Source organism: Nostoc sp. DedQUE04, assembly GCF_034530995.1.
Classification (GTDB): Bacteria; Cyanobacteriota; Cyanobacteriia; order Cyanobacteriales; family Nostocaceae; genus Nostoc.
In genome coordinates, this window is the sequence record NZ_JAVRCA010000035.1 from 20,764 (window position 1) to 78,434 (window position 57,671).

The 57,671-nt window shown below is 42.0% G+C and carries 48 protein-coding genes and 2 pseudogenes (1 of these 50 running past the window's edge); 34 read left to right on the plus strand and 16 right to left on the minus strand.

What is annotated here, in order from left to right:
- From RM049_RS22270 to RM049_RS22290, 5 genes are all read left to right on the plus strand, one after another.
- Positions 1 to 5,153, plus strand: a 5,153-nt coding sequence (locus tag RM049_RS22270; protein WP_322705712.1) for a putative Ig domain-containing protein, incomplete at its 5' end; no start/stop codon positions are given.
- Positions 5,154 to 5,445: 292 nt separating this feature from the next.
- Positions 5,446 to 5,835 (plus strand): DUF1499 domain-containing protein, encoded by a 390-nt coding sequence (locus RM049_RS22275; RefSeq protein WP_322705713.1) that lies wholly within the window; start codon positions 5,446 to 5,448, stop codon positions 5,833 to 5,835.
- A gap of 270 nt (positions 5,836 to 6,105) precedes the next feature.
- Positions 6,106 to 6,771, plus strand: a complete 666-nt coding sequence (locus RM049_RS22280) for a DUF1345 domain-containing protein (RefSeq protein WP_322705714.1) — start codon at positions 6,106 to 6,108, stop codon at positions 6,769 to 6,771.
- A gap of 115 nt (positions 6,772 to 6,886) precedes the next feature.
- Entirely contained in the window at positions 6,887 to 7,132 is a 246-nt protein-coding gene (locus RM049_RS22285; RefSeq protein ID WP_322700695.1) for a ChaB family protein, read from the plus strand.
- A gap of 292 nt (positions 7,133 to 7,424) precedes the next feature.
- The gene (locus RM049_RS22290; protein WP_322705715.1) at positions 7,425 to 7,991 is read left to right on the plus strand and encodes a GNAT family N-acetyltransferase; all 567 of its coding nucleotides are present in this window, start codon (positions 7,425 to 7,427) and stop codon (positions 7,989 to 7,991) included.
- An 18-nt stretch (positions 7,992 to 8,009) separates the two neighbouring features.
- Here the strand turns inward: RM049_RS22290 and RM049_RS22295 are convergent, their stop codons facing one another.
- The 3 genes from RM049_RS22295 to RM049_RS22305 form a co-directional block, all read right to left on the minus strand.
- A complete protein-coding gene (locus RM049_RS22295) occupies positions 8,010 to 8,492 on the minus strand; it encodes a cupin domain-containing protein (protein WP_322705716.1) in 483 nt (160 codons plus the stop codon).
- Positions 8,493 to 8,754: 262 nt separating this feature from the next.
- Complete coding sequence (locus tag RM049_RS22300; RefSeq protein ID WP_322705717.1) at positions 8,755 to 8,922, minus strand: hypothetical protein; 168 nt, start codon at positions 8,920 to 8,922, stop codon at positions 8,755 to 8,757.
- Positions 8,923 to 9,053: 131 nt separating this feature from the next.
- Positions 9,054 to 14,096: a PAS domain S-box protein gene (locus RM049_RS22305; protein WP_322705718.1), complete on the minus strand. Its 5,043-nt coding sequence runs from the start codon at positions 14,094 to 14,096 to the stop codon at positions 9,054 to 9,056.
- 785 nt (positions 14,097 to 14,881) lie between these two features.
- Here RM049_RS22305 and RM049_RS22310 point away from each other — a divergent pair.
- The 6 genes from RM049_RS22310 to RM049_RS22335 all read left to right on the plus strand — a co-directional run bounded on the left by RM049_RS22310 (position 14,882) and on the right by RM049_RS22335 (position 20,833).
- Positions 14,882 to 15,886 carry an ABC transporter ATP-binding protein gene (locus RM049_RS22310; RefSeq protein WP_322705719.1) on the plus strand — a complete coding sequence of 335 codons (1,005 nt, stop codon included), beginning with the start codon at positions 14,882 to 14,884 and terminating at the stop codon, positions 15,884 to 15,886.
- The gene (locus RM049_RS22315; RefSeq protein WP_322705720.1) at positions 15,887 to 16,699 is read left to right on the plus strand and encodes an ABC transporter permease; all 813 of its coding nucleotides are present in this window, start codon (positions 15,887 to 15,889) and stop codon (positions 16,697 to 16,699) included. It abuts the gene before it with no gap.
- 215 nt (positions 16,700 to 16,914) lie between these two features.
- A complete protein-coding gene (locus RM049_RS22320; RefSeq protein ID WP_322705721.1) occupies positions 16,915 to 18,702 on the plus strand; it encodes a GldG family protein in 1,788 nt (595 codons plus the stop codon).
- A gap of 121 nt (positions 18,703 to 18,823) precedes the next feature.
- Complete coding sequence (locus RM049_RS22325; protein WP_322705722.1) at positions 18,824 to 19,468, plus strand: DUF4340 domain-containing protein; 645 nt, start codon at positions 18,824 to 18,826, stop codon at positions 19,466 to 19,468.
- Positions 19,469 to 19,564: 96 nt separating this feature from the next.
- Complete coding sequence (gene purU / locus RM049_RS22330) at positions 19,565 to 20,419, plus strand: formyltetrahydrofolate deformylase (protein ID WP_322705723.1); 855 nt, start codon at positions 19,565 to 19,567, stop codon at positions 20,417 to 20,419.
- A gap of 12 nt (positions 20,420 to 20,431) precedes the next feature.
- A complete protein-coding gene (locus RM049_RS22335) occupies positions 20,432 to 20,833 on the plus strand; it encodes a nuclease A inhibitor family protein (RefSeq protein WP_322705724.1) in 402 nt (133 codons plus the stop codon).
- A gap of 66 nt (positions 20,834 to 20,899) precedes the next feature.
- Here the strand turns inward: RM049_RS22335 and RM049_RS22340 are convergent, their stop codons facing one another.
- The 5 genes from RM049_RS22340 to RM049_RS22360 form a co-directional block, all read right to left on the minus strand.
- Positions 20,900 to 21,745 carry a DNA/RNA non-specific endonuclease gene (locus tag RM049_RS22340; protein WP_322682629.1) on the minus strand — a complete coding sequence of 282 codons (846 nt, stop codon included), beginning with the start codon at positions 21,743 to 21,745 and terminating at the stop codon, positions 20,900 to 20,902.
- Positions 21,746 to 22,077: 332 nt separating this feature from the next.
- Positions 22,078 to 22,260 (minus strand): hypothetical protein, encoded by a 183-nt coding sequence (locus tag RM049_RS22345; RefSeq protein ID WP_322705725.1) that lies wholly within the window; start codon positions 22,258 to 22,260, stop codon positions 22,078 to 22,080.
- Between the two features lie 43 nt (positions 22,261 to 22,303).
- Entirely contained in the window at positions 22,304 to 22,435 is a 132-nt protein-coding gene (locus RM049_RS22350) for a hypothetical protein (RefSeq protein ID WP_322705726.1), read from the minus strand.
- Between the two features lie 18 nt (positions 22,436 to 22,453).
- Entirely contained in the window at positions 22,454 to 23,287 is an 834-nt protein-coding gene (locus tag RM049_RS22355; protein ID WP_322705727.1) for a hypothetical protein, read from the minus strand.
- On the minus strand, positions 23,284 to 23,529 hold the full coding sequence (locus tag RM049_RS22360; protein ID WP_322674131.1) for a hypothetical protein: 246 nt from the start codon (positions 23,527 to 23,529) through the stop codon (positions 23,284 to 23,286). Before RM049_RS22360 ends, RM049_RS22355 begins: the two co-directional genes overlap by 4 nt.
- 365 nt (positions 23,530 to 23,894) lie before the next feature.
- Between RM049_RS22360 and RM049_RS22365 the strand changes: the two genes are divergently transcribed.
- The 10 genes from RM049_RS22365 (at position 23,895) to RM049_RS22410 (ending at position 36,129) form a co-directional block, all read left to right on the plus strand.
- Positions 23,895 to 24,392, plus strand: coding sequence for a hypothetical protein (locus RM049_RS22365; protein ID WP_416212654.1), 498 nt, complete (start codon positions 23,895 to 23,897; stop codon positions 24,390 to 24,392).
- 842 nt (positions 24,393 to 25,234) lie between these two features.
- Entirely contained in the window at positions 25,235 to 26,239 is a 1,005-nt protein-coding gene (hemF, locus tag RM049_RS22370; RefSeq protein WP_322705728.1) for an oxygen-dependent coproporphyrinogen oxidase, read from the plus strand.
- Positions 26,240 to 27,084: 845 nt separating this feature from the next.
- Positions 27,085 to 27,711: an L-2-amino-thiazoline-4-carboxylic acid hydrolase gene (locus tag RM049_RS22375; RefSeq protein WP_322705729.1), complete on the plus strand. Its 627-nt coding sequence runs from the start codon at positions 27,085 to 27,087 to the stop codon at positions 27,709 to 27,711.
- Between the two features lie 5 nt (positions 27,712 to 27,716).
- Positions 27,717 to 29,150 (plus strand): FAD-binding protein, encoded by a 1,434-nt coding sequence (locus RM049_RS22380; RefSeq protein WP_322705730.1) that lies wholly within the window; start codon positions 27,717 to 27,719, stop codon positions 29,148 to 29,150.
- A 97-nt stretch (positions 29,151 to 29,247) separates the two neighbouring features.
- Positions 29,248 to 30,672 (plus strand): glutamyl-tRNA reductase, encoded by a 1,425-nt coding sequence (locus tag RM049_RS22385; protein WP_322705731.1) that lies wholly within the window; start codon positions 29,248 to 29,250, stop codon positions 30,670 to 30,672.
- 40 nt (positions 30,673 to 30,712) lie between these two features.
- The gene (locus RM049_RS22390; RefSeq protein WP_322705732.1) at positions 30,713 to 31,861 is read left to right on the plus strand and encodes an aromatic ring-hydroxylating dioxygenase subunit alpha; all 1,149 of its coding nucleotides are present in this window, start codon (positions 30,713 to 30,715) and stop codon (positions 31,859 to 31,861) included.
- Positions 31,862 to 31,988: 127 nt separating this feature from the next.
- The gene (gene hemE / locus RM049_RS22395; protein WP_322705733.1) at positions 31,989 to 33,041 is read left to right on the plus strand and encodes a uroporphyrinogen decarboxylase; all 1,053 of its coding nucleotides are present in this window, start codon (positions 31,989 to 31,991) and stop codon (positions 33,039 to 33,041) included.
- A 5-nt stretch (positions 33,042 to 33,046) separates the two neighbouring features.
- Complete coding sequence (hemC, locus tag RM049_RS22400; protein ID WP_322705734.1) at positions 33,047 to 34,033, plus strand: hydroxymethylbilane synthase; 987 nt, start codon at positions 33,047 to 33,049, stop codon at positions 34,031 to 34,033.
- A 149-nt stretch (positions 34,034 to 34,182) separates the two neighbouring features.
- Positions 34,183 to 35,175: a porphobilinogen synthase gene (gene hemB / locus RM049_RS22405; RefSeq protein ID WP_322705735.1), complete on the plus strand. Its 993-nt coding sequence runs from the start codon at positions 34,183 to 34,185 to the stop codon at positions 35,173 to 35,175.
- A 48-nt stretch (positions 35,176 to 35,223) separates the two neighbouring features.
- A complete protein-coding gene (locus RM049_RS22410; RefSeq protein WP_322705736.1) occupies positions 35,224 to 36,129 on the plus strand; it encodes an alpha/beta hydrolase in 906 nt (301 codons plus the stop codon).
- Here the strand turns inward: RM049_RS22410 and RM049_RS22415 are convergent.
- Positions 36,118 to 36,270: a hypothetical protein gene (locus RM049_RS22415; RefSeq protein ID WP_322705737.1), complete on the minus strand. Its 153-nt coding sequence runs from the start codon at positions 36,268 to 36,270 to the stop codon at positions 36,118 to 36,120. The two genes, RM049_RS22410 and RM049_RS22415, sit on opposite strands and share 12 nt — an antisense overlap.
- Positions 36,271 to 36,568: 298 nt before the next feature.
- Here RM049_RS22415 and hemF (RM049_RS22420) point away from each other — a divergent pair, with 298 nt between their 5' ends.
- The 6 genes from hemF (RM049_RS22420) to hemL all read left to right on the plus strand — a co-directional run bounded on the left by hemF (RM049_RS22420) (position 36,569) and on the right by hemL (position 43,138).
- Positions 36,569 to 37,606 carry an oxygen-dependent coproporphyrinogen oxidase gene (gene hemF / locus RM049_RS22420; RefSeq protein WP_322705738.1) on the plus strand — a complete coding sequence of 346 codons (1,038 nt, stop codon included), beginning with the start codon at positions 36,569 to 36,571 and terminating at the stop codon, positions 37,604 to 37,606.
- Positions 37,607 to 37,734: 128 nt separating this feature from the next.
- On the plus strand, positions 37,735 to 38,919 hold the full coding sequence (locus RM049_RS22425) for an ABC exporter membrane fusion protein (protein WP_322705739.1): 1,185 nt from the start codon (positions 37,735 to 37,737) through the stop codon (positions 38,917 to 38,919).
- Positions 38,920 to 39,067: 148 nt separating this feature from the next.
- Positions 39,068 to 40,243 (plus strand): ABC transporter permease DevC, encoded by a 1,176-nt coding sequence (devC, locus tag RM049_RS22430; RefSeq protein WP_322705740.1) that lies wholly within the window; start codon positions 39,068 to 39,070, stop codon positions 40,241 to 40,243.
- Between the two features lie 84 nt (positions 40,244 to 40,327).
- Positions 40,328 to 41,071, plus strand: a complete 744-nt coding sequence (locus RM049_RS22435; protein ID WP_322705741.1) for a DevA family ABC transporter ATP-binding protein — start codon at positions 40,328 to 40,330, stop codon at positions 41,069 to 41,071.
- A gap of 37 nt (positions 41,072 to 41,108) precedes the next feature.
- On the plus strand, positions 41,109 to 41,693 hold the full coding sequence (locus RM049_RS22440; protein ID WP_322705742.1) for a heme-binding protein: 585 nt from the start codon (positions 41,109 to 41,111) through the stop codon (positions 41,691 to 41,693).
- Positions 41,694 to 41,833: 140 nt separating this feature from the next.
- Positions 41,834 to 43,138: a glutamate-1-semialdehyde 2,1-aminomutase gene (gene hemL, locus RM049_RS22445; RefSeq protein ID WP_416212655.1), complete on the plus strand. Its 1,305-nt coding sequence runs from the start codon at positions 41,834 to 41,836 to the stop codon at positions 43,136 to 43,138.
- A 189-nt stretch (positions 43,139 to 43,327) separates the two neighbouring features.
- Here the strand turns inward: hemL and RM049_RS22450 are convergent, their stop codons facing one another.
- From RM049_RS22450 to bchI, 4 genes and pseudogenes are all read right to left on the minus strand, one after another.
- Positions 43,328 to 46,858: an NB-ARC domain-containing protein gene (locus RM049_RS22450; protein ID WP_322705743.1), complete on the minus strand. Its 3,531-nt coding sequence runs from the start codon at positions 46,856 to 46,858 to the stop codon at positions 43,328 to 43,330.
- Between the two features lie 964 nt (positions 46,859 to 47,822).
- Positions 47,823 to 48,927, minus strand: a pseudogene (locus tag RM049_RS22455) (IS630 family transposase).
- Positions 48,928 to 49,005: 78 nt separating this feature from the next.
- Positions 49,006 to 49,302 carry a hypothetical protein gene (locus RM049_RS22460; RefSeq protein ID WP_094348316.1) on the minus strand — a complete coding sequence of 99 codons (297 nt, stop codon included), beginning with the start codon at positions 49,300 to 49,302 and terminating at the stop codon, positions 49,006 to 49,008.
- A 172-nt stretch (positions 49,303 to 49,474) separates the two neighbouring features.
- Complete coding sequence (gene bchI, locus RM049_RS22465) at positions 49,475 to 50,599, minus strand: magnesium chelatase ATPase subunit I (RefSeq protein ID WP_289798563.1); 1,125 nt, start codon at positions 50,597 to 50,599, stop codon at positions 49,475 to 49,477.
- Positions 50,600 to 51,010: 411 nt separating this feature from the next.
- On the opposite strand from bchI, the gene RM049_RS22470 reads away from it, so the two are divergent.
- On the plus strand, positions 51,011 to 52,276 hold the full coding sequence (locus tag RM049_RS22470; protein ID WP_322674104.1) for a glycoside hydrolase family 10 protein: 1,266 nt from the start codon (positions 51,011 to 51,013) through the stop codon (positions 52,274 to 52,276).
- A gap of 93 nt (positions 52,277 to 52,369) precedes the next feature.
- Here the strand turns inward: RM049_RS22470 and RM049_RS22475 are convergent, their stop codons facing one another.
- Both RM049_RS22475 and RM049_RS22480 read right to left on the minus strand, forming a co-directional pair.
- Positions 52,370 to 53,071, minus strand: coding sequence for an ATP-dependent Zn protease (locus RM049_RS22475; protein ID WP_322689781.1), 702 nt, complete (start codon positions 53,069 to 53,071; stop codon positions 52,370 to 52,372).
- Between the two features lie 116 nt (positions 53,072 to 53,187).
- On the minus strand, positions 53,188 to 53,583 hold the full coding sequence (locus RM049_RS22480) for a hypothetical protein (protein WP_322705744.1): 396 nt from the start codon (positions 53,581 to 53,583) through the stop codon (positions 53,188 to 53,190).
- A 66-nt stretch (positions 53,584 to 53,649) separates the two neighbouring features.
- Here RM049_RS22480 and RM049_RS22485 point away from each other — a divergent pair, with 66 nt between their 5' ends.
- From RM049_RS22485 to RM049_RS22510, 6 genes and pseudogenes are all read left to right on the plus strand, one after another.
- Positions 53,650 to 54,336: a response regulator transcription factor gene (locus RM049_RS22485; RefSeq protein WP_322674107.1), complete on the plus strand. Its 687-nt coding sequence runs from the start codon at positions 53,650 to 53,652 to the stop codon at positions 54,334 to 54,336.
- Positions 54,324 to 55,640: a HAMP domain-containing sensor histidine kinase gene (locus RM049_RS22490; RefSeq protein ID WP_322705745.1), complete on the plus strand. Its 1,317-nt coding sequence runs from the start codon at positions 54,324 to 54,326 to the stop codon at positions 55,638 to 55,640. Before RM049_RS22485 ends, RM049_RS22490 begins: the two co-directional genes overlap by 13 nt.
- 146 nt (positions 55,641 to 55,786) lie before the next feature.
- Positions 55,787 to 56,128 (plus strand): hypothetical protein, encoded by a 342-nt coding sequence (locus RM049_RS22495; RefSeq protein WP_322674109.1) that lies wholly within the window; start codon positions 55,787 to 55,789, stop codon positions 56,126 to 56,128.
- Positions 56,129 to 56,424: 296 nt separating this feature from the next.
- Positions 56,425 to 56,640: a DUF2945 domain-containing protein gene (locus tag RM049_RS22500; RefSeq protein WP_322674149.1), complete on the plus strand. Its 216-nt coding sequence runs from the start codon at positions 56,425 to 56,427 to the stop codon at positions 56,638 to 56,640.
- 9 nt (positions 56,641 to 56,649) lie between these two features.
- Positions 56,650 to 56,976, plus strand: coding sequence for a DUF3140 domain-containing protein (locus tag RM049_RS22505; RefSeq protein WP_322674110.1), 327 nt, complete (start codon positions 56,650 to 56,652; stop codon positions 56,974 to 56,976).
- Positions 56,977 to 56,999: 23 nt separating this feature from the next.
- Positions 57,000 to 57,149: pseudogene (locus RM049_RS22510) on the plus strand (response regulator); the annotation flags it as partial.
- Between the two features lie 224 nt (positions 57,150 to 57,373).
- Here RM049_RS22510 and RM049_RS22515 read toward each other — a convergent pair.
- A protein-coding gene (locus tag RM049_RS22515) for a GNAT family N-acetyltransferase (RefSeq protein WP_322689784.1) crosses the window boundary here: on the minus strand, positions 57,374 to 57,671 show its 3' portion. It continues 548 nt past the right edge of the window; only the last 298 of its 846 coding nucleotides appear in the window; the start codon falls outside the window, past its right edge — the gene reads right to left on this strand; its stop codon occupies positions 57,374 to 57,376.

A 57,671-nucleotide genomic window follows, 5' to 3' on the forward strand; every position in this document is an offset into this window, starting at 1 on the left:
TACGTTACAACAGCAATGGTAGTCTCGACACCAGCTTTGGTACTGCTGGCAAGGTTACTACTAACTTGGGCAGTACTGACATAGGCTACAGCATTACCTTGCAAGACGATGGCAAGATTTTGGTGGCAGGAAAGCGCGGTAATGATTTTGCTGTGGTACGTTACAACAGCAATGGTAGTCTCGACACCAGCTTTGGTACTGCTGGCAAGGTAATTACTGATATTGGTACTAATACCACAGACACCGCCTACAGCATTGCCCTGCAAGACGATGGCAAGATTCTGTTAGCGGGAGTGAGTAGTAGTAACTTTGCTGTAGTACGTTATGACAGCAATGGAAGTCTTGACACCAGCTTTGGTACTGCTGGCAAGGTAATTACTGATATTGGTACTAATACCACAGACACCGCCTACAGCATTGCCCTGCAAGACGATGGCAAGATTCTGTTAGCGGGAGTGAGTAGTAGTAACTTTGCTGTAGTACGTTACGACAGCAATGGAAGTCTCGACACCAGCTTTGGTACTGCTGGCAAGGTCATTACTAACTTGGGCGGTACTGACATAGCTTACAGCGTTAGCGTGCAAGCTAATGGCAAAATTATTGTGGCGGGTTCGAGTAACAATAACTTTGCTTTAGTACGTTACAACAGCAATGGTACTCTTGACACTGATTTCAACACTACTGGCATTATCACTACTGATATCGGCACAAAGACTACTGATAATGCCTATGCTCTCACCCAACACGATGGTACGATAATAGTCGCGGGAATAAGCGCCAATAACTTTGCTGTGGCACGTTACAGGGTTAACCAAAATCCAGTACTAGTGAAGGAAATCGCAGACAAAGAGACTCCAGAAGACATAAATTTCAACTTCACAATCTCAGATAGCTTCCAAGATCAAGATCCTGAAGACACTCTCGCTTACACTGCCACTCTCGAAAACGGCGGCTCTCTACCGAGTTGGTTGAGTTTTAATGCTGCAACCAAAACCTTCAGTGGCACTCCCTTAAATGCAAACGTGGGTAGCTTAAACATTAAAGTTACTGCCACGGATACTTATCTTGCTCAAGTCAGTGATGTGTTTACGCTCACCGTTAATAACGTCAACGATGCGCCAGAGGTGGCGAATGAAATTGCTAACCAACAAGCAACAGAAGACACACTTTTCACCTTCATTATCCCAGACAACACCTTTAAGGATGTTGATGCTGGCGACACTCTCACCTACACTGCCACTCTCGAAAACGGCGACTCTCTACCGAGTTGGTTAACCTTCAATGCTGCAACCAAAACCTTCAGTGGCACTCCCTTAAATGCAAACGTGGGTAGCTTAAACATTAAAGTTACTGCCACGGATACTTATCTTGCTCAAGTCAGTGATGTGTTTACGCTCACCGTTAATAACGTCAACGATGCGCCAGAGGTGGCGAATGAAATTGCTAACCAACAAGCAACAGAAGACACACTTTTCACCTTCATTATCCCAGACAACACCTTTAAGGATGTTGATGCTGGCGACACTCTCACCTACACTGCCACTCTCGAAAACGGCGACTCTCTACCGAGTTGGTTAACCTTCAATGCTGCAACCAAAACCTTCAGTGGCACTCCCTTAAATGCAAACGTGGGTAGCTTAAACATTAAAGTTACTGCCACGGATTTAGCTCTTGCTCAAATCAGTGATGTGTTTACGCTCACTGTTAACAACACCAACGATCCGCCAGAGGTATTTCAGGCGATCGCTCCTCAACAAGCAACAGAAGACACACTTTTCACCTTCATTATCCCAGACAACACCTTCATTGATGTCGATGCTGGCGATAGCCTCACTTACACCGCCACTCTGGAAAACGGCGGCTCTCTACCGAGTTGGTTGAGTTTTAATGCTGCAACCAAAACCTTCAGTGGCACTCCCTTAAATGCAAACGTGGGTAGCTTAAACATTAAAGTTACTGCCACGGATACTTATCTTGCTCAAGTCAGTGATGTGTTTACGCTCACCGTTAATAACGTCAACGATGCGCCAGAGGTGGCGAATGAAATTGCTAACCAACAAGCAACAGAAGACACACTTTTCACCTTCATTATCCCAGACAACACCTTTAAGGATGTTGATGCTGGCGACACTCTCACCTACACTGCCACTCTCGAAAACGGCGACTCTCTACCGAGTTGGTTAACCTTCAATGCTGCAACCAAAACCTTCAGTGGCACTCCCTTAAATGCAAACGTGGGTAGCTTAAACATTAAAGTTACTGCCACGGATACTTATCTTGCTCAAGTCAGTGATGTGTTTACGCTCACCGTTAATAACGTCAACGATGCGCCAGAGGTGGCGAATGAAATTGCTAACCAACAAGCAACAGAAGACACACTTTTCACCTTCATTATCCCAGACAACACCTTTAAGGATGTTGATGCTGGCGACACTCTCACCTACACTGCCACTCTCGAAAACGGCGACTCTCTACCGAGTTGGTTAACCTTCAATGCTGCAACCAAAACCTTCAGTGGCACTCCCTTAAATGCAAACGTGGGTAGCTTAAACATTAAAGTTACTGCCACGGATTTAGCTCTTGCTCAAATCAGTGATGTGTTTACGCTCACTGTTAACAACACCAACGATCCGCCAGAGGTATTTCAGGCGATCGCAGACAAAGAAGCAACAGAAGACACGGTTTTCAATTTTACTATCCCAGACAACACCTTTAAGGATGTCGATGCTGGCGACACTCTCGCCTACACTGCCACTCTCGACAACGACGATCCACTCCCCAGTTGGTTAACCTTCAATGCTGCAACCAAAACCTTCAGTGGCACTCCCTTAAATGCAAACGTGGGTAGCTTAAACATTAAAGTTACTGCTACGGATACTTATCTTGCTCAAATCAGTGATGTGTTTACACTCACCGTTAACAATGTCAACGATCCGCCAGAGGTGATGAACGAAATTGCAAACCAAGAAGCAATAGAAGACACGGTTTTCAATTTCACTTTCTCAGAAGACACCTTCATTGATGTCGATGCTGGCGATAGCCTCACTTACACCGCCACTCTCGAAAACGGCGACTCTCTACCGAGTTGGTTAACCTTCAATGCTGCTACCAAAACCTTTAATGGCACTCCCTTAAATGCAGATGTGAGTAACTTCAACATTAAAGTTACTGCTAGGGATATTTTTGGGGTTGAAGTCAGTGATGATTTTGCACTTACTGTTAAGAACGTTAACGATGCACCAGAGTTAGTTGAGGCGATCGCTAATCGAAAGGTACTCATAAATACGCAGTTCAATTTTACGATCCCAGAAAATACCTTCATTGATATTGATGCTGGCGATAGCCTCACCTACACTGCTACTCTCGAAAACGGCGATCCACTGCCCAGTTGGCTAACTTTTAATTCTGCTACCCGGAACTTTAGTGGTACTCCAACGATGGAGAATTTGGGTAATCAGAATATCAAAGTCACTGTCAAGGATATTTCTGGGGATGAAGTTAGTGATGTGTTTGTATTGACAGTTGCTAAGTTCAATAGTGCACCAATTGTAGATCGGGCGATCGCTGACCAAAAGGCTACAGCAAAAACTACTTTTAACTTCACCATTCCTGAAAACACTTTTAGCGATGTGGATCTTGAAGATACCCTGACCTACACTGCTACCTTAGACAATGGCGATCCACTACCTAGTTGGTTAAGCTTCAATGCTAACGAGCTTACCTTCAGCGGCACTCCTACGAATGATAATGTGGGTAGCTTAAACATTAAAGTCACCGCCACAGATCCAGCTCTTGCTGAAATTAGTGATGTATTTGCACTCACAATTGCTAAAGCTAACAATCCACCAATTGTAGAGCAGGCGATCGCTGACCAAAAAGTTACGGCAGAAACTACCTTTAACTTCACTATCCCTGAAAACACCTTTAGCGATGTAGATATTGAAGATACCCTAACCTACACTGCTACCTTAGACAATGGCGATCCACTACCTAGTTGGTTAAGCTTCAATCCTAACAAGCGTACTTTCAGCGGCACTCCTACGAATAATAATTTGGGTAGCTTGAACATCAAAGTTACTGCCAAAGATTCGGTTGGGGCTGAAGTCAGTGATGTGTTTGCACTCACCATTGCTCAAGGAATTACTGCTGAGACTAAATCAATCAGCCTACTCACAAGAATTACAGGTGATATCTTTACGATCAAAAATCAAGTTAACGGGGAAAAAGCCAAACTCTCAGTCAAGATTAAAAGCAACACTTCTGAAGAAGTCAATGAACTGGGTGTATTTGTCGTTGACGATGCAGAAGGTCGGATTAATGGCGTAGCCCCTGGTGCTGCAAATTACACCGAACTAGCTCTCCAACGGGCAACAGTGCTTCTTTCATCTCTTGCCAAATTACCCAATGGTTTTAATCCCACTGACCTCAGCAGGCTACTGGAATTCAATTCTGAGAGCAACCTAAGATTTTATTTAATCCGTAGCAGCACTACTCAGGCAGTGCTATCTGGACAAACCCCGTTTTCTCAGGTGCTTTTTTCCTTAGATACGAATGTGGATGATACAGGGTTCTCTCTCAACTTCCAGAATTTGGTTGTCAAGATTGCAGCAACAGAGCAAAATCCACCTCTAGGTACTGGTCTTCAAGGAAAATATGAACCCGAACTAATTGATTTACGGGATGTGAAACAATTGGTGAAAGCCGAATTTGTAGTTCATAGAGAAGCAGCTTTTAACAACTTTGTCGGCTTTTATCAGATAACTGATGAGAATGGTGGCATCGATACCAATGGCGATGGTACAGCAGATGTGCTGGTTGGACAGGCGGGTTATACTCAGGCAGCTATTAGTCACCGTGTCGCTGGTATTGATTTGAGTGTAGCTAACGAAGGTACAGCAACTTTCACAGGTAATTTCCAACCTGGTGCTATTTTCGTCCCATTTATCATCGTTAATGCCGGGACTGATGCAATTCTTGATAGCAATACCAATAACGATCCGGCAGTTTACTTCTCCTTCTTGGGTGCTAACACTGACAAAGCAGATCATATTCGCCTATTAGGGAATAACGCTTTTGGCTTTGAGGATTTGGCTAATGGCGGCGATCGAGATTACAACGATTTGATTGTCCGAGTTAATTTGAGTATCGCCTAGTCTGAAGTAACTTGGTATAGGTGTAATATAGCCTGTAAGCTTTATTGAGCAAAGAATACAGGTTTTTTTATGAAAAATTGTAGGTTGGGTAAAGCAAGGCGCAACCTAACAAAGTTATGAAAATGTTGGGTTTTTGGCGCTAACCCAAGCGTATTGAATCATAAAGAGCGATCGCATCACCGATGTTTTAGTGAATCTGTCATTTGCTAGAAGATGCGATTACGCCAAAATATTACAGTGATTCAAACAAATGTGTGAGAGTATATTTATTCACTCACCCGGAGACATAATTATGGTTTTTGCTGGCAAACGACCAAATAATTTAGGTATTAGCAACGGGAAATTAACACCCTGTCCTAATTCCCCCAATTGCGTTTCTAGTCAGAGTACAGATGCATCTCATCAAATTGCACCACTGACTTTTACATCTATTCCAGAACAAGCGATTACTAATCTTAAACAGATTATTGAGTCTTTACCAAGAACCAAAATCATTACTGAAAGTAAAGATTATTTATATGCAGAATTTAAAAGTGCTTTACTGGGATTTGTCGATGATGTAGAATTCTATCTAGACCGGACTGCAAATCTTATCCATGTGCGTTCAGCTTCACGTTTAGGTCAAAGCGATTTGGGTGTTAATCGTAAACGCATAGAGACGATTAGAGCCAAGTTCCAATAATTTTTAATTGAACTAAGGGCTGGAGATTAAAGACTGGGAAGATAAAGAAGTAGTTGGACAAAATTAATTACACAATGTCATTGCAAGTGAGACATTTTCAGAGTATTGGATTGATTCACTGAGTTTGCAATGGTTGTAAATATTTTTGTCCATCTACTTATGTGGATTCAGACTATTGTAAAATCTGGAATGACGATTGTGTAATGTGGTGTAGTGTTTCACCAAAAATTATGAATTACGAATTAGTTAAACTCTGCGATCGCAATATTTGTGAAATTTAATTTATTTAAAAACTTTGACTCTCGACCCCGATTAATTATTGCTGTCGGACTCGCTGTATTAGTTTCAGTAATCCTGCCGCATTCTCTGCACTTACCTACTCGCATTCTCTGTGCTTGGAACTCCGGTATTGACTTTTTCTTAGCGATAACGTGGTGGAAAATGATTAAGGCTAACCCAGAAAAAATTCGCCGTTATGCTGAGAGTGAATATGAAGGACATTTGGCTATATTTATGCTGGTAATTGCTGCGGCTTGTGCGAGTGTTTTAGCTATTGGGTTTTTACTTGATAAAAAAGGATTGTCAATAATTCAGCTTACCCTACACGTTGTACTTTCAATTATGACCATTATCGGTTCCTGGTTATTAGTGCATACGATGTTTGCAGTGCAATATGCGCACAGTTATTATAAATATATTAATCGTAATCATAGTGAAGAAATCACTAGAGGTTTAGATTTTCCTCATAACGACTATCCAGACTACTGGGAATTTTTATATTATTCATTTGTAGTCGGCATGACCAGTCAAGTTTCAGATGTGCAGACAACATCACCCGATATGAGGCGCTTGACTTTGTTACATGGCATATTATCTTTCTTTTTCAATACCACAATTTTAGCTATGAGTATTAACATTATTGCATCGCTGATTTAAAAATTGTTTGACTCAGCCAAAAGTATGATTATTTGCTTCTCTACTTAGAGAAGGAGGAAATTAGATTACCTGTTCTTTAGCATGGACTCAAGTTGAGATAATTCGGAGTAAGTTCATGCCTTATAACAAAATAGATGAATTAACGGAAGAAATCAAAGGACAACTGCCTGAACACGCACAACAGATTTTTATTGCGGCATTTAATGCTGCTGAAAGTGATGGTTCGAGTGAAGAGGGTGCGCGTGATATTGCCTGGAATAGTGTAAAAAATGAATACGAACCAGGCAATGATGGTAAATGGCAGAGAAAGCCTGAAGACACTGCGATACATAATAAAGCTGTTGTATCTGGTGGGAACTAAATAAATCTCACCTGTGGATAACTATCTAATCTCAAGGGTCTTATAAGGGTTTAAGGGGAATTTTATTCTTAGAAAACAGAGATAAAATTCCTCTTTTTTTCAAAACTTATGTCAGAATATAGATGTTTTGACAACTTATATTAATAGCTGCTATAAAAAATATTCTGTCTATACAACTCGTATTTGATTGCGTGAAAAAACTCAGTACACATTTATTCCTTCTTCCCTATTCCCTATTCCCTCCCTACGCAAATAATTTCTCCGAATCAAAGCGGATTCCTATATACAAGATATGCTGATTAGAAAAGGCGAAATATCTATTCGTCTCATGCAAGATGAAATGTATGATTATGAGTTGATGGCAAAATGGTTAACTAATGCAAAAGTTTTAGAATTTTATGAAGGAAGAGATAATTTTTTCCCTTTAGAAAGAATTATAGAAACGTACAAACCGATGGTTAGGGGAGATGAGGCGGTTATTCCTTGCCTCCTCTACTATCAAAATATTCCCATTGGTTATTTGCAGTATTGTACACTTAATGACTTATCGGAAACTGATAGACAATTGTATCATCTCGACCAAACCGATCGTGTGTATGCGATTGACTTGTTCATCGGCGAAACCGACTATTGGAACAAGGGAATTGGTACAAAAATGCTATCAGTATTTATCAACTATCTTTTTGAACAGTGTCAAGCTCAGAAAATTGTTATAGATCCGCACGTTGACAATTATCGTGCTATTCGCTGTTATGAAAAATGTGGTTTTGTGAAAGTAAAGCTATTGCCAACACATGAACTGCATGAAGGAGAATACTCAGATTGTTGGCTCATGGCAATAGAGCCAAAGAAATCATGAGGAAATGCATTCTACCTGTTATGCCTTCTTACCTGCTACTGGTTCAGCTATATTTTCCATATCGACCAGATTCCACTTTAAACCTTTGCTCCTATATATACGCTTCTGCAAATTTGGATAATCACCGATATCATGCTCTAGCCTTTGACCAACTACTATGCATTTGAATATAGAATTGCCCGTGTTTTTCAGCTTGTGCGGCTTACCACCAGCACGATATCCAATAAAATCTCCTGCTTTAACTGGATAAACACTTTCTCCAATTGTTGCCTCAGCTTCTCCCTCAAGAATGTATACGCACTCTTCTTCGTGATAGTGCATATGAAGTTCCGTTGATTCACGTCCAGGCTCTACTTCAATGATGTGGAAACCGATATTTTTTAAACCTGTCAAATCCCCTAAAGACTTATTTAGTCTGCGAGCATTGGAGTTGAGAAAATGTGTTTTTTCTAGTCCTTCATAAGACTCAATCTCTTCTTTGGTGACTAAATACTTTTCCATTTCTTGATACCAAGGTGTTAAGAAAATTTGATGGTGAATAAACGAGGGGCCTAAAGATGAATTAAGACGGAAGTTAAAACAGGTTCAAGGGTTCCATCTCAGCAAAAGCGATGCCTACGGTGGTAAACTACGCTTCTATTTGTGGATGGGATTATATCATCACCTCGTTATTAAGTGCAACTTCACAGAAATTGGTATCATTTAATGTCTGACTGGATACCGAGAGTAGTACATGAATTTAGATCGTAAGTACGTTACTCAATTAACTCGCGTATTCCCAGTCACTAAGTAACTCATGTTGTTGGACTATTTTATAGGATTTACGAAATGGTACTTTGGGAGTACCAATACTCCTACCAGGAAAAGACTGCTTTTTCGTCTTGGTAGGTCTATTTTCTAGGGTTGTTGAACTGAACTGTTGGGTTTTCATTGGTAAATAAATCTCTGATTAAAACCTGAGCATTAATTTATAACATCAATTTGCAAATGGCAAATTTCTAAAGAAAAATAAAAAATATATATTTAATTTCTAAAGGAAAGAAGAGAAATTGAAGAGTTTATTTACTCTGAAGGTGAAGTGCGCCCAATGAGACTAACGATCGCTGCGGCTAAATCTGCTGGATCGACGGGTTTAGGTAGATGTTTTTGAAATCCTGCTGCCATTGCTTGGTTGTAGTTAATTTCTCCTGCATAAGCAGTCAAAGCGATCGCCGGAATTTGTCCGCCTTGCTCTGGTGGTAATTTTCTCACTTCGCCCAGCAACATATAGCCATCCATGAAGGGCATTCCAATATCGCTTAAGAGGATATCTGGCTGGGATTGCACTAATGTTTGCAGCGCTTCATCTGCTGATTCAACTGCTGTCACTGTCGCGCCATATTGTTCCAGCACAAAGCTAAAAAACTCTCGCACATCGGCTTGATCGTCCACAAGCAGGATTTGTACTCCAGCCAGTAATGTCTCGTCAGTACTGAGTTCTGTTTGAGAAGCCTCACTACTTCTAACTCGCAACTGAGAATTTTTGAGCAAAGGTAGTTTAACTGTGAAGGTAGCTCCTTGTCCTTCTCCTGGACTCTCTGCCTGAACTGTGCCACCGTGAAGTTCTACCAGATGACGCACAATTGCCAGTCCCAATCCCAATCCGCCAAATACTCTGGTTGTCTTAGCATCTGCTTGCCGGAAGTAATCAAAGACGTAGGGCAAAAATTCTGGGTTAATTCCTTTACCTGTATCAATTACCTGGATTTGGGCATCTAAACCAACTTGCTCTAGACGCACTTCTACAAGTCCATTCGTAGGTGTGAATTTAACGGCATTGGAGAGGAGATTCCAGATCACTTGTTGCAAGCGATCGCCATCGCCGAGAACTTTGCCGATATCATTACTTAAGATGATTTGAATTTGAATCGATTTGGCTTCTGCTGCTAAACGCACCGTTTCTAATGCAGATGCGATCGCTATTTTCAAATCCACTGCATGGAGATTTAACCTAACCTTACCTTGCAAAATCCGGGAAACATCAAGTAAATCTCCAATCAATTGGGTTTGTAACTTGGCATTCCGCTCGATTGTTTCCAATGCCCGGATTTTAGTAGCTTCGTCGAACTTGCGGGTTCTGAGTAACTTTGCCCACCCTAAAATTGGATTCAAGGGAGTTCGGAGTTCGTGGGAAAGCACAGCGAGAAATTCATCCTTAATCCGGTTGGCTGTCTCGGCTTCTGCCCTGGCAGTCTTTTCAGCTTCGTAAAGTTGAGCGCGGGCGATCGCTTGCGCACACTGTTGTCCCAGTGTCAACATAAATCCCCGGTCTTCTTCATTAAATATTTGTCCAGTAGTAAAGCTTAATCCCAGTGCGCCAATTACTTTACCTTCTACTACCAAGGGAATGGAAGCCCAGGCATTATTCGCCATAACAGTCACAACATCTGCTAAGTTGGGATATCTAGCAATCATGGCTGCTAAATTTTCTAAAAAAATCGGCTGCCCAGTTCTGACTGTTTCTGCTATTTGGTTAGGTGCTGTAATCGGAAAAGTTGTCAAAGTATTTATCAGCGTTTGCGGATAGCCAATTGCTTGCACAACATTTAGGGTAGTATTTGCCTCAGTAAGTAAGACAACGGAACCACCAGTAGCTTTCAAGGCGGCAATGCCTTGGTTTACCACTACATCAGCTACCTGTTGGGGAGTTAAGGCTTCTGAGAAGGCAGCAGTTATTCTTTGTAAAAGTATGGTGCGATTGACAGACCGTTGAGTTTCCTGGTAGAGTCTGGCGTTGTCGATGGCTGTCGCCGCCCGCCGAGCGATATCTTCTGCTAAAGCCAAGTCTGTTTGTTGGTAGTATCTACCTGACTCGGCGGTAAAAAAAGAGATTGCTCCAAATAATTGCCCGCGAGAACGAACTGGAATCACCATCAGAGAACGAATACCCAAACTTTGCAGTAATTGCAGATGTTCGTTGTCTTCAGACATCACAAGAAGATGTGAGTCAGATAATTCGGGATAAAAGACAGATATACCTAAGTGTAGCTGCCGTACAAGCTGTTTGGCTTTGGTTCTGGGTCGATAACGCCGACGGATTTGGTCTAAAATGTTTAGTTTTGTGGAATCGGCAATTGCGATCGCAATTTGTTTACTTGACCAATCTTCCTGGAAGACATCTACAATACACAAGTCGGCTAAAGTTGGAACTGCTAGATTTGCCACATTTTCTAAAGTTACTTCATAATCCAATGAGGCAGCTAGTAAGGTGCTGGCTTCGACTAAAAAGTTTTGTGTGGCTTCAATTCGTTTGCGGTGGCTAATATCCTCAATAATCCCTAATGCATACATTGGTTGTCCCTTCGCATTCCAAACTGCTGATGAAGTTAAGTTTGCCCAAACGATAGAACCATCTTTGCGGATGTAGCGCTTCTCTAAGGAATATCCACTAATTTCTTTTGCTAAAACTCGCCGAGCATTTTCCAAATCAACTTCTAAGTCGTCAGGGTGGGTAATTTCCTGAAAGTTCATTTGCATTAACTCTTCATGGCTATACCCAGTAATTTCGCATAGGGCAGGATTAACTTGCAGAAATCGTCCATCCAACCCTACTAGAGTAATACCGACAGCTGCTTGATTGAACATTGCCCGAAACCTTTCTTCGCTTTCTCGCAAAGCAACTTCTGTTTGCTTGGCTGCTGTCACCTCTGCCAAAATAATGCCAATTCCTACCGTTTCACCCATTGCGTTATCAACTGGGTAATAGTTGCCGAGCCAGTAACCGTAACGTCCTAGTTGTCCTCTTGTCTCACCACTGATTTCCATATTCAGTAGGGGTTCTCCAGTATCTAACACGCGCTGTAACTGTGGCTCTAACTCAGCCGCCATCGCTGGCAAAACTTCCCTAAATTTGCATCCTAGATGTTCTTCTATAGTTAAACCGTTAATGTCAGCGAAAACTTGATTAATGCGGATATATCGCAGTTCTCGATCCAAAAAGCATACAGCAATAGGAGCTGCTTCTAGCAGCGCATCTAGAAGAGATAGAGATTCGGCATAATGAACTAAAGCTTGGTGGATGTCTCGATAAAGTTGGGCATTTTCCACTGCTAAGGCAGCACGATGAGTAATCTCTGTTGCTAAAGTTAGGTCAGTGCGATCGTAGCGACGATCCGATCGGGTGTTGATAAAGGTAATACAGCCGAGTATCCGCCCTTTTGCGATTAACGGCACAATCATTACAGACTTCATCCCCAATTGCCGAACAAGTTCTAAGTGTTCCTGATTCTGAGTAGTTGCTACTAATAGCGAGTCAGATACCTCTGAGATCAATTCGCTTTGTCCAGTTTGCAGTACTCTAGTAATTGCACTTGCACCCTTGTAATCTGTCACATACTCCTGAAGTTTACGCGCCAACTCCGCTTTCGATGGGTCTGCATGGGCAATGGGTAGGCGGCGAATGGAACCATCTTCATTTAAAATATCAACGCTACACCAATCAGCTAGCTGAGGAACTGAGATTTTAGCGATTTGTTGTAAGGTTTGTTCATAATCTAACGAAGTAGAGAGTACACTACTAATTTGGGCGATATAGCGCAGCCTTTCCTCAGCTTGCTTGCGCTCTGTAATATCGAGAACAAAAAAAGCTCCTCGATCTACAGTCCCTTCAAAATGGCTACCACCTGCCAAAATCGGCAAGCGTGAGCCGTCTTTACGGATATATTCTTTTTGATATGGTGTGCAAAAGGGGCTGTCTTGAAATTGAGCTAGTGCTTGCTTATCGAGTGGCAGGTATTCTGTAGGAGTCAAGTTTTGCCAGTTAAGTTTTCCAGAAAGTAATTCTTCACGGGTATAACCCACCATATTCAGCAAGGCATCGTTAGCATCTGTAATCCTACCGTCTCTATGCCAGAAGCCAATACCAATCATGTTTGACTCAACTACACTGCGAAACTTCGCTTCGCTTTCTTGCAATGCTTGTTCAGTTTGTTTGAGTTGAGTAATATCAATTGAACTAATGCCTACTCCTAATAATTGCCCATTCGGCAAACACACCGGATAATAGCTGACAAGACCATAACGATATACCCCCGGAGGATAGGTTTCACCGCTTACTTCTTGGTTGAGTAAGGGCTGCCTAGTTTTCATCACTTGCTGAAAAATAGGCTCAATTTGCGCTGCCCATTCTGGTAGTACTTCCCTAAAGGTGCGACCAATATGTTGAGTTTGCGGTACACCGTTAATAGCAGCTAGCGCTTCATTCGCATGAATGTAGCGCAGTTCAGGATCGAGAAAAGCTAGCGCCACTGGTGAAGTAGTAACCCAAGCATTGAGTAAAGCCAGAGATTCATCTTTTTGCCCAATAGCTCGTTGAAGTTCCTGGTGCAACGTGGCTTTTTCTAGTTCTGCCTGCTTGCGCTCAGTAATATTTACACCTGCACAGGTAAGACCCTGAATGCTATTGTCTACATCCCTTAATGGTTCAACCAGCAAATCGTAGTAAAGGTTTTTTTCACCAATTGTCAGATAAATCTCTTCACGGGTTGAAACACCAGTTTTTAGTACCTTCTGCTTAATTGCCGTTAATTGCGCTGCTACTGAGGCGGTAAATAATTCATCATCAGACTTACCCAGCATTTCTTCAGCAGTTTCTAGACCTTGAGGATTATGAATCCACTGATATCGCAAATTGCGATCCTGCTGAAAGACGACGATATCTGAACTACTTAACGCTAATCGAAATCTTTCTTCACTAACTCTTAGCTTTTGGAGATTTTCATCCGCCCCTGTTTTAGCATTTTTTAATGCCTCACATAAGATACTAAAGAGCAATCCTTGCAATGCAAATAACCCAATTTGCACAGAATTAGATAAATCAAAACTCAGCTCATAAGCTGGAGGTAGAAAGAAGTAATTGCTCAGTAATGCAGACAATAAAGTTGCTAACAACCCTGATTTCAAACCCCCATACCAAGCACTCAACATTACAGCGCTAAAAAATAGTAGAAAAGGAGTATTATTCATGCTTAACCAAGGGTCTAGCATCAACATTAGCACTAATGCTAGTGCGACAATTAATACAACAAGGCCATAACGTAGTAACTGAGAATAATGAATATGGGGCATGAAAAGTTTTTGGAAAAACCAATACTCATTGCAGAGGCTGTACATACCCTAAGCTAGTTTTTGATTTTTAGTAACTTATCTACAGATAGATTTTTGTTGAGTTCTAAAAGTCTCTTTTGCTAGAGGTCAATGTTTTAGTTATCTGATATGTGGGGTGAAAATTTAGCTCGAACCATCAAGATAAATAACACTATTTGGCTAATTTAAAATACGAAATCCAAATACTAGCTAATTTATAACAAAAATTATCGAATAATATAGGACTCCTATTTGATTTTTTAAAAAAACTCAGTACAGCTTTATTCCTTCTTCCCAGTCCCCAGTCCCCAGTCCCTAGTCCCTACGATTAATTCAGAAATCAAATCAGATTGCTATACCTCATACCTTATAATTTCCTTGGCAAAATTTGAGTTAATCCGCCACATTTTCATCCCAAACAATACCGATTAGCTGCTAAGAAATATGACTAACAGATGCACCAACGATTTGCAAGCTGGTGAATAAATCGGCGTTCAAGTGGCTGGCTAATCTCGCCCTTGTCTGCGCTCAAAAGAGAAATGAGAAATAGTTTCTTTCAGGATACCTGCTTAGTTAACTCGACTATGGAACCAGTGAGGACACCCATCCCACAATAAAATTTGGGATGTTTTTTTATTTGGAAGTCCCTAAAGAGGTTTTTCAGGAACTTTACCCATTGTCAGCCAATCTTTGTGCCAGTCCCCCATACTCAATATTGCGATTTAAGATGATTGGGTATTCTATAATTTGCGATCGCCACTATACGGATGATTGAAGTTGAACATCTGAGTAAAATATACGGCTCTACCCCAGCGATTACTGATGTCACCTTTAGCGTCGAGCCTGGGGAAATTTTAGGGCTGTTGGGCCCCAATGGCGCTGGAAAAACCACAACCATGCGGATTCTGGCTGGTTATTTACCGGCAACCAATGGAAATGCCCGGATTGCTGGTTATGATGTCCATGAAAATTCCTTGGCTGTGCGCCAACGCATTGGTTATTTACCGGAAACACCGCCGTTATATCCAGACATGACAGTAGAGGGATTTTTGCATTTTGTCGCCCAAATTAAGGGAGTTTCAGCAGGCGATCGCCCCAATAAGGTGACAGCCGCCATCGAACGCTGCAACTTAGAAGATAAGAGGCGAGTAATTATTCGCAAACTCTCTAAAGGATACCGCCAACGTGTCGGAATTGCTCAAGCGATCGTCCACGATCCCCCAGCGATCATTTTGGATGAACCCACCGTCGGACTCGATCCCCGGCAAATAATTGAGGTGCGGAATTTAATCAAAAGCCTCGCTGGTACTCACACAATTATTCTTTCCACGCACATTCTGCCAGAAGTGAGTATGACTTGTAGCCGCGTCGCCATCATCAATCGCGGTAAGGTGGTGGCAACTAATACACCAGAAAATCTGATGACTCAGTTGACAGGCGGCTCAGGGTATGAGTTGGAAATAGAAGGAGAAGCCGCCCTAGCGAAACAGGTATTGCAAAAAGTCGCGGGTGTGAGCCTGATAGAATCAATTCCGATAGCCGGAAGTCATCAACCCCAGTCAAATCGCGCTTACCTGCGGGTGATATCGCAACCGGGAAAAGAACCAGGACGCGATATTGCCACAACATTAGTGCGTGCAGGATTTGGTTTACATGAACTGCGGCGGGTTAACGCCACCCTAGAAGACGTATTCTTGCAACTAACCACAGAAGAAAAAAATTTCGATCCTGATGTAGACTTAGCAGCAGACAAAGAAGGAGAGGCAGCGTAAATGGGTATAGTGCTGAGTAATATTATTGCCATTTATCGCCGAGAGTTACAGAGTTATTTTGTATCGCCCTTAGCTTATGCGATCGCAGGCATATTTTGGTTCATCGCCGGGTTATTCTTCGTGATGATTTTGCTAGGCCCAGACGGCATTTTGGTAGGAGTTGCGGCAATAGATGCACAAGGGCAACAACTGGGAGTACCAGTACCACCGATAGATGTCCCCTACGAATTTGTTCGGGCATTTTTGGATCGTATGGGATGGCTATTGTTGTTTATTCTGCCCATACTTTCGATGGGACTCTATGCCGAAGAACGGAAGCGCGGTACTTTAGAACTTTTAGCCACCTCACCAATCACCAATTGGGCGGTAGCTGTAGGTAAATTATTAGGCGTGATAACATTTTTTATCACAATGGTTGCACCCATGCTAGTGTTGGAAGCGATCGCCATCAGCGGCTCAAATCCACCAATGACAATCTCAATTCCCTTACTGGGTCATATTGGATTAATCTTACTAGCAGCAGCAATTTTATCTGTAGGAATGTTTATTTCTTCATTAACAGACAGCACAATTTTGTCTGCCGTTCTTACCTTTGCAGTAATCTTATTATTGTTATTGATTGATTTAATCGCCAAAATTGTCCCTGGCCCCGTAGGTGAAGCTTTAGGTTATCTATCGTTGCTGAAACATTACAACACATTAATCCAAGGCATTTTTGATACTAGCGCTTTAATTTTATTTGCCAGTTACATTTTTTTGGGCATCTTTCTTACAGCTCAATCAATTGATGCACTGCGTTTTCAAAGGCAATAGTTATATAAGTTATGAGTTAAAAGTTAAGAGTGAGGAGTTAAAGTCATCAGGACTTAAGCAAAGTAATGAAAAAACCAACTGAAAAGGAGGTATCTGCGCAGCATCTCCTAGAGAAGGGAACAAAGGAATAATAGTTTCAGAGACTCAATAACTCCTAATTCCTAACTCCTAACTCCTAACTCCTAACTCCTAATTCCTCACTTCAGTCTAATAATATGAAGATAGTTGCAAAAAAGAAACTGTGGAAATATCTGTTTTGGTTAGGCCCATTCCTAATTACTGTCGGCTTAACAGCTGGGTTAATCTCTGAACAGTGGGGATTAATTCCATTAGTATTTCTGATTGCAGGAATTGTCATCAGTGGGTTGGGGATAATATGGCAAAGTTACCAGAGTAACTGGTGGAATCGTCGTTCTACCCAAGCTGGGACAAATGCCCTAGTGGCAACTCTGGCAATATTAGCAATTTTGGGATTGATTAACTTTTTGGGAACTCGCTATCACTTGCGGGCAGACTTAACAGAGGCTCAATTATTTACCCTTGCACCTCAGTCACGTGAATTAGTAAGGGTTTTACCACAGCCAGTGAAAGTATGGGTATTTGATATTAACCAAAATTCCCAAGACAGAGAACTACTAGAAAATTATCAACGCCAAAGCTCAAAATTTAAATACGAGTATATCGACCCCCAAGCTAGACCAGGACTTGCAGAAAAGTTTGGCGTCAAAGATTATGGAGAAGTTTATTTAGAATCTGGGGATAAACGGCAATTAGTACAAACAATAAATGAAAATGAGCGCTTGTCAGAAATTAGATTAACTAGTCGCCTGCAACAACTAACAAATTCAACCACAGCTAAAGTTTACTTACTCCAAGGTCATGGCGAACGCCAACTTTCACCTGGTAAAGATGCAATATCACAAGCAGTTCAGGGATTAGGCGATAAAAATTTCACAACATCACCTCTGAATTTAGGAGAAACTTCCAAAGTTCCTCAAGATGCGGCTGTCGTAATAGTAGCTGGGCCCAAACGAGGACTGTTTGAGGGTGAAGTCAAAGCTTTGCAAGACTACCTTAATCGTGGCGGTAACTTACTGCTGATGATCGATCCTAATACCGATCCCAAACTTAACAGCTTGTTACAAGAGTGGGGTGTTCGTCTGGATAATCGTTTAGCAGTTGATGTCTCTGGCGAAAGCGTTGTCGGACTTGGCCCTGCTGCGCCCTTAGTCACAGAATACGGACAACATCCAATTACCAAAGATTTCGGTAACGGCAATTCTTTTTATCCGATTGCCCGACCACTGGAAATTAGCTCTGTGCCTGGTGTTCAGGCTACTCCACTGCTACGAACCAAACCCTACCCCAGCAGTTGGGCAGAAAGCGACCTCCAAAGCGAAAAATTAGAGTTTAATGCAGATAAAGACCTGAAAGGCCCTTTAACCTTGGGCGTTGCCTTAACAAGAAAACAAACACCCAAATCTACTTCCACTCCCCAAGTTTCACCCACACCTTCACCTCTACCATCACCAACCACTCAAAACAAGACTAGCCCGACTCCTTCCCCTTCCCCCAAGACTCCGCAAGCCTTACCATCACCAACCACTCAAAGCAAGGCTTCCCCCACTCCCCCTACCTCCCCTGCCTCCCCTGCCTCCCCTGCTCCCCCTACTCCCCCTGCCTCCCCTGCCCCTCCTTCCCCTCCTTCCCCTGCTGCCTCATCTCAAACAGCTACCGAGTCACGGTTAGTAGTTTTAGGAAATTCCGATTTTGCCACCGATGGTTTGTTTCAACAGCAATTAAATGGAGATGTATTCCTCAACTCAGTTACTTGGCTGAGTCAACAAGATCAGCAACCCCTTTCCATTCGTCCCAAAGAACCGAAAAATCGGCGGATAACCCTGACAACCACACAAGCTAATCTTTTAATATTGTCATCTCTGTTAGTTTTACCCTTAATTGGATTTGCGATCGCAGTTATTATTTGGTGGAAACGACGGTAAGAAGTAGAGACGCGATTAATCGCGTCTGTACAAGAGTTAGGAGTTAGGAGTGACAAGTAGAAACTGGAGAAGAGTTTTTTCCATGCCCAATGACAAATGACAAATGACAAATGACTAAAAAATGAAATTGCCACGAACAACTTTAATTTTGATACTGCTAGCGCTAGGTTTAGGTGGTTTTGTTTACTTCCATGAAATTCGACGTGCAACTGTACAAGAAGAAATCAAGGAGCAAAAGCAGAAAATTTTCTCTTTTAGAGAAGATGATGTGCAGTCTTTAACAGTCAAGACAAAAAAACTCACCCTGAATCTGGAACGTAACCCTGAATCTTCTAGTAAGCCCAAGTGGTTAATCAAATCTCCCGTATCGGGCCCAGCAAATGATGCTATTGTTTCTTATTTAATGGATTTATTGGTCAAAGGTAATAGCGATGCCTACGGCGGTAAACTACGCACTTTATCAACTCCAGCAAAACAGCTTGGAGAATTTGCCTTAGATCCACCCCAAGCAACTATTAATATCACCCTGAAAAATCGACAAAGCCATCAGTTGAGTTTGGGTAAATCTAACTTTAACGGTCGTTTATTGTATGCTCAAGCTGACCCTACTGCTAAACCCGATGGAAACATAAATGTGCTGTTAGTATCTACAGATTTTGCAAATGCCGTAAATCGAGAACTATCAGAGTGGAAACAACCTGTAGATAACAGTCAGAAGCTACCTGGACTCAGCACCCCTTTACCAACTCCGACAAATAGTAAATAAGCAATTACGGTTTCTGTGGTATGTTTCGGTAACGCACAATGGGTTAGCACATCTGTGCTACTCTACTTCAAATCTCACTAGTTTTTCTAAGTTCCCATGACAAATCCCACAGCAACATTGCTGATTTCCTGCCCCGATAGAAGAGGACTGGTGGCTAAATTTGCCAATTTCATCTATTCTAACGGTGGTAATATTATTCATGCAGATCAGCATACAGATTTTGCTGCTGGGTTATTCCTTACCCGGATTGAATGGCAGCTAGATGGGTTCAATTTACCGCGAGAATTTATTGCCCCGGCATTTAATGCGATCGCACAACCTTTAGGTGCTAAATGGGAATTACGTTTTTCTGATACAGTACCACGCATTGCTATTTGGGTAAGTCGGCAAGACCATTGTCTATTTGATTTAATTTGGCGACAACGCGCCAAAGAATTTGTTGCTGAAATTCCTTTAATTATTAGTAACCATTCTAATTTAAAGGTAGTGGCAGAGCAATTTAATATCGACTTTCAGCATATTCCCATAAATAAAGATAATAAATCAGAACCAGAAGCCCAACAACTAGAATTACTCCGCCAGTACAAAATAGATTTAGTTGTATTGGCGAAATATATGCAGATTGTTAGTGCAAATTTTATTAATCAATTCCCACAAATTATTAATATACATCACTCATTTTTACCAGCTTTTATCGGAGCTAATCCTTATCATCGAGCTTTTGAACGTGGTGTGAAAATTATTGGTGCAACTGCTCATTATGCTACTGCTGATTTAGATGCAGGCCCAATTATTGAACAAGATGTAGTGCGAGTAAGTCACCGTGATGAAGTTGATGATTTGGTAAGAAAAGGCAAAGATTTGGAGAGAATTGTATTAGCAAGAGCGGTGCGATCGCATTTACAAAATCGTGTATTAGTATATGGTAATAGAACAGTAGTATTTGAGTGATTTTATATCTTTATGACTAACGACATTACGGAAAAACTTAAACAAGCCTCCGATGGTTTGTTAATGATAAGTGAATCAGAGTATCCTTTTGAAGCTTTTTTGTGGTCTAATCAAGCGCAAGAACCTTTGACAAATCAAAAACTTCTCCAGTTAACAGGACATCCTCAAGAAACATCAGTTGAAGAAGTAGAACTAGATTATTTTTTTCGGAACTGTGCCCAAGAAAAAGAATGGCACGATGAAATACAACAACAAAATGTGCAAAAGTTTAAATCACTTGTCAAAAAATTAAGGGATCGCCTCACTAATATCAAGGTTTATCGCATAGGTACGATAAGTATTGATGTCTATATTGTTGGTAAAACTTCAGATAATGATTTAGGCGGAATTTCGACAAAAGTTGTAGAAACGTAACTAATCAAACATCAGCCTATCTATAATTTACAGACAGGCTTTAAGTTTTAAATGAAGTAAGTATTCTTACAAATTGTCAACTCTAGACTCAATTACACTTTGAACAGACGAAGAAACATTAGAGAGCAAATTGTAACCAGTGTTTGTTTCAATGGAATCAACACTAACTCTGTAGTTTGTCCAATTATTATTTCTAATTCCCTGTGAATTAGGCATATTCACTGCAATTACTCTTGTGTTATTAGTGACACTGCTAGCGTCAGAATTTGATGAATTTAATACTACAATAACCTTCCATGTTCTAGTCGGAACTGTAACGTTACCATTAGCAATTGTGTTTTTTGTTCCATTCGACCCAGTTCCACCAGTGCCATAGGAGCCTGAAATAATATAGAGTTCTTTCCCCTGGTTTACTAAGTCTCTAGAATAGTTTTCTAGTGCAGCCCAAGGCCCCTGATTATTATCAGGTGACTGAGGAATTATATTCGTCATTAAAAAAGTAGCAGAGTTATCGGTAATTGTATTTGTCCTATCTGCTGAAGCAGTCATGTGTCCCCTATCAAAACCGCTACCAGTGTAATCGGAAGAAGTGACTCGGTAGCAGCTTGAAGGTAATGTAGTATCTGCACGAAAATCATCTTGGCGAGGTGCGCTTCCTAGCCATGATGTGTTTAGCTGCCAACTTACCCAATTTGGTGTCCCTCTATAGCAATTGTAAGAAACTGCGTATTGAGATTTGCTCAACAAAAGATTACTGTAACTACTGCCAGCATTACTAGGATTGCCCATTCTTAGATGAACGCTTGAGGGTTGGGCTGTTAGTGGCTTTTGTAGATAATTAAGCAGAGTGAAAGATATTGCTGTTGGTACAGCAATAGGTAGAATAGCCCTGAGAAAATCAGACTTCTTCATTTGTTACTATTTATTTGTTTAAACAAACTACAATTGTCTCTGTTAAAGTTACAGAAATTCAGTAAAACTTACCAATCGCAATATAGCTATGGTTGTATAAAGAGAGGTTAAAAAACTGTAAATAGTGCGTTAACATCTAGTAATTATTTAGGTGACGATCTGAAATTAGATAATCATCTAAATAAGATGAAAAACTTATATATTATTTGCTTTAATAATTGAGTGATGGCGCGGAATGCCCGCGCCCAAGCGATCGCTATTTTCACCGACTAAAGGCTAGAGAGTATTTTGACTGATTGACAAAATGCGCTTTATCTCACTCTCACGAGTCCTTAGAAAGAGGAAGGAATATTAAAAAATAGTCCTTGGTCGAATTGATCTCTCAAAAAGTCTTCCAGTTCAATTTCGTCGTCATTCGGAACTTGAAACCAAGTCTCGAAGTTGTGCTTCAAGAAGTATCCGAAAGATTTCCAGGCGAAAAGTTGCTGCCCAATGCTTGTGATTGCGACGTTCATTGTATTTTCCTCAGGTTGTTTGAAGTATGTGATTAAGAATTGGTTAAACAAATTGGCGTTCCACAACAAGTGGATAAATTCTGGCAAGCAATTCTTGTACAGGGGAAGCAGGCAAAGAGATTTTATAATTTGCTAAATCATCCAGCTTTCTCTGCAACGCCAACAAATTAATCATTGTTCAGCGATATTTGCACTAGCAAATGTTTTCAGGAATAGAATTATTCTTACTACAGGCATCTAACTTGAACTGATTCAATATCTGCTGTAATTCCACTTCTGATATATACTTCTCCTTAAGCGAGTTGAAGTACAACAGTGCAGTTTTATAGCAGGCTACAGTTATGTTAGTGCGCTCCTCTGAAGTTAGTGCTGCCACTATTTGAACTGTCTCCTCCACATGCTTTACGTCACTACCTAAACAACTGTGCATTCGCAGGCAGCGAGTAGCATAGGTATTAGGTGGTAGTATCGCTTCCACCAGTTGGATATGCTCTGCTTTGATATTCATTGCTAGACGTTCCATCGTATAGCAATACCCAACACAACTAATTGGATCTGCTGCTTGTACGCTCTGAGTGAAGAAACTCAGCAAAGCCATAGCACTCGGAGGGAGGAGTGTTTTTACTACAGCTTCTGCATCATATCCCATCGACTGGATATCAAGCAAGGCGAGGCGATCGTGACCTTGTTCTTCACGAGCTTTTTCTGCTGCCCATTGTGCTAAACTCCAGCGTCCCAATCTAGCAAAGCGCCGAGCTGCTTCTTCCATTAATAGCCCAGTAGAGTGAGTTAAATGGTAGGAAGCGGCAAGTTGCCAGATCCAATGAGTGGGAGTTAAGGCAGGTGGCTTGCAGTTTGGTAATGTATCTTTGGCAGCAGATACTATAGCTCTATCTAGAAGCTTGCGAGTCTCAGATATAGTGTCCCTGTTAAATATCAGTTGAATAAAGGGATTACTGCTCTTTAGACTTAATTCCTTACTTTTGTTAGGTTTGTCGATGTTAGTTGAACGGAATAATAGATTCATGGCAAGTTTCTTTCATGGGTTGTTTCTACCCATTCACGGATAAGGTTGTAGAGGATAAAGCGTTGCATAACCTCTCTTTGAGCACAAAGAACTTTAAATTGTATCTTCAGGGAGGAGGGAATGTATGCCTTGATATGCGTGATATTGTCTCGGTCTTCATCTAAGGTGTTAGTCATGAAAGAAGAAGTTGGGCCATCAGCCTTTACCCATTCGCTGATTAATACTTCCAAGACTTCACTCATCTTTAATCCATATTGTGCACAGAGCGCTTTAAACCGAAACTTAAGCGCTTTCGGCATACTACCTTTAATCACCGTATATGCCTCTTGCTCCTCCTTATACATCCAGGTTACGAAAACGAAAGTTCAAAAGTCCTTTGTGATCTAGGGTAAGTTTTCTAAAAAATTTCGCCAGTAAAGACTAGTGAAGTTAAGAAAAAAGTTATTTAGTAGTGACAACACTACATGTATTTTTCGACAAACTCCAGAAAATAAAATATACAAACACAATAATTATTTTGAAAAAAGAGGGGGAGATTGGCGATCGCAGTCTCTCCCTCCCTTTTTATAGTAAATTCAATGATGATTGGATTTTTGGGTGAACAGAGATGCCAATACAATTAACGGATTCACTGAAAAAGTTGTTGAAGGAAACCGCACAGCAATTAAAAGGTGCAGAAAAACGTAAATTTATAGCACAAACAGTAGTGGCATTAGGACACGGAGGACAGTCTCTAGCGGAGCGAGAGTTAGGATGGAATCGCGTAACTATTAGTAAAGGAATTAAAGAATTAACTACTAATATTACTTGCGTGGATAACTACCGAAGTAGAGGACGTAGTAAAGCAGAAGCAAAATTACCAAATCTTTTAGAAGATATCAAAAATATTGTCGATTCGCAAAGGCAAATAGATGCAGAACTTAAAGGCGAAAGAATGTATACACGTCTTTCTGCGTCTGAAGTGAGATATCACTTAATTGATAAGTTTGGTTATAACGATCGAGAATTACCAACTTCGGAAACAATTCGTGTCAAGTTAAATTATTTAGGATATTGCCTCAAGAAAACTGCCAAGATAAAACCCCAAAAAAATACCCAAAAATGACGTAACTTTTGAGCAAATAACTATTATAAAGCAATAAAATAAGCTTTAAATAAACCAGATATTTTACATTTAAGTTAATATTTACTCATTTACTCGTGATGGTAGAAATCGAGTGCTAACGGCAAATGATGACTATGATTTTACCCAAAAATAAGCATGACTCCTTACGGTATGTTTGTTCCAGGAGCTATTTTTATATTGAATAATTTTAACTAATTACTTTCCTAGTCCCCAGTCTCTATTTTCAAGGCAGGTCTATTTACCAAAAATACAGTGTATATCGCCTGTTTAAATGATTATTATTCTAGCAAATTGTATATTTTATTTTCTGGAATTTCCTAAATATTGAAAAAGCGGAAAAATTAGTACAAGCGTAAATTATCAATAATAATATTTTGTCTTCTATCTAAAGAATGAGATATTGATTATGTTAAAGTTAAAAATTAACTAAAAATAACTTATTGTTTAGTTAAGTTAAAATTTTACCAAACAATTGATTTTAAGTGTGACTAGTTACGGTTATTGAAGTTATCCTGTTTTTCTTCTGCAAGCTAGGCAATTACTTCTTAATAATTTTTTTATAATTTTCCTAAAATTCTATATCTTCACTAGTAAAAATCTGGCTAACGGAAAAAGATAGATTACGAAAAGATTTAGCTAATGCGAAAACCAAAAGTAATTAACGCGAAAAGCTAACTCTTTTCTTTCCAGATTTTTGCTACGAAGCAAACATACTTAATCAATGAAACTCCAAGCTGAAAACTTGAGAAGTAACTGCCAATTTTTATAAATTCCAAAATTTCTTCGGAAATAATTATTTAGTCACAATGAGGTCATCTGTCATGGTTCAAATTCTTGAAAACCCAGCAGTCAAGCAACCACCAATTAGTAATAGAGTTGAAAGTTTTTTGTTAGATATGTTCAAGAATGTTTGCGAAGCTATTGAGGAAATAGATGGAAGTAAACTTCACGAACAACACTGGACAAGAGATGAAATAGGGCAATGGGTACAAGGTGAAAACAGTAACGGTGCTATCTATATAGACAAGTCGCTACGGAACGGCAATGTATTTGAAAAAGTAGGTATCAACTACGTATCAATGAAAGGTGAGTTACCTCCTGGTGTCACCTTTCGAGGATCGGATGTTGTGATGGCTGACCCAACAACTATAGCACCAGATGAAAAAGGTACTTCTTTCTTCGCTACGAGTACCAGTGTTGTGATTAATGCATTTAATCCAATGGTGCCGACAGCACACGTTAACTATCGGTACTTCCAATTGGGTGATGGTACTGAACCTGGTTCTTGGTGGTTTGGTGGTGGAGGTGATTTAACACCAATTTACTTATTTGAAGAAGACGCAGTTCATTTCCATCAAGTACATAAAGCAGCTTGTGACCAGCACGATGCAGAACTCTATCCACGCTTGAAGAAGTGGTGTGATGAATACTTTTATCTTCCTCATCGCGGTGAGTGTAGAGGTGTAGGTGGAATTTTCTTTGACAATTTGCAACATTCCGATGCCGAAACTCTACTTTCCTTTGTAAAAACTTGTTCTGAAGCTTTCATTCCTGCCTATTTTCCTATTGTCAAACAACGTAAGGATATGGAGTTTACGGAAGAGCAAAAATATTGGCAGCGCATCAGACGCGGACGTTATGCCGAATTTATTCTCCTGCATGATAGAGGTGTTCGATTCGGACTAACAAGTGGGATTGTAAGTACGCAAAGCGTCCTCAATTGTATGCCTGGAGAAGCGTTTTGGAACTATAACGACCAACCCATTGCTGATAGCGAAGAAGCAAAGCTTCTAGAGGTACTGAGAAATCCCCAACAGTGGGTGTAAAGGCGGTCAACAGCAGATTTGAAAACAGCAGCCGATAAAAAATGTTGGCTACCCAAATCCTAATACCGTTTTACCTGAAGATTGATAGAAATGACATTCTTCTTGAGCAGGCGCAGGGAAAGTAAGAAAAGTAATTTGTAAGTAAACGGACATAATTAAATGTAAAATCCAATCCAGTGAAACCTTTTACTGTTGAGGATTTTACTTTCTAACTCCTGCCTTCTACTTATCAATAATTGAGTGAAATGGTATGAGAAGCGCCTAAATTTTACTCTTCACATTTCTTTAGAGATAGCCTCTAAACAGGAAGTAACAAGGTGTTTATGGAAAAATTGCCGACAAGTATTTGGCTAAAAATTCACAAATCAGTTCGCTGGTCTAATTCAACTGAATTTGCCAACTTCAAAACTGAAATTAGCAATTTTTTACAAGTTCAATGGTTGAGTTATTTCTCAATCAAGCAACTGCGGGAAGTTGACATTGTATTTCTGTGTATGTTTGTTAGCAGATACCTAACGTTGACGCTGATTTTACTATACTTATGGAGTTCATTTCATGCTAGTACTGAATCACCAAGGACATGCTAGTTCTGAATTAGTAAAGAGAATAAACTCCATAATTAAAAAATCTCTAGCAGACAGTTGGTTGAGAACTGGACAAATAAACTGATTGAGAATGGGATCAAAGATTGGATTGATCAACTGTTATTTATGTTGTCAATCGTAGAAATCTAAGAGTAAAAGAGTTTATGGCGATCGCTATCTTAAAATCTAGCAGCGATCGCCCATTGATTACCTCGTTTTTCCAGGTCATTCAAATTAGTAAAAAAATACGGAGAAGTGCCAATGGATAATGTTATAGGTATTGGCGACATTACCATGAACGATGTGATGCAAATGGATTCCTCCAAAGCAGTGAGTATGTTTAGGAATCGATTTGCAGCCTACAAAAAGCTAGCAGATGAAATTGGAGAAGATGCAGCTTTTGAACAAATGATGTTAGCTTACCCCGCTCATCAAAAGGCGTTCATGGGTGCTTTCATCGACAATACCACCATAGCCAAAGGCTTTACCGATGCAATTCCGATCTTTCGGATCATGGGCTTCAAAATGCAAGTCGTAGATATTTCCCAAGCAGGAAAAGATGCTGCACTAGAAATTCAACGAGTTTGTCCGGTGCTTTCAATTGCCAAAGAATATGGGCTTGAAAGTCCTTGCCGAGTTATTTGCGAGATGGAACAAGAAGCAACCAGGAGAGCATTTCCTGGGATGAAAGCTGCAATTATTAGCAAGCAGGCAGATGGTGATTGCGTTTGTATGTTCAAATATGAAAGACCTGCCAAAGGGTTAGAAGTAAAGCCACAAAAATCACCCAGCTTGTTCTCTCATATTCTCGATTTGATTCGCTTGACTCCTAAAATCTTGCAGATTGGGATGAACCTTTTAAAAACGTCTCTTTCTAAAGGATCGTAACTTTTATGAATGGCATCATTCAAGACCTCAAGCATTTGATTGCAGGTGAAATCAGCAACGCTTCAGAAATTTTGACAGAAGTTTCTCAAGATTTTGGTGGTATACTCCAAAAGTCTCCCCAAGTTGTTGTTACTCCTCAAAACGCTAACGATATTGCCCAAACTGTTAAATATGCTGCTCAACAAGGATTAGTAGTTTCTTCACGCGCTGCGGGACATTCGTTAGGCGGTCAGTCTTTAAACCAAGATGGAATCGTTTTAAATATGAGGAATCTTGATAAAATTCGAGATATCCAAAAAGACCAACTTTGGTTTAAAGCTGATGCGGGAACTTCTTGGAATCAAGTAATCGATGCTTGTATTCCTGATGGTTTAGTTCCTCCCGTATTAACCAATTATTTTGGTGTTTCTTTAGGAGGAACTCATTCTGCGGGTGGTATAGGTGCAGCCTCTTTTCGTTACGGAAATCAAGCTGATAATTGTCTTGGTTTAGAAGTGGTAACAGCAGAAGGCGAGATTGTTTGGTGTACGCCTGAAAAAAATAGCGAACTTTTTAATCACGTACTTTGCGGTTACGGTCAATTTGGAATTATTACCCAAGTTCAGCACAAACTCAAAGTTTACCCTTCCCAAACCCGCACCTATTTATTGTTTTATGACAATCTAGATGCTCTTTTAGATGACAAACGGCTTTTAGTAACCGAACAAAGAATCGATCATCTCGTATCTTTCCCAGTTCCCTGTTTGCAAGGAGTATCCAGAGCGACAGGGATAATGCAACCTTTGATTCAATGGTTTTACACGTTGCGGATTACTGTTGAAGCAAATTCTCTTGAGGCTATTGATGACAAAAAAATCCTTGCTGGCTTAAATTTCTATCGTCATATTCATACTGAAGACTTGGGGTTTGAAAAATTCATCGAACCCATGATTCAAGTAGATAGCAAGGATATCGCTCACCCTTGGATGGATGTTTTTCTTCCAGCCTCATCTGCTAAAAATTACATGGAAACGGCTCTCAAACAGTTGCCTTCTTTTCTCGATATTAGTAAAGCGCAAATGGGCTGCTTTTGCTTGGTAAACCGGAATAACAAGATGCCGATGTTTCGTTTACCGCAAGAGGAAGAACTAATTATTGGGTTTGGGATTTATCCCAGCATTCCTAAATCGCAAGTTCAACCCATCTTGGCTGAATTGAAAAAGCTGAGTAATCTGAGTTTAGAAATGGGTGGAAAAAGATATTTAACTTGCTGGATAGATTTTACTATTCAACAGTGGCAAAGCCAATTTGGCGATTACTGGCCAAAAGTTAATGAAATCAAAAGGAAGTACGATCCCAAAGGAACATTTAACTCTGGCTTTTTTGAATACGAACAGATTGCCCAACCGAAAAACCAACTTGTTAAGGAAGTTGCTACGAAATCTGCGATCGCAGTATAAGTCACTTCTCAATCATCTTGTTTAAAATCAACTCTGATTCACCATCCATATTACTTGACCGAGGCTCTAGAAGAAGACAAACTTCAAAAGAGGAAACATGAATATCGCACTTGTAGGTCTTAGTCACAAAACAGCTCCGGTTGAAATTCGGGAAAAACTGAGTATTCCAGAAGAACGAATTGAAAACGCGATCGCCCAGCTGTGTAAATACTCTCACATTGAAGAAGCTGCCATTCTTAGCACTTGCAATCGTTTAGAAATTTACGTAGTTGTCAACAAGATAGATTTAGCAGCTCAAGAGGTGACGGAATTTCTTTGCGAGTACAGTAAACTGCCTTTTTCAGACTTACATCAATACTTGTTTACTCTGCTACAGCAAGATGCTGTTAAGCATTTGATGCAAGTTGCTTCCGGTTTGGATAGCTTGGTGTTGGGAGAAGGACAAATTCTAGCTCAAGTCAAACACGCCTACCAATTGGTTCAGCAACACAATCAGGGCGAACGCATCCTCAATCAGTTGTTCAAGCAAGCTGTTACCACTGCAAAGCGAGTGAGAACGCAGACATCAATCGGTACGGGTGCAGTTTCGGTTAGCTCTGCGGCAGTAGAATTAGCCCAAATCAAAGTAGAAAAGTTATCGGCTTGTCGAGTGACAATTGTCGGCGCTGGTAACATGGCTCGGCGACTGGTACAACATCTCATCGCTAAAGGCGCAACTCAAATTTCCATTGTCAATCGTTCCCTCGAACGCGCTCAGGAATTGGCGAATCAATTTAGTGATGCTGGAGTGCAATATTATCCCCTGGCTGAATTGATGTCATTAGTGGCAGCTTCGGACTTGGTTTTTACCAGCACCGCTTCAGTTGAACCCTTGCTTGATAGAGCTAAACTCAAAGCTGCATTGAAACCCGAACAGCCTTTGATGCTGGTTGATATTTCAGTGCCTCGTAACGTTGATGCCGACGTTAATGAGTTACCTCATGTGCAAGTGTTTAATGTTGATGATTTAAAAACCGTCGTTGCCCAGAATCAAGAAAGTCGTAGGCAAATGGCAATAGAGGCGCAAGCACTAATCCAGGAGGATTTAGACGCATTTCAAAGTTGGTTGCGATCGCGAGAAACCGTTTCCATTATTAGCTGTTTACGGGACAAAATGGAAAAAATTCGCGAACAAGAGTTAGAAAAAGCTTTGTCGCGTATGGGGTCTGATTTTGCTAAAAAACATCAAGAAGCTGTGGAAGCCCTAACTCAAAGGATTATCAACAAAATTCTCCACGAACCGATGGTGCAACTGCGGACGCAGCGCGATTTGGAAGCTCAACGTCTTGTCCTTCAGGTTCTACAAGTGGTGTTTAATCTAGATACGCCAGAGGTGCAATCTAATGTTGTTGCCCAAACATCCTCTCTATCAATCAGCACCGTAGAGATAGCAGCAAAAAACATCAAAGTTGCTCAAATGAGACTTGAAAGTATTGAAGTCCATGCAAAAGTTGAAGAAGTTATTGCTCAAAGCGTAACTTAAGAAACTCCATGATTCTTAATAGCAATAGCAGGAAGTAAGTATGTTAAAAAACTTCTGGTACGCTTGTGAGTTCAGCACCGCCGTTACTACAAAGCCCAAGCAAGTTCGGATATTAAATCAGAAATTAGTCTTTTACCGTAACGCTAAAGGACAACTGATAGCTCTCCAAGATCGGTGTCCCCATCGTGGTGCTGCCTTATCTCTCGGTTGGGTAAAAGATGATTGTATCCATTGCCCCTATCATGCCTGGAAGTTTCAAGCAGATGGGAAATGTATTAATATTCCTGCTAATCAACCCGGAATTCCTATTCCTAAGAATGCTCGTGTAGATAGCTATCCAATACAGGAAAAATACGGTTTTATCTGGCTATTTTATGGTGATTTACCAGAAGAAGAACGTCCGCCAATCCCACCATTGCCAGAATTTGAAGACCCAAGGCTACAGAAAATTTTCTTTGAATACGAACTCAACGCTCACTACACCCGGACTCTAGAAAATGATATGGATATGTCTCACGTATCTATTATTCATTCCAAGTCCTTCGGGAATGGGTTTGCATTAGAGCAAAAAATGGAAGATTACGAGCTGAATATCGGGGAGTGGGAGGGTCACGCCAAAGTTAATGTCAGAGATTACACCAAAGCAAAAGACATTTTCGCCTTTGTCTTTCGCCCATTGAAAGCTAATGTAAAAGTGACTCTGGGCTTTTATATGCCCAATATCACGCGTTTAGTGGTTGACTTCGGTCGTGGCAAGCTGGTTAATTTTACTGTTCACGTTCCTATTGACGATCGCACCACCATTACTAAGCGAATTCAGTTTCGCAGTTTTTTAACTTTCCCTTGGGCTGATGGCATATTTCAACGGGCAGCTTACAAAGTTGTGATGGAAGATAAGGGAGTGGTTGAGTCTGAATATCCGATGGCAGTCCCCGATAAGTTGTCAGACGAAGTTCACGTTCCTTGCGATAATTTATCTCTTGCTTATCGCAAACTTCGGCAAAAATGTTTGGCTATGGGATGGGGTATGAAACCTTATCAGAACCAATCAAACAACTCGAACGGAAATTTAATCCAACCTTCTCCTCAAAAACAAGGCAGGAGGCAGGTGGTCACTGAGCGTAGTCGAAGTGAGGCAGAAGGAGAAGGCAGAAGGGAAGAGGATTTGACTTATTTCTTCCATCCATAACGGAAGCGAGGGCGGGCAAGATGCCCACCCTACAAGATTGGATTATTTGTTGCCAATCACAAGTTATTGAAGGCAATTTTGCATACTCGGTCTTGAAATCACAATTATTAAATCCAGGGAGAAATGTATGGGAAATTATACGTTACTGCAAGCTGCGCGAGGTGAAGTACTCGATCGCCCTCCGGTATGGGTAATGCGCCAAGCAGGCCGCTACATGAAAGTTTATCGAGATTTGCGTCAGAAGTATCCTTCGTTTCGCGATCGCTCCGAAAACCCTGACTTAGCCGTGGAAATCTCACTGCAACCTTTCCGCGCCTTCCAACCCGACGGAGTGATTATGTTCTCAGATATCCTCACGCCATTGCCTGGTATGGGTATCTCATTTGACATTCTAGAAAGTAAAGGGCCAATATTCGAGCGGCCAATTCGCACGCCAGCACAAATTGAGGCGCTGACTGCCCTCGATCCCGAAGCTTCTTTACCCTTCGTGCGGCAAATTCTGAGGACGCTACGCCAAGAAGTGAACACTCAAGCTACGGTTTTAGGCTTTGTGGGCGCACCTTGGACGCTAGCTGCTTATGCAATTGAAGGTAAAAGCTCGAAAGACTATGCCATTATCAAGAAGATGGCTTTTTGCGAACCTGCGATGCTGCATCAATTTTTAGGGAAACTGGCAGATGCGATCGCAGTTTACGCCCGCTACCAAATTGATGCCGGTGCCCAAGTCGTGCAACTGTTTGACTCTTGGGCGGGACAACTCAGCCCTGAAGATTTCCAGACGTTTTCTCTACCTTATCTGCAACGAGTTGTGCAACAGGTTAAAGCAACGCACCCCGATACACCGTTGATTTTGTATATCAACAACAGTGCTGGAATCCTAGAGTTAATGGCGCAATCTGGTGTTGATATCGTCAGCGTAGACTGGACTGTAGATATGGCAGTAGCGCGGCAGCGACTTGGTGCAAATATTGGAGTGCAAGGAAATATCGATCCGTGCGTGTTGTTCGGTACCAAAGAACTGATCCGCGATCGCATTCTCGACACGATCCGCAAAGCGGGGAACCAGAAGCACATCCTCAATCTCGGTCACGGGATTTTACAAAACACTCCCGAAGAGAATGTTGCTTTCTTTTTCGAGACAGTCAAACAACTCAGCTACTCGTCAAACGATCTTAACTAAAAGTTATGACTTCAGTTCAACCCGCTTCATCTAATATTTCCACTCCCGTTCGCACCATCCGCATCGGTTCTCGTAAAAGCCAACTCGCACTCGTGCAAACTTACTGGGTTCGAGAACAACTCCAAAAGCACTTTCCTGATATTTCCTTTGAAGTCCACACCATGTCTACCCAAGGCGATAACATCTTGGATGTGGCATTAGCCAAGATTGGCGATAAGGGACTATTCACCAAAGAACTCGAATTGGGAATGCTCAACCAAGAGATTGACTTTGCGGTTCACTCTCTCAAAGATTTGCCGACTTGCTTGCCAGAGGGGTTAGCGTTAGCAACCGTAACAGAACGGGAAAACCCAGCAGATGCTTTAGTCGTGCATGAAAAGTATAAAGATAAGCAAATCGATACGCTCCCAGAAGGCACAGTCATCGGTACTTCTTCGCTGCGCCGCCTCGCACAGTTGCGTCATCACTTTCCCCACTTTACTTTTAAGGACGTGCGCGGCAACTTAAATACGCGCTTGGCAAAGCTGGATGATGGAGAATATGATGTGCTGATTTTGGCAGCCGCAGGATTGGAACGATTGGGAATGAGCGGCCGCATTCATCAAATTCTGCCAACCGAACTCTCTCTTTATGCCGTCGGCCAGGGAGCGTTAGGGATTGAATGCCGCGCTGACGATTTGCAAGTACTGTCATTACTCAAAGCAATCGAACACGTCCCCACCCGCGATCGCTCTCTAGCCGAACGTGCATTCTTACGAGAACTAGAAGGCGGTTGCCAAGTACCAATCGGTGTTAATACGCAGCTGGATGAAAATAATCTAACATTAACAGGATTAGTCGCCAGCGTAGACGGCAAACGTCTAGTCAAAGATTCTGTTATCGGCACTGCTAGCGAAGCAGAAAATTTAGGTATTCAATTAGCTCATAACTTGCGGCAACAAGGAGCTACAGAGATTTTGGCTGAAATTTTCCAGACAGTCCAGCGCAGTTAGGGAGTTGCAACTAAGTAGGCAGGGGGGCAGGGAGCAGGGGGCAGGGGGAAAAATGCGATTAAAGGGAAAGGATTTTTTGTAAGCCGCTTTCCCCTTTAGCCCACTTTTGTAAGAAGTCTATTGGCTATTTCATCGTTCATTTTAATATTATGTTTCCAATTCATCGCCCGCGTCGGCTAAGAAGCCATCCCCAATTGCGGCGGATGGTGCGCGAAAACGTCCTGACAACCAGTGATTTAATTTACCCGCTTTTTGCTGTACCGGGTAAGGCGATCGCCAACGAAATTAAATCCATGCCAGGAGTTTACCAACTTTCTGTAGATAAAATCGTGGAAGAAGCCAAGGAAGTCTACGACCTCGGCATTCCAGCCATTATTTTATTTGGCATTCCTGAAGACAAGGATGCAGACGCTACGGGGGCTTGGCACGATTGCGGCATCGTTCAAAAAGCCGCTACTGCCGTCAAACAAGCAGTCCCGGAATTAATCGTCATTGCCGATACCTGCCTGTGCGAATACACCAGTCACGGACACTGCGGTTATCTAGAATTAGGTGATTTAACTGGGCGCGTTCTCAACGATCCGACACTGGAATTGTTGAAAAAAACAGCAGTTTCCCAAGTCAAAGCTGGCGTAGATATCATCGCGCCTTCGGGAATGATGGATGGTTTCGTGCAAGCCATTCGTTCGGGTTTAGATGAAGCTGGTTTCCAAGATACGCCGATTCTGTCCTATGCTGCTAAGTATGCTTCGGCTTACTACGGGCCTTTCCGCGATGCTGCCGACTCAACACCACAATTTGGCGATCGCAGAACCTACCAAATGGACTTTGGTAACGGTCGTGAAGCCTTAAAAGAAATCGAACTCGACATTAGCGAAGGTGCAGATATGTTAATGGTCAAGCCAGCCTTGGCCTACATGGATATTATCTGGCGCGTCAAGGAAGCAAGTAATCTACCCGTTGCTGCTTACAACGTTTCTGGCGAATACTCGATGGTGAAAGCTGCTGCCCTCAACGGTTGGATTGACGAAGAACGGGTGGTCATGGAAACGCTGCTCGGCTTTAAACGGGCTGGCGCTGACTTGATTCTCACCTATCATGCCAAAGATGCTGCCCGTTGGTTAGCAAAACTTGGCAATTAAACTTTTTAGTTTTGATTTCATGTCGTTCGTGTAGAGGAGGAATTTATCATGTTCATTCCACTCGGTTTTGTTCAACGCTCCGTTTTAACTAGCTTGGGAAAGATGGCTTATTACACTAACCAAGGTGAACTTTGGGCAACCGATGGAGTGGGCGATACGCCATCGGGGCGCGAACGCGAAACTTTGATATTCTTCCACGGTATTGGAGGCGGAGCATCTGCCTACGCGTGGTCGAAGGTGTATCCAGCATTTGCAGCAGAGTATAGAGTGTTAGCACCCGACTTGATTGGCTGGGGGCGATCGGATCGTCCCGAACAAAATTATCTTCCAGCCGACTACATCGCAATGCTAATTGAGTTCATCGAGCAGACGTGCCAAGCCCCTGTAACAATAATTGCTTCTTCCCTAACTGGAGCATTTGCGATCCGAGCCGCAGTCAAACGTCCCGACCTGTTTAAATCACTCATTCTTACGCTTCCGTCAGGCATTAAAGATTTTAGGCAATACTATAGCAATAGTTTTTTCGCTCAAATTGCCAGTGTTCCTATTCTCGATCGCGTTCTTTATGCAGGACAAGTCAGCAGCTTTGGCATTCGTGACTTTTTTGAGCGAGTTTTTGCTCAACCCAATCGCCTTTCTCCCGAAATTGTAGAAGCTTTTGTGCAATCGGCGCAGCAGCCAAATGCTGAGTATGCTGCTTTGTCATTTTTACAAGGTAACTCATCCTTCGATCTATCAGAATACATTCCAAGATTGACAACACCTACCATCTTTATTTGGGGAAGCCAAGCAAAGTTTACAGGGCCGGATGTAGGGCGTCGCCTTGCAAATCTAAATCCACAAGCAATCCAAGCATTTATCGAACTAGAAGATGTTGGGTTGAATCCAGAACTGGAAGTGCCAGAAGTAATAATCGGATTAATTCGGAAGTATTTGCCTGTGTTAGCGCAGTAAATTTTTGAGAAACTTCCCTAGTTTCTTGACCTGCACCTTTAATGCATCGACCTGCAACTTTAATGCATCGACTTGCAACTTTAATGCATTGACCTGCACTTTTAATGCATCGACCTGCAACTTTAATGCATCGACCTGCAAAAATTAACCTTCCCTACGTTACGCAACAACTCTAAAAGATTTTTGTGTACGCGGTAGCCTTTTTAAGAAGGGCTAGGGCGTGTTTTCAAAGTCTTAGATCCCCCCAACCCCCCTTAAAAAGCAGGGTGGTTTCATACGAAAAAAGAAAAATACATAAGTCTTGATTTCTCGTTTTGTGGCATAGCTTTTTCCCTCTCTCCAAACCTCTCCCCCACGGGGGGATTTAGGGGGATCTAAAAAGTTAGGAGGCTAAACAAAAATGTTCGCTATTAAGAAATAGGAAAAATAGGTATTGCTCATGAACACTACTTTAACTGCTCCAGCAACTCAATCCAAACCTCTACCCCCAGTTGATGCCAAGGCTAGAGTTAGCCAGTTCATGCGACAGTTGCAAGACGAAATCTGTCAGGGTTTGCAACAGCTAGATGGCGAAGGTACGTTTCAGGAAGATGCATGGGAACGACCCGAAGGAGGTGGCGGGCGATCGCGCGTCATCCGCGACGGTGCAGTATTCGAGCAAGGCGGAGTTAATTTCTCTGAAGTCTGGGGTTCTCATTTGCCACCTTCAATCTTGGCACAACGTCCAGAGGCTAATGGACATCAGTTTTATGCCACCGGAACTTCAATGGTATTGCATCCGCGCAATCCTTACGTGCCAACCGTTCATCTCAACTACCGCTACTTTGAAGCTGGCCCGGTTTGGTGGTTTGGCGGCGGCATCGATTTAACGCCTTACTATCCGTTTGCTGAAGATGCGGCTCATTTTCATTACACATTAAAACAGGCTTGTGACGCGCACGATCCCGAATATTATCCAGTGTTTAAACCTTGGTGCGACGAGTATTTTTATCTCAAACATCGTCAAGAAATGCGGGGCATTGGCGGCATCTTTTTTGACTATCAAGACGGTCAAGGTCAGCTTTATCGAGGCCCCGATCCCAAAGGAGCAGCCGCAGATAACAGCGATCGCGTTGACATACCACAAACCCGCAATTGGGAAGAATTATTTGCATTCGCACAAGATTGCGGTAAAGCTTTTCTACCTGCTTACACGCCAATTGTCAAGCGGCGGCAGTCAATGGAGTACAGCGATCGCCAACGTAATTTTCAATTATATCGGCGCGGACGCTACGTTGAATTCAATTTAGTTTACGACCGCGGCACGATTTTCGGACTGCAAACTAACGGGCGCACAGAGTCAATTTTGATGTCTTTACCTCCATTAGTGCGTTGGGAGTATGGCTATCAACCCGAACCCAACACCCCAGAAGCCGAGTTGTACGAAGTATTCTTAAAGCCTCAAGATTGGGCAAGCCTGACATCTCTTGTAGTTTAACTTTTACCGTCAAAACATAAGAAATGTCATTTGTCATTTGTCATTAGTCATTTGTATTAACAAAGGACAAATGACTAATGACCAAGGACAATTTTACCAAAGTCCTCGCTGAAATTTGAAGTATTGACATGAATTTACAATCGCTCTCAAAACCTTCAAAGCAATGGACGCTGGCTGTCGTTTTTGCTGGTACTGCGCTTACAGGAATTATCGCTTTCTACGGTATTTCTCAATCAAAACCAATCGGCAAACCCGTTGAAGTTGTGCAACCTAAACCAAAGATTGAAGAAATTACCGCTTTAGGACGGATAGAACCAGCAACGGAAGTCATTAAAGTATCCGTACCTGCTACCTTAAGCAACGATCGCGTAGCCAAATTGCTTGTACAGCGTGGCAGTGGCGTTAAAGCAGGTCAAGCGATCGCTATTATGGATTCGCGCGATCGGCTGCAAAATGCTCTATTGGAAGCGCAAGCACAAGTCAAAGTATCGCAAGCAGAGTTAGCCAAGGTGCAAGCTGGCGCCAAATCTGGAGAGATTGCTGCCCAAAAAGCTGAAATCGATCGCTTGGAAGAAGAGTTAAAGGGCGAAATATCTACTAGAGAAGCCACTATCTCTCGCTGGCAAGCCGAAGTTAATACTGCCAATACTGAGTATAATCGTTATTCCTCGCTTTACCAAAACGGCGCGATTTCTGCTGTGGAAGTAGATCGAAAACAACTTGCTCTAGAAACAGCGCAAGCACAGCTTACCGAAGCTAAAGCTAACCAAAATAAGAGTGTAGATACCCTACGGCAGCAAATCCAGCAAGCTAAGGCAAACCTAAATAAGATTGCTGAGGTACGTCCGGTAGACGTGCAAGCAGCCCAGGCCGAGGTTAATAAAGCGATCGCCGCAGTCAAAAAAGCTGAAGCCGATCTTGCTGAAGTTTATATCCGCGCACCTATAGCAGGTCGGATTCTCGATATCAAGGCCAAACCCGGAGAAGTCGTTGGCGAGAAAGGCATTGCCGAACTCGGACAAACTAGCTCGATGGAAGCGATCGCAGAGATATATCAAACTGATATTGGCAAAGTTCGTGAAGGTCAACAAGTAAAGATTTCCAGCGAGTCCTTCTCCCAAGAGTTGCGCGGAACCGTTCGGCTGATTGGATTACAGGTGATCCAACAAGAAGTAACTAGCGGCGAACCTGGAGAAAATCTCGATCGCAAAGTTGTTGAAGTGAGAATTGCACTCGATCCCCAAGCTAGCAAACGAGTTGCAAACTTAACTAACTTGCAAGTACAAGTTGCCATTCAGCCGAATAACAAATAAAAGGGAACAAGCAAAATTAATACTAATTCTCAAAAATAATGCGGCAAACAAACCATTTTGTAGAGACGCGATTCATCGCGTCTTCACTTCACCCAAAGATATGTTGCTTGAATTTTGAATTTATAATTTTGAATTGGAGCGAAGCAACTTGACTATATTCGGTAAATTATTTCGTAAAACCCCACTTGCTTGGCGACAAATGAGCCGTCAAAAGACTCGATTGCTCGTTGCTATAGCAGGAATCGCCTTTGCTGATTTTCTAATGTTTTTTCAACTGGGAGTTAGGGATGCACTATTTGATTCGCAAGTTACTCCCTATACCACGCTTAAAGGAGATTTATTTTTAGTCAATAAACTGTCTGATAACTTGCAATCTATCAAAAGTTTTTCCAGAAATAAACTCTATAAAATAGCAGGTGTTAACGGTGTAAAATCCCTGGCGACGCTATATGTGAGTCAAGCATCGTGGCGAAATCCTGAAAATCGAGCTAGCCGTAAACTTTTCGTCTATGGAATCGATCCAAATCAGCCAGCATTTGACTTGCCAGAAGTCAATGGACAATTGAATAAACTGAAGTTATTGAATCGAGCGTTATTTGATAGGGCTGGATTGGTTCCTCAGCTTGGAGACGTTCCTACTTTGCTGAAAAAACAGAATCCGCTGATCGCCCAAACTAACGATTATCAAATTCAAATAGTTGGATTATTTAAGCTCGGTTCTTCTTTTTCTGCTGACGGCAATCTGATCGTCAGCGATTCTACCTTTTTACGACTCTTTCCCCAACGCCAAGCAAACGACATCGATCTTGGTATTATTGATGTAGAATCAAATGCCTCCATTGAGCAAGTCCAGGCTGATTTACGAGCCAAGCTACCGGATGATCTACTAGTACTAAACATCGCTGAATTCACTGCTCGTGAAAGTGCATATTGGTCTACAGGCTCCTCTATTGGCCCAACTTTTAACCTCGGTGTTGCAATCGGGTTTTTAGTTGGAGCAGTCATTGTTTATCAAATTCTTTATACTGATGTCTCAGATCATTTGCCCGAATATGCAACTTTAAAAGCAATGGGTTACAGCGATATATATCTAATTAAAGTTATCGCTCAAGAAGCTTTTATTTTAGCAGTTTTGGGCTTTATTCCAGGTTTTTTGCTCTCAAGTGGATTTTACATTTTTTTTCAATCCGTGACGTTTTTACCGACTGCAATGAAACTAGCTCGCGCGGTAACTGTGTTAGTGTTGACATTCGTTATGTGTATTGGAGCGGGAACGCTTGCCATACAAAAATTACGAGCAGCCGATCCAGCTGATATCTTCTAAGTTTTGAGTTGAAGTTTAGCAAAATATCGCATTTCAAAACTCATAGTTTTCTAGAACAAAACCCAAATTTACAGTTGAACTCTCATGCTGCAAGAAATTAGTCTCGATCGAAGCTCAAAACTCCAAGTTCAAAATACTTGCCAACAACCAGTTATTTCAGTTTGCCATCTCGATTACTACTTCGGTCAGGGACAACTCTGCAAGCAAGTCTTGTTTGATATTAATCTCGACATTTATTCTGGAGAAATCGTAATTATGACTGGGCCATCTGGTTCTGGTAAAACCACCTTACTAACACTAATAGGTGGATTGAGAACCGCTAAAGAAGGCAACCTGAAAGTTTTGGGACAGGAAATGTGTGGGGCTAGTAAGCGGCAATTGATGGAAGTGCGGCGGCAGATTGGTTATATTTTTCAAGCACACAATTTATTGACTTTCTTAACAGCAAAGCAGAATGTCCGAATGTCTTTAGAACTGCATGATGAGTATCTAAAGCAAGATATGGATCGGCTGGCGACGGATACTCTCAAAAATGTTGGTTTGGGCGATCGCATCGATTATTATCCAGATAGTCTCTCTGGAGGGCAAAAGCAGCGAGTTGCGATCGCTCGTGCCCTAGTCAGCCATCCTAAAATTGTTCTTGCCGACGAACCCACTGCTGCTCTTGATAAAAAATCAGGTCGCGATGTTGTAGATATCATGCAGCGTTTAGCTAAAGAGCAGGGTTGCACCATTTTACTAGTCACTCACGATAATCGAATTCTCGATATTGCCGATCGCATCATCGAGATGGAAGACGGACGGTTAGTACAAGAAGTAGGCAACTAGTTTTATACGATTAATTTTAGTTATTTGTGAAAGTCTGATGAGTCAAACTGAAGAATCAAAATATTGCGTATTGCAATCCTATGATGATATTGAAATCCGGCAATACGAGCCAAAAATTGTTGCCGAAACACTCATTGAAGCCCAAAGAGATCGAGCAAACAAAGCTGCATTTTCGATTCTTGCCGCTTACATATTTGGTGAAAACACATCTGTAACAAAAATTGCCATGACTGCGCCCGTCACGCAATCTCAGCCAAGTGAAAAAATCGCCATGACTGCGCCCGTCATTCAACAAGAAGCGCGAGGAAATATTGCTAGCACTTGGGCGGTACAGTTCGTGATGCCCTCAGAATACACCCTAGCAACGCTGCCGAAACCAAAAGACTCTCGCATTACTATCAAAGAAGTTCCCAGCAACAAAGTTGCGGCAATTCGTTTCTCCGGATCGGCTGGGGATGAACAATTGCAAGAAAAGGAAGCCAAATTATCTGCTTTTCTGGCTCAACAAGCTATCGAGCCAAAAGGTAAACCGATTTATGCTTTCTATGATTCTCCCTTCATCTTGCCCGCATTCAGACGCAATGAAGTCATGCTCGAATTGAAATCGGTTGGTTTCAGCTAACTTTTATAGCAAGGGACTGGGGACTGGGGACTGGGTAAAAAGCCTTTTTGTGTCTAAGTTTTATCGTCTGTTGATGTCCTAACCACCTTGCCTGTTGCTATAACTCTAGAACCCAAGTCAAAATCTCAGGAGAAAAAATTATGATTGCAACGACTCGCTTAAAAACCACCCAATCGGCGGAAATCTTTGCTGCTGCCCAAAAATTAATGCCAGGAGGAGTTAGTTCTCCCGTACGGGCTTTCAAATCTGTTGGCGGACAGCCGATTGTGTTCGATCGCGTCAAGGATGCTTACATCTGGGATGTGGATGGCAATCAATATATCGATTATGTCGGCAGTTGGGGGCCTGCTATCTGCGGTCACACTCATCCTGAAGTCATTGCGGCTCTGCACGATGCCTTAGAAAAAGGAACTAGCTTCGGTGCGCCCTGCTATCTCGAAAATGTACTGGCACAGATGGTAATCGATGCTGTTCCCAGTATCGAAATGGTGCGTTTTGTCAACTCCGGCACGGAAGCTTGTATGGCTGTGCTTCGTCTGATGCGAGCTTTTACGGGGCGAGAGAAAGTAATCAAGTTTGAAGGCTGTTACCACGGGCACGCCGATATGTTTCTCGTTAAGGCTGGCTCTGGTATTGCCACTCTCGGCTTGCCCGATTCTCCTGGTGTGCCCAAATCCGTAACTAGCAATACGCTGACCGCTCCTTTCAACGATTTAGAAGCAGTAAGAGTATTATTCGAGCAAAATCCTGATGAAATTGCTGGTGTAATTCTTGAACCTGTGGTAGGAAATGCAGGTTTTATTCCACCTGCTGCGGGTTTTCTTGAAGGTTTGCGAAAACTGACGCAGGAGTATGGGGCGCTATTAGTATTTGATGAAGTGATGACAGGCTTTCGCATCGCTTACGGCGGGGCGCAGGAGAAATTTGGTGTTATTCCTGACTTGACTACTTTAGGTAAGGTTATCGGCGGCGGTCTACCCGTAGGCGCTTATGGTGGTCGCCAAGAAATTATGTCGATGGTTGCTCCAGCCGGAAATGTGTATCAAGCCGGAACGCTTTCGGGCAATCCACTGGCGATGACAGCAGGGATTAAGACGTTAGAGTTGTTGCAAAGACCTGGAACTTACGAGTATCTCGATCGCATTACCAAGCGACTCACAGACGGGATGCTGGAGATTGCTAAACAAACAGGTCATGCTACCTGCGGCGATCGCATTAGCGGCATGTTTGGTTTCTTCTTTAACGAAAGTCCAGTTCGCAATTATGAGGATGCCAAAAAGTCTGATTTAAGTAAATTTGCTAGCTTCCATCGCGGTATGTTGGAACATGGAATTTATTTAGCTCCATCTCAATTTGAAGCCGGATTTACTTCTTTAGCTCATACCGAAGCAGACATCGATCGCACCCTCCAAGCAGCCCAAACAGTCATGTCTAAGTCCCGCTAGTGGTCTGTCAAGCCAACGAAAGCTGGGTGAGGCTGGGGAAAGGGGAAAGGGAAAAGGGAAAAGGGGAAAGGGTAAGGGATTTAAAACCTTTTCCCCCGCCCCTTATCCCCAGAGGGGACTCCACTTTCCCCCTTACCCTTTACCCCGCTTTCTGTCACGAAAGCGAACTACTAGGCTAATGGTTTGAACTTAGATAACTGCTCCTAAAGAGGTCAACGTGGCAGTTGTCGCCTCAGTTAAACCTTTAACTCCGAAAATATTCATTTGTTCATAGGGCTTACTTGCTCTCATGGTTTTTAAGCATTTGCCTGCTACGATATCCCAAAGTCTAATCGTTTCATCGTCACCGCCACTAACTAAGGTTTGGTTGTCTGGACTAAAAGCAACTGACCAAACCAAGCCTGTATGTCCGTGCAAAACTTTCAGGCACTCACCTGTAGAGACATCCCACAACTTGATTGTCAGATCGTGACTCGTGCTAGCCAGTATTCTGCCATCAGGGCTAAAGGCGATCGATTGCAACCAGTTTGTGTCTGCTTGTAAAACTTTCAGGCACTCACCCGTGTCTGGATTCCACAACCTGATTGTTCGATCTGGACTAGCACTTGCCAGGATATTACCATCGGGAGCGATCGCAATTGCCCAAATCCAACTCGTGTGTCCTGCCAACGTTCTGAGGCAGTTACCCGTGTGAATATCCCATAACTTGACCGTTTGATCCCAGGAGCCACTCGCCAATATATCTCCTTGAGAGATGAAGGTAACTGACCAAACCGCAGCGTCATGCCCCTGTAAGGTTCTTAAGGTTCGACCTGAACGAACGTCCCACAGTTTTATAGTACAGTCTTCACTACCACTTGCTATGGTTTGGCTGTCTGGACTAAAGGCAATCGATAAAACTGCTGCGCGATGTCCCTGTAAGGTTTTTAAGGTTTGACCTGAACGAACATCCCATATTTTTAGTGTTTTATCTACACTACTGCTGACTAGGATATTTCCTTCATGATTAAAGATAACTGAATGAACCGAGTTGGAATGTCCTTTTAACACTTGGAGGCATTCGCCAGTTGCGGCATCCCATAACCTCACAGTGCGATCGCGGCTGCTACTAGCAAAAATTTGACCAATGCTTGGCAAACTAGCACTAACAGGACTAAAGCTAACAGAGAGTATTTGATTGGTATATCCTTGTAGGGTCTTGAGGCATTCACCTGTCTCGACACTCCATAGCTTCACGGTTTGATCGTGGCCGCCGCTAGCCAGAAACTTACCTTGGGGGCTGAAGGCAACTGAAAAGACCCAACTGAAATGTCCTTGCAGCGTTTTGAAACATTCACCCGTATCGACATTCCATAACTTCACGGTATGATCGTGCCCACCACTAGCCAAAAGGTCGCCTTGTGGGCTGAAGCCCACAGAAAAAACTCGATTAGAATGCCCCAGAAGTGTTTTGAGACATTCAGCCGTTTGAGTCTTCCATAGCTTAATAGTTTGATCCTCGCTGCCAGTTGCTAGTATCTGACCATCTGGACTGAGGGTAATTGACCGGATTCCACTATTATGATGCTTTTCAAACGTTTGCATACACTTTCCAGTGTTGATATCCCACAATTTAACGGTGCGATCGTCACTACCACTCAACAGTTGAGTATTTCCCCTAAAGACAACAGAGAGTACCCAACTAAGATGTCCCTCAAGTGTTTTCAAGCATTCTCCAGTGCTGCTATTCCATAGCTTCACGGTGCAGTCATCGCTGCCACTTGCTAATGTGCAATTATCTTGGCTAAATGCAACCGACCAAACCTCATTTGTATGCCCTTCTAAGGTGCGAAGGCACTGACCAGTACTAACATCCCATAGCTTTATTGTGTAATCTGTGCTGCCGCTAGCGAGAATCTTACCATCAGGGCTGAACGTCAGTGATGTTACCCAACTTTTGTGTCGCGTGCAGATGAAGACTGGTTGCACATCGCTAACTTGGTAAAGATGAATTTCTCCATTACTGTCACCTACCGCCAGAAGTTCTCCATCAGGACTAAAAGCTACCGCATGAATAGCACCAAAAGTTTCAGTAAACGTACACTTGGCTAGATTGGCGTAAGCAAAGTTTGTATTTTGTAAATTTACATCTCGTAGGTCAGCCTGCCAAATGGTTAGACCAGAGAAATCATAGCCCGTTAAATTAGTTCCTAGCTGATTGAGTAAGTTAAAAATATTACCTGCTACATATCCCGGCTCCAAAGGTGACTTCTCTTGCTGCTTGAGTAAAATTTGAGTCAGTTGATATTCCAAGTTTTTTTTGCCTTCAAAGACTGGAATTAACCTGTTAATCACGGGATAGAGAATCAGACGAATTTGAGTCTCTCTTACATAGTCTTTGGCGGTAGCTTTGATCAGAGCATGGCTTTTAAAAAGCGAAAACTCCTGGTTAGCAATCTCCTCACAAACTTGTTCAACCAAGCGACTTGTCACGTACTCCATGACGACTGGCTGTAGGGTGAAGCAAGTTGTATGTCGTTCAATGAGCGATCGCCGTCCCAAAGACTCCAGCGTTTCAACTAAATTCAGTTGTGGAAAAGGCGATACTAAATCTTCTCGTAACTTGGAGAGGGTAACTGGCTCCCGATTAATCGCTAGCCAGTACATTACATGCTTTCCCTCATCAGATAAACGCTCAAATTGCTGGTCTAATAGGTCGCGAAGATCGCCAAATACGGTGGTTTCCTCCTTTAAAAACTCAGAAATATAACCATCAAATAAATCTTGAATTGTAGTTGCGACAATTTTTAAGGCTAAGGCATTGCCTCCATAGCGTGTAACCAGTGCGCTGAATTGAGTTTCTGAACCCTTGAGCCTCTTACTCTTAAGAATTTCCTCTCCCTCTCCTTCTTTTAGTCCACCCAATCGCAAAGTTCGCACTGGCAAGGCTTCTCCTTCTAGAGAGGCGACCTCTTTCGGTTTTTCTCGCGTTGTGAGTAGCAAGCAACTCTGGTGATCTGATTTACCTACTCGTTTGAGGAGTTCGCCATACTGCTCATATCCAACCCTATATTGTCCTGCTCGACTCCCACCACGTAATACAGCATCTACATTATCGAACACGACCAAGCAGCGCATTTCCTTAAAGTAGTTAAGCAACTGGGAAATCTTATCACTAACGCTTTCCGGCAATTCTGCCTCGGTTTCTTGCTCGTCAGACAGAAACTGAATGATGCTACCCAAGAATGTATCAATGGGTGGAGCGTCATACAGCGATCGCCAGACAATACAATCAAATTTGTCTTGCATTAGTTCTGCCAATTTAATCGACAGAGAAGTTTTTCCTACTCCACCCATTCCGAGAATGGTAACTAATCGACACGAATCCTTCAGCAACCACTCATCTAGAGTACTGAGTTCTTCTGTACGTCCGTAAAATGCTAAGACAGAAACAGCTTCCCCCCAATCTTGACGGCAATTGGGGTCTGAGGTCGAATAGTAGCCTTCGCATAGGCAGCTATCAAAACCAAGAAAGAGAGCCTCAAGTGTTCGCTTGTCGACTCCCTTCCTACGGTTCAAAACTTTTCTAATTGTTAGAGGATCTAAGTTAGTGCGGTAGCTTAACTCTTCAAGAGTAAATCTCTTGCCAAAATTATCTCGAAACTCAAACTTGTGCCTTGCTTCCTCAAACTTCTGTAAACCGACAGAAGTGAGTATAACTCCGCGCTTGCGTCTTAGCATACCCAAATTCCTCTACAGACAAAGATAGATTTAGCACAGAACTTAAGTACTTTTTCACCCAAGATATATTTATAACTGTTTTCGGTTTTTTTTGATGGTGTCAATAATGACTTTTTTCTTTTTAACCGAAACTTCGCAAAATTGACTAAAACCTTTTCCACTCAATACTGGAGTTTAGACTAGTTCTCGGTGCTAAACTTCAAACCTTTATGGTGATTGATATACATCAAATTTTATCGACACCCACCCGAAACTTGAGTAAGTAATATAGTACATTTGAACTAACAAGCTAGCAAAGATGCGATCGCTAAAAAAAATAAATTGACGAGCGCGATTTTCTTTTGTTCGAGTCTCTGGGGATAAAAATGATGACTATGATGACTTAATCTTAATGAAAGATGAACTTTTCTCAATTATTTTTGAGCTAATTTTAATAGTTAATCTAAAAACTCAAGCATCTGTTTGAGAGTAAATAAATGAGAGAAAACTGTTTGTATTTCTCGATATGTATAGTTGTTTTCAACCATCTGTATTGCCAGTCCCCATAGTTCTCTATTTGTATCTAGTATAAATAAATTTACAAATTGGGTAGATGGACAACAAGATACAGGAATAAAACGAAAAATTCTTGAATCAGGTTTAGCAAAATTTGCCTAATCACAAAATAAAATAAAAGAGCAAATTGGTAATATAACAGTAGTATTTGAGTAAATAATGCTTAAGTAGCTGAAAGTCGCAGCTATATAAAAAAGTCCGCCTATGCGGACTTGAGAAAATAGTTACTTCAAGAATTTCTGTATGTGTTTTAGTTAGCTGAAACTAACTCTGTCTCATCTTTAGATTCATCTCTCACCTTAAAATAGTAATAAAGATTACCAACAGTTAAGTCTGATGCCTGTTGCAAATTAGATGTAACTAATGTTTTATAACCAGTAATTCCAGCTCGATCGCTAATATAGGAATCCTATTTGATTTTTGAAAAAAATCCGTACATCCCAAGAGTGGGAAAATCAAATGTAGTGTGTCGAATAAACTTGTTCATTCATCCACTTTAAATGAGAGAAAGAGGGAATCAAGGCACAAAAACGTCGAACCCATGTTTTAGCCTGCAACCAAATATCTTCAATCGGATTTTGCTCTGGACAATTAGGGGCGAAACGAACGCAATGAATTTTCCATTGTTCTGGTGACAAACCTTGATTAAGTTCATCTAAAAAGCTTTGGATTTCTTTGGAACGGTGGTAGGTAGCGCCATCCCAAAAAATCAGCAATCGTTGGTTGTCAGACTCAGTTAGTAGATATTGCAGGTAATCAATAGTATTTTCTGAATTTCCTTTGTCGTAAGCTTTAAGCAATAATTTTCGTTCCAGATAGTCCACAGCTCCATAATATGTTTGTTTCTCTCGCTCATTGACGACTGGAACCGTTATTTCTTGGTCAGTTCTTCCCCACACATAACCAGTTACATCTCCCCACATTAAATGACACTCATCAATTAACAACACCCTCAATTTTCCGGCTTCGATTTCGGAACGGTTGCTAGCTAACAATGTTTCAATCTCTTTTTTTTTGCTGTAACAGCATCTGGGTTGGCTTTGGGATTCAGCTTTGTGGTTTTCTTCCAACTGATGTCAGCTGCATCGAACAGGTCGTAGTAACTTTGCTTTGACTCATAAACCACGTCGTACTCAAAAGCCAGTTTGTATTCAAGTTCACCCAGGTCCCAACACTTCTTGGTAGAGAGCCAACTTAACACCTCTTCTCGCTGTTCGGCACTCAGGTAACTTTTCCTCCCCTTGTAGTTTAACCGCAGTCCATCAATTCCATATTCCTCATAGGCTTGTTTCCAACCTGTTATCGAGCCTAAAGACACATCTAAAATAGTTTGGATTTCTTCATACAAGTAATCAAGGCACAACCAACTTGACCGCCAAAGCTTTTCTTGCATCACGAGCATCACGGCAAGCTGCGATAAAATCTCGTAACTCAGCGTTAGCGAAGCTCGCCGCAGGCATCGCAGTTGCCACTTCTCTAGGTAGTGTTACCGTTTGTAGATGCCGATCTATCATTGTCTGTTCTTACACTTTTATCCTTATCCGTATTATCCCGTAATCTTTTTCAAAAATCAAATAGGAATCCTATAAATTTTAAAGAGTGTACATTAAATCAGCAAAGCCATAGAGGCTGATGATGAGTAATAAGGATGCTGTTAGTTGGGTAATTCGTGTTTGGGGTGAGGGAGCGATCGCTTCCCGCACTAAGATAGAAATAGATGCCCCAACTACTAAGCTCAAGCCTAAGATTAAATAGGGTATGTCAGGTAAAATACTGGCTATTGCTAGCATTGCGATCGCTAATAAGAGCATCAATAATTCTACAAACCTGGGCGGGTTGTATTGACTAGATAAAACAAAGCTGTTGAACCAAAAAGACCAAAATCTCATATTTCAGTACTAAGTTAAGAGTTAGGAGTTAAGAGTTAAGAGTTAAGAGTTATATCTAGTCAGTGCTGATTGAGGAATTAAAGTTGTGAGATATGAAGCAGCTTTCCATTCAAAACTCTTAACTATTAATTCTTCATCGGAGGCGGAGCGTTTCCGGCTCTGCTCCTAACTTTTAACCCCTAGCTCCTAATTTTTGACCTGTGCCGTTCTTTTGTGCAGTATCACTTTCTGGTAGTTCGACGCCAAAGACGCGGCTAAAAACTTTGGCAACTTTATAGCCAGAATCAATCGATTCTAAAGGGTCTTTCCGCAGTCTGTGACGCAAACATAGCGTAATTACACGATGGATATCATCAACTGTAACTTCAGTGCGTCCTTCATAAGCTGTTAAGGCTTTGGCAGCGCGGTTACTAACAATGTCACCCCGCAAACCATCTACATCTAGTTCTGAACAGACTTCAGAAATTTTCACCCGCAGATCGTAGTCAATTTTCACTTCTGGCAAAAGCTGTTGAGCATTGACAATTTGCTGTTGTAATGCTTCTTGCTGGGGTTTATAATTTTCGAGAAATACTGGCGGGTTTTGGTCGAAATCCGCCCGTTGTTCTACGATTTGCACCCGCAAGGCTGGTTCTTTGACTGTGTGAATTTCTGCGTGCATCCCAAAGCGATCGAGTAATTGGGGGCGTAGTTCGCCTTCTTCGGGGTTTCCAGAACCCACAAGCACGAAACGCGCTGGGTGACGAATAGAAATACCTTCTCTTTCTACAGTGTTCCATCCACTGGCAGCGGAATCGAGTAAAACGTCTACAAGGTGGTCATCTAGTAAGTTGACTTCATCCACATAGAGAATGCCCCGGTTAGCCTTTGCCAGAAGTCCCGGTTCAAAAGCTTTGACACCTTCAGATAAAGCTTTCTCGATGTCGATTGTGCCACAAACTCGGTCTTCTGTAGCTCCTAGCGGCAGGTCTACCATTTGGACTTTTTTGTGAGCTACGGGAATTTCCGCCCCTTGTTCTAACAGTTGGCGGACTTCATCGCTCATCAAGTCAGGGTCGCTAGGATCGCTACTGAAGGGGTCATTAGCAACCACAGAAATTTCTGGTAGCAGATCCGCCAGCGCCCGGATAGTTGTGGATTTCCCGGTGCCGCGATCGCCCATAATCATTACACCCCCAATTTTGGGGTCAATCACGTTCAATAGCAGCGCCAGTTTCATTTCTTCCTGGCCCACAATTGCCGTAAAAGGAAATACTACGCGACGCGCACTTGCCGTGGATTGAGCAGTTGGACTCACTAAATTACCTTAACAATATTTTTCTTATTACAGTTCTTTATTGTGACACAGGTAGGGCATGGGGGAATGTGAAGATCGGGAGTAGGGGAGCAGGGGAGCAGGGGAGTAGGGGAGCAGGGGAGCAGGGGAGCAGGGGAGCAGGGGAGCAGGGGAGCAGGGGAGACAAGGGGGACAAGTCTCTCCCAAGTCTCCCCCCTCTTCCTCGTCTACCTTGTCTCTTCTCCATGCCCCATGCCCCATGCCCCATGCCCCATTCCCTATACCAATATCTATTGGGCACAAATGCTTATTAACTGCGTCAACTACCTTAATTTGTCTGTTTTAGTTTTTTGGTGCAAAAGTTCCATAAGCAAGGAACGAACAACTACCAACTCATCAATTCTGTACTAAGCATAAATACTTGTAAACTATATGGTTAGTAGATTCAATCGTAAAAACGAGCAATGGCGTGTGTGGGTAGTTAATGCATCATTCAAATTTATGAAATCATCTTTTCTTGTTCAAAGTTGGCGGCGACTATTCAAGTCTTTTTTTCCCATTCTCATTTTAATATCCTTTGTTACTGTATTGCTGGTGGACAGTTTCACCCCTGCGATCGCACAGATACCTCGTCAGGAAATTCGGGGGGTTTGGATGACCACTAATGATTTTGACACCCTCAAAAATCGAGACAAGGTGCAAGATGCAGTGAGTCAACTGCGGCGGATGAACTTCAACACAATTTATCCTGTGGTGTGGAATTCTGGCTATGTGATGTATCCTAGTGCCTTAGCACAACGTGCAGGTATTCAACCTTTTGTCTACAAAGGTTCAGATGGACATGATATTCTGGCAGACCTGATTACTCAAGCCCATCGCCAAGGATTGCTAGTGATTCCCTGGTTTGAGTTTGGTTTCATGGCTCCCCCAACCTCAGAACTAGCAATGAATTACCCGGATTGGTTCACACAAAAGCAAGATGGTAGTCAAACTTCAAACAGTGCGGCTGGTGAAGTGATGTGGCTCAATCCGTTCCATCCAAAAGTGCAACAGTTTATCACTAATCTTGTGCTAGAAACTGTTACTCAATATGATGCCGATGGCATTCAGTTTGACGATCACATGAGTTTGCCTCACGAGTTTGGCTACGACCAATATACAGTTGCTTTGTACACCAAAGAAACGAAGAATCCTCCCCCAAAAAATTCCCAAGATGCGGCATGGGTAAAGTGGCGGGCAGATAAGATTACGGCATTCATGGGAAAACTTAACCAAGCTGTGAAGCAGAGAAAACCCCAGGCGATTTTCTCTGTTTCTCCTAATTACTATGATTTTGCTTACAAGTTTCACTTGCAAGATTGGCTAGGTTGGATGCGACAAAATATTGTGGACGAGTTAATTGTGCAAATTTATCGTCCGGATCTAAAAAGTTTTGTGGCAAATATTTCCCGCGCAGAAATTCAAGAAGCGCAACAAAGAATTCCAACTGGAGTTGGCATTATGACAGGGTTACGAAATAACCCAGTTCCTATGCAGCAAATTAAGTCTCAAGTGCGGGCTGCCCAAGAACGGGGTCTAGGCGTAACCTTCTTTTATTATGAAAGTCTTTGGAACGACGATCTAGAATCTTTAACTGAGCGACAAGCTGGATTTAAAAATTTTTTTCCATCTCCTGCACTCCGCGCCAGAGCTGAATAACTTTTCTGTTTAAGATAATGTTAATGAGTTCGTAGTAAGGACTTTAATCCTTATTTTCTAAGCACTAAAGTGCTTACTACAAACTTTTCATTACTAGCTTGATATAACTTCTTGCTTCCCACTCCCTACTCCTAACTCAACATGACAATCTTCTACCGAAGTACGTTGTCGCATAGCACTAACTAAAGTCTCGTAGCTAGACCAATTTTCTTGCAGTAGAGTTTTTGCCTGGAGAGCATGAAACCGCATTTTCTGCTGATAAACTGATTCAGAAAAGCCTAACATTGTCAAGACTCCGATCAACTTGCTTTTATCATCAGTTCCACCCTCAGCATTATTAAAAACCAGGGTTTCAGCAGCAATACCCGCCATCCAAACAGTGCAGTAGCGGTCTAGCATTTGGGCGCTGATTTTACCCACTTCTAGTTGAGATGCTAATTCGCCATCGTCAAAGCTAACGCCGCCTTGGCCAGGTTGTCCCTGTTTCCAGGCTTCCCAAGCGCTGAGTGTGTAGCCAGTAACGGGAATACCCAACAGGTAAGCAACTAAGAAATGTCCTGCTTCGTGGTGGACGATGCGATCGCGGTGTTCTTTTGAAAAACCAGCAATCCAATCTAAAAAGATAGTACCACCCTTGCCTTGCAAGCTGAAGCTATCTAATGTCGCGATGCCTAAGATGGTGAAGGTAGCAAGTGCTGGTACTGCCGGCGATAAGTTGAAGAATGGCCCCACCAGTACCGATAGGGTCATGAGAAAGATAGATATTGCAACTAAATTTAGGCTAGTTTGGCTCATTGAAAGTTTTCTGAATGCAACTTAATATTTCTTTATTATGTAGGAATTGATGTATATTTAATTGTTTAGGTGTGAATTTTTGATTTTGGTTGATTAATTTATTCTTTGGAAGTCCCTTATTTCTCAATACGATAACGTATCAACTGGTTTATTGCTGTTATTGGTAATCCTAAAGCTTGAGCGATCGCAGCATCGACTTGAGCGAATTCAGTCACAGGAAACTCAAATTCCATTTCCTTTAAAACCGAATCAGCAGTGTAAACTTTAACTTCAGTCAACTTTTGTTTGCGTTGAATTACAGCTTCAATAGACATGACAGCTAGTGAAACAGAAAACTGAATTTGATGTTTTGAGTCGGCGTGAATTTGGGCGGTTGGATCGTAGGTATAGCTCAATACTTGATACGTTAGCAAACCCGTACTCAACCAAAAAAACAATCCGATTAAGGGTATTGGCAGCCAAAACTCTAGTCCTAAGTTAATGAGAAATTGCAACCAGCGAGGTCGAGCCATAATACAGAAAAAGTTTGATGATTAATTCATCATAGGAAAAAGAAAAAAAGTACAGCGACATAATGAATGAGAATTTTACTTGTAGAGGATGATGTTACTCAGTTACAACCACTACAGGGTGCGCTATCGAAAGTCGGACATATTGTAGATGGTGCTGAAGATGGTGAAACAGCCCAATGGTTAATGCAACAGAGAGACTACGATCTGTTAATTTTAGATTGGATGTTGCCCAAAGTGAGTGGTGTTAGTCTGTGTCAACAGTATCGTCAAGCAGGAAAAACGGCTCCAGTGCTGATTCTCACAGCTAAAGATGCAATTTTGGATAAAGTATCTGCTTTAGATGTTGGTGCAGATGACTATCTAGTTAAACCCTTTAGTTTGCTGGAACTGTTGGCAAGAGTACGAGCACTGGGACGCAGAGCGCCACTCTGGCAAGGCGACACGCTAGAGTTAGCCGACCTACAACTTCATCTCAACACTCTAACGTTACAACGCCAGGAAGTTACAGTCCAGTTGTCGGGTCGAGAGTTTCAATTGCTAGAATATTTCTTTCGACATCCCAGGCAGGTACTTACTCATGACCAAATCGAACAAGCACTCTGGGAGTGGAATATACAACCAGACAGTAAAGCGATCGCCATGTTAGTGCATCGACTGCGGCAGCGCTTACAGATGGTGAAAGCAGAAGATTGGCTGCAAACCGTTTACGGTATGGGATATAGATTGCTTGCTCCTGAATCATGCGATCGCTAATCCCTAATATGTTCAACCGGAGTAGGCGTAACCTAGCTCGCTGGTTTACGCTCTCTATGGGAAGTATTTTGGCGATCTTCGCGACAATACTTTACTTTTTAGAAGTAAAAGAGCAATTGCGGGCATTTGACCAAGAACTTTACAACACAACTCAGTTGATGGCGGCTGGCGTTGAAGATGGACTTTACCAAGAACAGCAACGCATTAGTCTCGAAGATGTCCCCATCTTGGGTGGTGAAGCTTTGCCCTTTGACAATAAAATTATTTATGCCCGTTGGTACACTCCCAAAAAGCAATTACTAGAGTTTTTTGGTGTCATTCCATCAGAGCAGTTAAATAATCGATTAGGATTTCAAACAATTGAGTCAAGCGATCGCGTTTCTACCAGTGTTCGCCAAAATAAACAGCTGCGTCAATTAACAGTTCCTGTTTTTCAGGATAAACAATTAATTGGCTATCTAGAGATAGCCGCTTCTTTAGCGCCTGTTGAAGAAACTTTATGGTCGTTGAGACTGTTTTTAATAGTAGGTGTACCCATTGCTTTAAGCGTAATTGGTTTGACGGGGTGGTTTCTTGGTGGAATGGCCATGCAGCCAATTCGCCAAACCTACGAGCAATTACAGCGTTTTACAGCCGATGCTTCCCACGAGCTACGGACACCCCTTCAAGCAATTCGGAATCATGCTCAGTTTAGTTTGCTCGAACCAATCGATCCCAATCAACAGCAAAGTTCCCTGGAAAATATTGACCAGATTGCTGAATCAATGGGAATGTTGATTAGTGATTTATTATTCTTAGCTCGAAATGAAGGACAGTTAAAGCCAGAGGCACTTCACCTCGTCAATTTGGTTAGCTGGCTGGGAGCATTAGTAGAGGAATACACTCACTCAGCAAAGGTAAAAAACTTAGAATTCACCAGCGAATTTCCTGAACAATTGGTAATGTTGAGAATAAATCCAGATTTAATGCGGCAAGCAATAACAAATCTTCTTAGTAATGCCTGCCGCTACACGCCGTCTGGAGGTAGAGTTTGCTTACGAGTCTTCTTTGAGTCTCGTTGGGTAGTAATTGAAGTACACGATAGCGGTATTGGGATTCCAGAGGCAGATTTACCGCATATCTTTGAGCGGTTTTATCGAGTAGATAGTGTGCGATCGCGCCATACAGGAGGCTTCGGGTTAGGATTAGCGATCGCCCAACAAATTGTCCAGGTACATGAAGGACAAATTATCGCAATCAGCCGTTTGGATGAAGGCTCTACATTTCAAATCAAGCTACCCTTCACGCCTAAACCTTTACCATAACGAGCAATTCATACTGGGCAAGCAAAGATTTTAATTGTTAGTGAAGGAATTTCTTGGCTTAAGACCGTGCTGTTACTTTCTTGTTACTTTTATCCGGCAATCTGAAAATAAGCGTGAGTTACACATCAGATTGGAGGTCTTAACAAATGAATTTCAATCCCATACCCAGCATCGTTTTAACTAGCTTGTTTGCCTTGCTAATTTCTTTTGAGGTGGAAGCGCAGAAAGCACCAAACCAAATTGACAATTTGCCAAACGCTCGTGTTACTACTATCTCCGGTCAAGTTACTAAGCTTTTAGATGACGAGTTCATTCTCAACGATGGTAAGGGACAAATCATTGTTGAGGCAGAACCTCATTTGGGGCAACCCATTAACCTCTCTGTAGGAGAACAAGTCACCGTAGTTGGCAACTATGATAACAATGAGTTCAATGCCCTTAGTATTACTCGTGCCAACGGTGAAACTATTCAAATTCATGACGATTAAATATCTGATACTTCAGGTTGTTCCCATGAATCTAATTTTGATTGCTGAAGATTAACCGGCGTTGCTGAATCAAGGAATGATTCTTGTAGGGTGGGCAACACGAAAGCCTCGAAATACAAGGGATGGGCATCTTGCCCATCTCACAAAACTAGCAAAATCATCCCGCTTTCTCTGCAACGCCGACTAATCTTGTTTGCTGTTTTTTTCTCTATCACTAGAATGATGGCTACTTTTCCAGTCGCAGACATAATGTGACCTTAGTAGGTATAAAACATCAAATAGGATAGGAGATGAATGTGGCTGAAGAATTTAAAAAAGGCGATCGCGTTGAATGGAACACTTCACAAGGTAAGACAACTGGCAAAGTTGTAAAGAAGCTCACTTCACCTACAGATATTAAAGAACATCATATTGCTGCAAGTGAAGATAACCCTGAGTACTTAGTTGAAAGCGATAAGACAGGGAAACAAGCTGCTCACAAGCCTGATGCTCTGAAGAAAGTAGAGGAGTAATGCTTAGTTATGAGTAAAGATGTTAAAGCCGTGGTTGACGAGTTTTATCAAGTTGTCAATATGACACCTAAAGAACTAGAGTCTTGGCTAGATACGGATGAGTCACAAACTGTCGGACAAAAAGATGGCGACGATGAGTCAATCGGTCATAAATCTGGACAGCGTATCATCCAGCTATTGCAGAAAAAGGATGATTACACCGACGACGATCTTTCGCACATGAAGAAAGTTATTAGTTACGTCCATCGTCACATGGCACAGAAGCCATCGGGTGATTTGGAACACACACGCTGGTGCTATTCTTTGAAAAATTGGGGACACGATCCACTTAAGTAAAGTACTTTGTAGCCTGCCATTTAGGTGGGCAAATTCCTGCGATCGCTCTTAGTGCTTACGCCGTAGAAACCACACAAAAACAGGTTTTTACAGCCGGATTTCAACTCCATATCGCTAAACCAGCCGATCCTGCCAGATTGGTAGCTGCGATCGCATCTCTTGTGAAGAATTGAACTTTTAAAAGTCATCAAGTTTGAAGCACGCAGACTAAGTAAATTGGTGAGAATAATTCAAACTATATTAACTAATGTAAAAAATATTGAAATTAGTTTCTAGTGAGCGGCTCCAGCCCTTACTACAAACCTTTAATTATTTATGCCATCCTACTTAAGAGAAAAACTTACGCGCTTACAGTGGGATTATATAGTAAGGATGTAAACACGTTGTTTGTCCATCTCTAACCTAGTTCTACACTTGTCACAGCAAAGATGCGATTAATAGGTAAACTAGGAATTTCTTTAGTGTACATCCGAGCAGTTTGAGAGACTGGTTGCAATTGGTAACGTTGAACTAGGTCAATCGCTTGTAGATTTGCATCCGGCACATCAAAAAACACTGGAGCATGAGGATTTTGTGCAAGCAAGGCTTGAAACAATGCTTCAGCAATCTGTTCGTCATTAGCAAATAGTGGCCCAACCCTAAAACCTGTATGGGCAGGTCGGATAACTCCGTAACCAGCAAGAGATCCATTTTTG

Bases quoted from the DNA above. Each gene is read 5' to 3' on its own strand.
- RM049_RS22305 (WP_322705718.1), bottom strand. From the start codon at position 14,096: ATGCCCCATATTCATTATTCTCAGTTACTACGTTATGGCCTTGTTGTA.
- RM049_RS22320 (WP_322705721.1), top strand. From the start codon at position 16,915: ATGAAGATAGTTGCAAAAAAGAAACTGTGGAAATATCTGTTTTGGTTA.
- hemF (WP_322705728.1), top strand. From the start codon at position 25,235: ATGGTTCAAATTCTTGAAAACCCAGCAGTCAAGCAACCACCAATTAGT.
- RM049_RS22295 (WP_322705716.1), bottom strand. From the start codon at position 8,492: ATGGAAAAGTATTTAGTCACCAAAGAAGAGATTGAGTCTTATGAAGGA.
- RM049_RS22410 (WP_322705736.1), top strand. From the start codon at position 35,224: ATGTTCATTCCACTCGGTTTTGTTCAACGCTCCGTTTTAACTAGCTTG.
- hemB (WP_322705735.1), top strand. From the start codon at position 34,183: ATGTTTCCAATTCATCGCCCGCGTCGGCTAAGAAGCCATCCCCAATTG.
- RM049_RS22365 (WP_416212654.1), top strand. From the start codon at position 23,895: ATGCCAATACAATTAACGGATTCACTGAAAAAGTTGTTGAAGGAAACC.
- RM049_RS22385 (WP_322705731.1), top strand. From the start codon at position 29,248: ATGAATATCGCACTTGTAGGTCTTAGTCACAAAACAGCTCCGGTTGAA.
- hemC (WP_322705734.1), top strand. From the start codon at position 33,047: ATGACTTCAGTTCAACCCGCTTCATCTAATATTTCCACTCCCGTTCGC.
- hemE (WP_322705733.1), top strand. From the start codon at position 31,989: ATGGGAAATTATACGTTACTGCAAGCTGCGCGAGGTGAAGTACTCGAT.
- purU (WP_322705723.1), top strand. From the start codon at position 19,565: ATGACAAATCCCACAGCAACATTGCTGATTTCCTGCCCCGATAGAAGA.
- RM049_RS22290 (WP_322705715.1), top strand. From the start codon at position 7,425: ATGCTGATTAGAAAAGGCGAAATATCTATTCGTCTCATGCAAGATGAA.
- hemF (WP_322705738.1), top strand. From the start codon at position 36,569: ATGAACACTACTTTAACTGCTCCAGCAACTCAATCCAAACCTCTACCC.
- RM049_RS22485 (WP_322674107.1), top strand. From the start codon at position 53,650: ATGAGAATTTTACTTGTAGAGGATGATGTTACTCAGTTACAACCACTA.
- RM049_RS22380 (WP_322705730.1), top strand. From the start codon at position 27,717: ATGAATGGCATCATTCAAGACCTCAAGCATTTGATTGCAGGTGAAATC.
- RM049_RS22360 (WP_322674131.1), bottom strand. From the start codon at position 23,529: ATGAGTGAAGTCTTGGAAGTATTAATCAGCGAATGGGTAAAGGCTGAT.
- RM049_RS22355 (WP_322705727.1), bottom strand. From the start codon at position 23,287: ATGAATCTATTATTCCGTTCAACTAACATCGACAAACCTAACAAAAGT.
- RM049_RS22460 (WP_094348316.1), bottom strand. From the start codon at position 49,302: ATGAGATTTTGGTCTTTTTGGTTCAACAGCTTTGTTTTATCTAGTCAA.
- RM049_RS22285 (WP_322700695.1), top strand. From the start codon at position 6,887: ATGCCTTATAACAAAATAGATGAATTAACGGAAGAAATCAAAGGACAA.
- RM049_RS22350 (WP_322705726.1), bottom strand. From the start codon at position 22,435: ATGATTAATTTGTTGGCGTTGCAGAGAAAGCTGGATGATTTAGCAAAT.
- RM049_RS22475 (WP_322689781.1), bottom strand. From the start codon at position 53,071: ATGAGCCAAACTAGCCTAAATTTAGTTGCAATATCTATCTTTCTCATG.
- RM049_RS22505 (WP_322674110.1), top strand. From the start codon at position 56,650: ATGAGTAAAGATGTTAAAGCCGTGGTTGACGAGTTTTATCAAGTTGTC.
- RM049_RS22300 (WP_322705717.1), bottom strand. From the start codon at position 8,922: ATGAAAACCCAACAGTTCAGTTCAACAACCCTAGAAAATAGACCTACC.
- RM049_RS22325 (WP_322705722.1), top strand. From the start codon at position 18,824: ATGAAATTGCCACGAACAACTTTAATTTTGATACTGCTAGCGCTAGGT.
- RM049_RS22450 (WP_322705743.1), bottom strand. From the start codon at position 46,858: ATGCTAAGACGCAAGCGCGGAGTTATACTCACTTCTGTCGGTTTACAG.
- RM049_RS22440 (WP_322705742.1), top strand. From the start codon at position 41,109: ATGAGTCAAACTGAAGAATCAAAATATTGCGTATTGCAATCCTATGAT.
- RM049_RS22340 (WP_322682629.1), bottom strand. From the start codon at position 21,745: ATGAAGAAGTCTGATTTTCTCAGGGCTATTCTACCTATTGCTGTACCA.
- hemL (WP_416212655.1), top strand. From the start codon at position 41,834: ATGATTGCAACGACTCGCTTAAAAACCACCCAATCGGCGGAAATCTTT.
- RM049_RS22275 (WP_322705713.1), top strand. From the start codon at position 5,446: ATGGTTTTTGCTGGCAAACGACCAAATAATTTAGGTATTAGCAACGGG.
- RM049_RS22480 (WP_322705744.1), bottom strand. From the start codon at position 53,583: ATGGCTCGACCTCGCTGGTTGCAATTTCTCATTAACTTAGGACTAGAG.
- RM049_RS22495 (WP_322674109.1), top strand. From the start codon at position 55,787: ATGAATTTCAATCCCATACCCAGCATCGTTTTAACTAGCTTGTTTGCC.
- RM049_RS22315 (WP_322705720.1), top strand. From the start codon at position 15,887: ATGGGTATAGTGCTGAGTAATATTATTGCCATTTATCGCCGAGAGTTA.
- RM049_RS22425 (WP_322705739.1), top strand. From the start codon at position 37,735: ATGAATTTACAATCGCTCTCAAAACCTTCAAAGCAATGGACGCTGGCT.
- RM049_RS22435 (WP_322705741.1), top strand. From the start codon at position 40,328: ATGCTGCAAGAAATTAGTCTCGATCGAAGCTCAAAACTCCAAGTTCAA.
- RM049_RS22335 (WP_322705724.1), top strand. From the start codon at position 20,432: ATGACTAACGACATTACGGAAAAACTTAAACAAGCCTCCGATGGTTTG.
- RM049_RS22470 (WP_322674104.1), top strand. From the start codon at position 51,011: ATGGTTAGTAGATTCAATCGTAAAAACGAGCAATGGCGTGTGTGGGTA.
- RM049_RS22390 (WP_322705732.1), top strand. From the start codon at position 30,713: ATGTTAAAAAACTTCTGGTACGCTTGTGAGTTCAGCACCGCCGTTACT.
- RM049_RS22345 (WP_322705725.1), bottom strand. From the start codon at position 22,260: ATGAACGTCGCAATCACAAGCATTGGGCAGCAACTTTTCGCCTGGAAA.
- RM049_RS22490 (WP_322705745.1), top strand. From the start codon at position 54,324: ATGCGATCGCTAATCCCTAATATGTTCAACCGGAGTAGGCGTAACCTA.
- RM049_RS22375 (WP_322705729.1), top strand. From the start codon at position 27,085: ATGGATAATGTTATAGGTATTGGCGACATTACCATGAACGATGTGATG.
- RM049_RS22310 (WP_322705719.1), top strand. From the start codon at position 14,882: ATGATTGAAGTTGAACATCTGAGTAAAATATACGGCTCTACCCCAGCG.